The organism is Roseococcus sp. GW821-FHT12F05 (assembly GCF_058806835.1).
The window spans coordinates 53,847-107,637 of sequence record NZ_JBXAQB010000011.1 but is presented as its reverse complement, the minus strand read 5'-3'; the positions used below and the strand labels follow the sequence as shown (position 1 = coordinate 107,637).

At 70.1% G+C, this 53,791-nt stretch carries 60 protein-coding genes (1 of these 60 running past the window's edge); 25 read left to right on the top strand and 35 right to left on the bottom strand.

Annotated elements, in window-relative coordinates:
• Positions 1-120 precede the first annotated feature (120 nt).
• The 5 genes from AC1ROY_RS23385 (at position 121) to AC1ROY_RS23365 (ending at position 4,216) form a co-directional block, all read left to right on the top strand.
• Positions 121-966 (top strand): ATP-binding protein, encoded by an 846-nt coding sequence (locus AC1ROY_RS23385; protein ID WP_493151307.1) that lies wholly within the window; start codon positions 121-123, stop codon positions 964-966.
• Positions 963-1,568 (top strand): pyridoxamine 5'-phosphate oxidase family protein, encoded by a 606-nt coding sequence (locus tag AC1ROY_RS23380; RefSeq protein WP_493151306.1) that lies wholly within the window; start codon positions 963-965, stop codon positions 1,566-1,568. The genes AC1ROY_RS23385 and AC1ROY_RS23380 overlap by 4 nt, the downstream gene beginning before the upstream one ends.
• Positions 1,565-2,521: an MBL fold metallo-hydrolase gene (locus AC1ROY_RS23375; RefSeq protein ID WP_493151305.1), complete on the top strand. Its 957-nt coding sequence runs from the start codon at positions 1,565-1,567 to the stop codon at positions 2,519-2,521. Before AC1ROY_RS23380 ends, AC1ROY_RS23375 begins: the two co-directional genes overlap by 4 nt.
• Before the next feature lie 107 nt (positions 2,522-2,628).
• A complete protein-coding gene (locus tag AC1ROY_RS23370; RefSeq protein ID WP_493151304.1) occupies positions 2,629-3,501 on the top strand; it encodes a helix-turn-helix transcriptional regulator in 873 nt (290 codons plus the stop codon).
• A gap of 103 nt (positions 3,502-3,604) precedes the next feature.
• The gene (locus AC1ROY_RS23365; protein WP_493151303.1) at positions 3,605-4,216 is read left to right on the top strand and encodes a DUF5675 family protein; all 612 of its coding nucleotides are present in this window, start codon (positions 3,605-3,607) and stop codon (positions 4,214-4,216) included.
• 18 nt (positions 4,217-4,234) lie between these two features.
• On the opposite strand, the gene AC1ROY_RS23360 is transcribed toward AC1ROY_RS23365, so the two are convergent.
• Positions 4,235-4,930, bottom strand: a complete 696-nt coding sequence (locus tag AC1ROY_RS23360; protein WP_493151302.1) for a YopT-type cysteine protease domain-containing protein — start codon at positions 4,928-4,930, stop codon at positions 4,235-4,237.
• A gap of 246 nt (positions 4,931-5,176) precedes the next feature.
• Here AC1ROY_RS23360 and AC1ROY_RS23355 point away from each other — a divergent pair, with 246 nt between their 5' ends.
• Entirely contained in the window at positions 5,177-6,409 is a 1,233-nt protein-coding gene (locus tag AC1ROY_RS23355; protein ID WP_493151301.1) for an MFS transporter, read from the top strand.
• On the opposite strand, the gene AC1ROY_RS23350 is transcribed toward AC1ROY_RS23355, so the two are convergent.
• Both AC1ROY_RS23350 and AC1ROY_RS23345 read right to left on the bottom strand, forming a co-directional pair.
• Positions 6,394-7,263 carry a metal ABC transporter permease gene (locus tag AC1ROY_RS23350; protein WP_493151300.1) on the bottom strand — a complete coding sequence of 290 codons (870 nt, stop codon included), beginning with the start codon at positions 7,261-7,263 and terminating at the stop codon, positions 6,394-6,396. The genes AC1ROY_RS23355 and AC1ROY_RS23350 overlap by 16 nt on opposite strands.
• A gap of 19 nt (positions 7,264-7,282) precedes the next feature.
• Positions 7,283-8,023, bottom strand: coding sequence for a metal ABC transporter ATP-binding protein (locus tag AC1ROY_RS23345; RefSeq protein ID WP_493151299.1), 741 nt, complete (start codon positions 8,021-8,023; stop codon positions 7,283-7,285).
• A gap of 181 nt (positions 8,024-8,204) precedes the next feature.
• Here AC1ROY_RS23345 and AC1ROY_RS23340 point away from each other — a divergent pair, with 181 nt between their 5' ends.
• A complete protein-coding gene (locus AC1ROY_RS23340) occupies positions 8,205-9,473 on the top strand; it encodes a DUF445 domain-containing protein (protein WP_493151298.1) in 1,269 nt (422 codons plus the stop codon).
• Complete coding sequence (locus AC1ROY_RS23335; RefSeq protein ID WP_493151297.1) at positions 9,473-9,922, top strand: MaoC/PaaZ C-terminal domain-containing protein; 450 nt, start codon at positions 9,473-9,475, stop codon at positions 9,920-9,922. The genes AC1ROY_RS23340 and AC1ROY_RS23335 overlap by 1 nt, the downstream gene beginning before the upstream one ends.
• 35 nt (positions 9,923-9,957) lie before the next feature.
• Here AC1ROY_RS23335 and AC1ROY_RS23330 read toward each other — a convergent pair whose 3' ends face one another.
• The 9 genes from AC1ROY_RS23330 to AC1ROY_RS23290 form a co-directional block, all read right to left on the bottom strand.
• A complete protein-coding gene (locus AC1ROY_RS23330) occupies positions 9,958-10,200 on the bottom strand; it encodes a hypothetical protein (RefSeq protein ID WP_493151296.1) in 243 nt (80 codons plus the stop codon).
• A gap of 70 nt (positions 10,201-10,270) precedes the next feature.
• Positions 10,271-11,341, bottom strand: a complete 1,071-nt coding sequence (locus tag AC1ROY_RS23325) for an FkbM family methyltransferase (RefSeq protein WP_493151295.1) — start codon at positions 11,339-11,341, stop codon at positions 10,271-10,273.
• A 163-nt stretch (positions 11,342-11,504) separates the two neighbouring features.
• Positions 11,505-13,586 carry an elongation factor G gene (fusA, locus tag AC1ROY_RS23320; protein ID WP_493151294.1) on the bottom strand — a complete coding sequence of 694 codons (2,082 nt, stop codon included), beginning with the start codon at positions 13,584-13,586 and terminating at the stop codon, positions 11,505-11,507.
• 142 nt (positions 13,587-13,728) lie between these two features.
• A complete protein-coding gene (locus AC1ROY_RS23315) occupies positions 13,729-14,037 on the bottom strand; it encodes a GNAT family N-acetyltransferase (RefSeq protein WP_493151293.1) in 309 nt (102 codons plus the stop codon).
• Positions 14,038-14,159: 122 nt separating this feature from the next.
• Positions 14,160-15,362, bottom strand: a complete 1,203-nt coding sequence (locus tag AC1ROY_RS23310; protein ID WP_493151292.1) for a pyridoxal phosphate-dependent aminotransferase — start codon at positions 15,360-15,362, stop codon at positions 14,160-14,162.
• Positions 15,363-15,427: 65 nt separating this feature from the next.
• Positions 15,428-16,204 carry an ABC transporter permease gene (locus tag AC1ROY_RS23305; RefSeq protein WP_493151291.1) on the bottom strand — a complete coding sequence of 259 codons (777 nt, stop codon included), beginning with the start codon at positions 16,202-16,204 and terminating at the stop codon, positions 15,428-15,430.
• Entirely contained in the window at positions 16,201-17,037 is an 837-nt protein-coding gene (locus AC1ROY_RS23300) for an ABC transporter permease (RefSeq protein WP_493151290.1), read from the bottom strand. Before AC1ROY_RS23300 ends, AC1ROY_RS23305 begins: the two co-directional genes overlap by 4 nt.
• Positions 17,034-18,032: an ABC transporter ATP-binding protein gene (locus tag AC1ROY_RS23295; protein ID WP_493151289.1), complete on the bottom strand. Its 999-nt coding sequence runs from the start codon at positions 18,030-18,032 to the stop codon at positions 17,034-17,036. Before AC1ROY_RS23295 ends, AC1ROY_RS23300 begins: the two co-directional genes overlap by 4 nt.
• Positions 18,029-19,120, bottom strand: a complete 1,092-nt coding sequence (locus AC1ROY_RS23290) for an extracellular solute-binding protein (RefSeq protein ID WP_493151288.1) — start codon at positions 19,118-19,120, stop codon at positions 18,029-18,031. The genes AC1ROY_RS23295 and AC1ROY_RS23290 overlap by 4 nt, the downstream gene beginning before the upstream one ends.
• 234 nt (positions 19,121-19,354) lie before the next feature.
• Between AC1ROY_RS23290 and AC1ROY_RS23285 the strand changes: the two genes are divergently transcribed.
• The 5 genes from AC1ROY_RS23285 (at position 19,355) to AC1ROY_RS23265 (ending at position 24,285) form a co-directional block, all read left to right on the top strand.
• Positions 19,355-20,011, top strand: coding sequence for a hypothetical protein (locus tag AC1ROY_RS23285; protein WP_493151287.1), 657 nt, complete (start codon positions 19,355-19,357; stop codon positions 20,009-20,011).
• Positions 20,012-20,060: 49 nt separating this feature from the next.
• Positions 20,061-22,466: a glycosyl hydrolase family 28-related protein gene (locus AC1ROY_RS23280; protein WP_493151286.1), complete on the top strand. Its 2,406-nt coding sequence runs from the start codon at positions 20,061-20,063 to the stop codon at positions 22,464-22,466.
• A 16-nt stretch (positions 22,467-22,482) separates the two neighbouring features.
• Positions 22,483-22,797, top strand: a complete 315-nt coding sequence (locus tag AC1ROY_RS23275) for a hypothetical protein (protein ID WP_493151285.1) — start codon at positions 22,483-22,485, stop codon at positions 22,795-22,797.
• Between the two features lie 34 nt (positions 22,798-22,831).
• Positions 22,832-23,206, top strand: a complete 375-nt coding sequence (locus AC1ROY_RS23270; protein WP_493151284.1) for a phage tail fiber protein — start codon at positions 22,832-22,834, stop codon at positions 23,204-23,206.
• A 113-nt stretch (positions 23,207-23,319) separates the two neighbouring features.
• A complete protein-coding gene (locus tag AC1ROY_RS23265) occupies positions 23,320-24,285 on the top strand; it encodes a Bug family tripartite tricarboxylate transporter substrate binding protein (protein WP_493151283.1) in 966 nt (321 codons plus the stop codon).
• 4 nt (positions 24,286-24,289) lie between these two features.
• Here the strand turns inward: AC1ROY_RS23265 and AC1ROY_RS23260 are convergent, their stop codons facing one another.
• The gene (locus AC1ROY_RS23260; RefSeq protein WP_493151282.1) at positions 24,290-24,460 is read right to left on the bottom strand and encodes a DUF2842 domain-containing protein; all 171 of its coding nucleotides are present in this window, start codon (positions 24,458-24,460) and stop codon (positions 24,290-24,292) included.
• 162 nt (positions 24,461-24,622) lie between these two features.
• Here AC1ROY_RS23260 and AC1ROY_RS23255 point away from each other — a divergent pair, with 162 nt between their 5' ends.
• Together AC1ROY_RS23255 and AC1ROY_RS23250 are read left to right on the top strand one after the other, a co-directional pair.
• Entirely contained in the window at positions 24,623-25,147 is a 525-nt protein-coding gene (locus tag AC1ROY_RS23255) for an adenine phosphoribosyltransferase (RefSeq protein ID WP_493151281.1), read from the top strand.
• Between the two features lie 64 nt (positions 25,148-25,211).
• Positions 25,212-25,625: a nuclear transport factor 2 family protein gene (locus AC1ROY_RS23250; RefSeq protein WP_493151280.1), complete on the top strand. Its 414-nt coding sequence runs from the start codon at positions 25,212-25,214 to the stop codon at positions 25,623-25,625.
• Here AC1ROY_RS23250 and AC1ROY_RS23245 read toward each other — a convergent pair.
• Both AC1ROY_RS23245 and AC1ROY_RS23240 read right to left on the bottom strand, forming a co-directional pair.
• Positions 25,622-25,993, bottom strand: coding sequence for a MerR family transcriptional regulator (locus tag AC1ROY_RS23245; protein WP_493151279.1), 372 nt, complete (start codon positions 25,991-25,993; stop codon positions 25,622-25,624). The two genes, AC1ROY_RS23250 and AC1ROY_RS23245, sit on opposite strands and share 4 nt — an antisense overlap.
• Complete coding sequence (locus AC1ROY_RS23240) at positions 25,990-26,313, bottom strand: integration host factor subunit alpha (protein WP_493151278.1); 324 nt, start codon at positions 26,311-26,313, stop codon at positions 25,990-25,992. The genes AC1ROY_RS23245 and AC1ROY_RS23240 overlap by 4 nt, the downstream gene beginning before the upstream one ends.
• Before the next feature lie 198 nt (positions 26,314-26,511).
• On the opposite strand from AC1ROY_RS23240, the gene AC1ROY_RS23235 reads away from it, so the two are divergent.
• Positions 26,512-27,132 carry an SGNH/GDSL hydrolase family protein gene (locus AC1ROY_RS23235; protein WP_493151277.1) on the top strand — a complete coding sequence of 207 codons (621 nt, stop codon included), beginning with the start codon at positions 26,512-26,514 and terminating at the stop codon, positions 27,130-27,132.
• Here AC1ROY_RS23235 and AC1ROY_RS23230 read toward each other — a convergent pair whose 3' ends face one another.
• Genes AC1ROY_RS23230 through AC1ROY_RS23220 form a run of 3 tightly spaced genes read right to left on the bottom strand, consistent with a single transcriptional unit; the run spans position 27,133 to position 30,142 of the window.
• On the bottom strand, positions 27,133-27,432 hold the full coding sequence (locus tag AC1ROY_RS23230) for a hypothetical protein (RefSeq protein ID WP_493151276.1): 300 nt from the start codon (positions 27,430-27,432) through the stop codon (positions 27,133-27,135). It lies immediately after the preceding gene.
• A gap of 10 nt (positions 27,433-27,442) precedes the next feature.
• Complete coding sequence (locus tag AC1ROY_RS23225) at positions 27,443-28,825, bottom strand: MBOAT family O-acyltransferase (protein WP_493151275.1); 1,383 nt, start codon at positions 28,823-28,825, stop codon at positions 27,443-27,445.
• Between the two features lie 3 nt (positions 28,826-28,828).
• The gene (locus AC1ROY_RS23220) at positions 28,829-30,142 is read right to left on the bottom strand and encodes a GDSL-type esterase/lipase family protein (RefSeq protein WP_493151274.1); all 1,314 of its coding nucleotides are present in this window, start codon (positions 30,140-30,142) and stop codon (positions 28,829-28,831) included.
• A gap of 125 nt (positions 30,143-30,267) precedes the next feature.
• On the opposite strand from AC1ROY_RS23220, the gene AC1ROY_RS23215 reads away from it, so the two are divergent.
• Positions 30,268-31,062, top strand: coding sequence for a DUF459 domain-containing protein (locus tag AC1ROY_RS23215; protein WP_493151273.1), 795 nt, complete (start codon positions 30,268-30,270; stop codon positions 31,060-31,062).
• 147 nt (positions 31,063-31,209) lie between these two features.
• Here AC1ROY_RS23215 and AC1ROY_RS23210 read toward each other — a convergent pair whose 3' ends face one another.
• The 7 genes from AC1ROY_RS23210 to AC1ROY_RS23180 form a co-directional block, all read right to left on the bottom strand.
• Positions 31,210-32,178 carry a Bug family tripartite tricarboxylate transporter substrate binding protein gene (locus AC1ROY_RS23210; RefSeq protein ID WP_493151272.1) on the bottom strand — a complete coding sequence of 323 codons (969 nt, stop codon included), beginning with the start codon at positions 32,176-32,178 and terminating at the stop codon, positions 31,210-31,212.
• A 49-nt stretch (positions 32,179-32,227) separates the two neighbouring features.
• Entirely contained in the window at positions 32,228-33,106 is an 879-nt protein-coding gene (locus tag AC1ROY_RS23205) for a 2-dehydropantoate 2-reductase (protein WP_493151271.1), read from the bottom strand.
• Positions 33,107-33,223: 117 nt separating this feature from the next.
• Positions 33,224-34,174, bottom strand: coding sequence for a beta-ketoacyl-ACP synthase III (locus AC1ROY_RS23200; RefSeq protein ID WP_493151270.1), 951 nt, complete (start codon positions 34,172-34,174; stop codon positions 33,224-33,226).
• Between the two features lie 6 nt (positions 34,175-34,180).
• Positions 34,181-35,263, bottom strand: a complete 1,083-nt coding sequence (gene plsX / locus AC1ROY_RS23195; RefSeq protein WP_493151269.1) for a phosphate acyltransferase PlsX — start codon at positions 35,261-35,263, stop codon at positions 34,181-34,183.
• 47 nt (positions 35,264-35,310) lie between these two features.
• On the bottom strand, positions 35,311-35,511 hold the full coding sequence (rpmF, locus tag AC1ROY_RS23190) for a 50S ribosomal protein L32 (RefSeq protein WP_493151268.1): 201 nt from the start codon (positions 35,509-35,511) through the stop codon (positions 35,311-35,313).
• A gap of 118 nt (positions 35,512-35,629) precedes the next feature.
• Complete coding sequence (locus AC1ROY_RS23185) at positions 35,630-36,121, bottom strand: DUF177 domain-containing protein (RefSeq protein ID WP_493151267.1); 492 nt, start codon at positions 36,119-36,121, stop codon at positions 35,630-35,632.
• Positions 36,118-36,648 (bottom strand): ubiquinol-cytochrome C chaperone family protein, encoded by a 531-nt coding sequence (locus AC1ROY_RS23180; RefSeq protein ID WP_493151266.1) that lies wholly within the window; start codon positions 36,646-36,648, stop codon positions 36,118-36,120. The genes AC1ROY_RS23185 and AC1ROY_RS23180 overlap by 4 nt, the downstream gene beginning before the upstream one ends.
• Before the next feature lie 72 nt (positions 36,649-36,720).
• Here AC1ROY_RS23180 and AC1ROY_RS23175 point away from each other — a divergent pair, with 72 nt between their 5' ends.
• From AC1ROY_RS23175 to AC1ROY_RS23160, 4 genes are all read left to right on the top strand, one after another.
• Entirely contained in the window at positions 36,721-37,284 is a 564-nt protein-coding gene (locus AC1ROY_RS23175; protein WP_493151265.1) for an outer membrane protein assembly factor BamE, read from the top strand.
• Positions 37,285-37,399: 115 nt separating this feature from the next.
• Positions 37,400-38,602, top strand: coding sequence for an aspartate aminotransferase family protein (locus AC1ROY_RS23170; RefSeq protein WP_493151264.1), 1,203 nt, complete (start codon positions 37,400-37,402; stop codon positions 38,600-38,602).
• Positions 38,599-39,543: an ornithine carbamoyltransferase gene (gene argF, locus AC1ROY_RS23165; protein ID WP_493151263.1), complete on the top strand. Its 945-nt coding sequence runs from the start codon at positions 38,599-38,601 to the stop codon at positions 39,541-39,543. The genes AC1ROY_RS23170 and argF overlap by 4 nt, the downstream gene beginning before the upstream one ends.
• Positions 39,544-39,598: 55 nt before the next feature.
• A complete protein-coding gene (locus AC1ROY_RS23160) occupies positions 39,599-40,768 on the top strand; it encodes an acyltransferase family protein (protein ID WP_493151262.1) in 1,170 nt (389 codons plus the stop codon).
• On the opposite strand, the gene AC1ROY_RS23155 is transcribed toward AC1ROY_RS23160, so the two are convergent.
• From AC1ROY_RS23155 to AC1ROY_RS23140, 4 genes are all read right to left on the bottom strand, one after another.
• Positions 40,769-41,725 (bottom strand): tripartite tricarboxylate transporter substrate binding protein, encoded by a 957-nt coding sequence (locus AC1ROY_RS23155; RefSeq protein WP_493151261.1) that lies wholly within the window; start codon positions 41,723-41,725, stop codon positions 40,769-40,771.
• A 5-nt stretch (positions 41,726-41,730) separates the two neighbouring features.
• Positions 41,731-42,690 (bottom strand): tripartite tricarboxylate transporter substrate binding protein, encoded by a 960-nt coding sequence (locus AC1ROY_RS23150; protein WP_493151260.1) that lies wholly within the window; start codon positions 42,688-42,690, stop codon positions 41,731-41,733.
• 11 nt (positions 42,691-42,701) lie between these two features.
• Entirely contained in the window at positions 42,702-43,691 is a 990-nt protein-coding gene (locus AC1ROY_RS23145) for a tripartite tricarboxylate transporter substrate binding protein (protein ID WP_493151259.1), read from the bottom strand.
• A gap of 96 nt (positions 43,692-43,787) precedes the next feature.
• Positions 43,788-44,120: a hypothetical protein gene (locus tag AC1ROY_RS23140; RefSeq protein ID WP_493151258.1), complete on the bottom strand. Its 333-nt coding sequence runs from the start codon at positions 44,118-44,120 to the stop codon at positions 43,788-43,790.
• Between the two features lie 142 nt (positions 44,121-44,262).
• On the opposite strand from AC1ROY_RS23140, the gene lpdA reads away from it, so the two are divergent.
• Positions 44,263-45,678, top strand: coding sequence for a dihydrolipoyl dehydrogenase (gene lpdA / locus AC1ROY_RS23135; protein ID WP_493151257.1), 1,416 nt, complete (start codon positions 44,263-44,265; stop codon positions 45,676-45,678).
• A gap of 123 nt (positions 45,679-45,801) precedes the next feature.
• Here the strand turns inward: lpdA and AC1ROY_RS23130 are convergent, their stop codons facing one another.
• Genes AC1ROY_RS23130 through AC1ROY_RS23120 form a run of 3 tightly spaced genes read right to left on the bottom strand, consistent with a single transcriptional unit; the run spans position 45,802 to position 48,517 of the window.
• The gene (locus tag AC1ROY_RS23130) at positions 45,802-46,539 is read right to left on the bottom strand and encodes an ABC transporter ATP-binding protein (protein ID WP_493151256.1); all 738 of its coding nucleotides are present in this window, start codon (positions 46,537-46,539) and stop codon (positions 45,802-45,804) included.
• Between the two features lie 17 nt (positions 46,540-46,556).
• A complete protein-coding gene (locus tag AC1ROY_RS23125; protein WP_493151255.1) occupies positions 46,557-47,378 on the bottom strand; it encodes an ABC transporter permease in 822 nt (273 codons plus the stop codon).
• Positions 47,378-48,517: a hypothetical protein gene (locus AC1ROY_RS23120; protein WP_493151254.1), complete on the bottom strand. Its 1,140-nt coding sequence runs from the start codon at positions 48,515-48,517 to the stop codon at positions 47,378-47,380. The genes AC1ROY_RS23125 and AC1ROY_RS23120 overlap by 1 nt, the downstream gene beginning before the upstream one ends.
• A gap of 116 nt (positions 48,518-48,633) precedes the next feature.
• Here AC1ROY_RS23120 and AC1ROY_RS23115 point away from each other — a divergent pair, with 116 nt between their 5' ends.
• A complete protein-coding gene (locus AC1ROY_RS23115; protein WP_493151253.1) occupies positions 48,634-48,804 on the top strand; it encodes a hypothetical protein in 171 nt (56 codons plus the stop codon).
• Between the two features lie 236 nt (positions 48,805-49,040).
• Here the strand turns inward: AC1ROY_RS23115 and AC1ROY_RS23110 are convergent, their stop codons facing one another.
• The 3 genes from AC1ROY_RS23110 to tcuA all read right to left on the bottom strand — a co-directional run bounded on the left by AC1ROY_RS23110 (position 49,041) and on the right by tcuA (position 52,546).
• Positions 49,041-50,000 (bottom strand): Bug family tripartite tricarboxylate transporter substrate binding protein, encoded by a 960-nt coding sequence (locus AC1ROY_RS23110; RefSeq protein ID WP_493151252.1) that lies wholly within the window; start codon positions 49,998-50,000, stop codon positions 49,041-49,043.
• A 61-nt stretch (positions 50,001-50,061) separates the two neighbouring features.
• On the bottom strand, positions 50,062-51,165 hold the full coding sequence (gene tcuB, locus AC1ROY_RS23105) for a tricarballylate utilization 4Fe-4S protein TcuB (protein WP_493151251.1): 1,104 nt from the start codon (positions 51,163-51,165) through the stop codon (positions 50,062-50,064).
• Complete coding sequence (gene tcuA, locus AC1ROY_RS23100) at positions 51,152-52,546, bottom strand: FAD-dependent tricarballylate dehydrogenase TcuA (protein ID WP_493151250.1); 1,395 nt, start codon at positions 52,544-52,546, stop codon at positions 51,152-51,154. The genes tcuB and tcuA overlap by 14 nt, the downstream gene beginning before the upstream one ends.
• Positions 52,547-52,621: 75 nt before the next feature.
• Here tcuA and AC1ROY_RS23095 point away from each other — a divergent pair, with 75 nt between their 5' ends.
• Together AC1ROY_RS23095 and AC1ROY_RS23090 are read left to right on the top strand one after the other, a co-directional pair.
• Positions 52,622-53,299 (top strand): GntR family transcriptional regulator, encoded by a 678-nt coding sequence (locus AC1ROY_RS23095; protein ID WP_493151249.1) that lies wholly within the window; start codon positions 52,622-52,624, stop codon positions 53,297-53,299.
• Between the two features lie 53 nt (positions 53,300-53,352).
• Positions 53,353-53,791, top strand: the 5' portion of a protein-coding gene (locus tag AC1ROY_RS23090) for an EAL domain-containing protein (RefSeq protein WP_493151248.1). It continues 1,178 nt past the right edge of the window; the window shows 439 of its 1,617 coding nt (coding positions 1-439); its start codon is at positions 53,353-53,355; the stop codon falls past the right edge of the window.

Genomic DNA, 53,791 nt, shown 5'->3' with positions numbered 1-53,791 from the left:
GCAGTGTGATGGCTGGTAGCGTGGCGGGCCTGGGCGAGATGGCCCGCATGCGTCCGCGCGTCAACAGTCCAGCGATTCGTCTCCCTTGCGCAACGCCGCGCACGCCGCTTCAAACCCTCCATGGAAACGGAACTTCTGGCCCGCATCGCGGCCGCCCTGGAACGCCTCGCACCGCCGCCGGCCCCGCCGCCACGGCTGGAGGGCGCCGACGCCTTCGTCTGGAAGCCGGAACGGAATCAGCTCGTTCCGGTGCCGCATGTGAGCCGCGTGGACATCGTGCTGCTGCAGGGTGTGGCGCGGCAGAAGGAGATCATCCTCGAGAACACGCTGCGCTTCGCCCGGGGCTTCCCGGCCAACAACGCCATGCTCTGGGGCGCGCGCGGCATGGGCAAGTCCTCGCTGGTCAAGGCGGCGCATGCGGAGGCGAACGCCCAGATCCCGGGCTCGCTGGCGCTGATCGAGATTCATCGCGAGGACATCCGCACCCTGCCCGACTTGCTGACCCATCTGCGCGCCCAGGAGCGCCGCGCGCTGGTCTTCTGCGACGACCTCTCCTTCGAGAAGGAGGACGCCGACTACAAGGCGCTGAAATCCGTGCTGGACGGCGGCATCGAGGGACGGCCGGCCAATGTGCTGTTCTACGCGACCTCGAACCGCCGGCACCTCATGCCGCGCGACATGATCGAGAACGAGCGCAGCACCGCGATCAACCCCTCCGAGGCGGTGGAGGAGAAGGTTTCCCTCAGTGACCGGTTCGGGCTCTGGGTCGGCTTTCATAACTGCGACCAGGACACCTTCTTCGCGATGATCGACGGCTATGCCGGCGCCGTGTCGCTGCCGATCTCGCAGGAGGAGCTGCACAAGGCCGCCGTCGAGTGGAGCATCACGCGCGGCGGCCGCTCGGGCCGCGTGGCCTGGCAGTTCATCCAGGAGATGGCGGGCAAGCTGGAGGTGAAGGTCACATGAAGTTCATCGAGACGCTCGACGAGCTGCACGGCCATTACGGCGTGCCGGGCGCGGCCTCCACGGAGAAGGAGGCGGCCTGGTTCATCCCGGAATACCGGAAGATCATCGAGGCGGCGCCCTTCCTGGCACTGGCCACGGTCGGGCCGGAAGGGATGGACTGTTCGCCGCGCGGCGACCGGCCCGGCCAGCTGGTGCGCATCCTGGACGACCGGACGCTGGCCCTGCCCGATCGCCGCGGCAACGATCGGATCGACAGCCTGCGCAACATTGTCCGCGACCCGCGGGTGGCGCTGATGTTCCTGATCCCGGGCAGCGGCAATGCGCTGCGGATCAACGGGACGGCGCGGCTCACGGCGGACGACGGGCTGCGCAAAAGCTTCGAGATGGAAGGAAAGCTGCCGCGGACCATCGCCATCATCCGCGCCGAGACCATCTACTTCCAATGCGCCCGTGCCGTGATCCGAGCCCAGCTCTGGGAACCCCATCCGAAACCCGAACTGCCGACGCCGGGCCAGATCCTGGCGGCGATGACGAGGGGCGCGGTGGGCGGGGCGAAGTACGACCAGGAATGGCCGGAGCGCGCCGCACAGACGATGTGGTGAGGCTGGGTCCCTCCCAGAAGGACGCGAAGGGGCGGTTCCTCAACCCGGATGGCGGGCCGGCGGGGCAGTCGCTGCGCAACGTCTTCCGGATGATGCGCGAGCGCGGCGGCGTGGCCTGGCCGGTGGGGATCGTCGATCCGCCGCAGCCTCCGCCGCCGGAGACCGTGCCGCCGGGGCATGCGAGCTTCACCTTCATCGGGCACTCGACCTTCCTGATCCGGCTGGACAACGGCACGACGATCCTGACCGACCCGATCTTCAGCGACCGATGCAGCCCGGTCGGCTGGGCCGGGCCGAAACGGGTGCGGCCGCCGGCGATCGCGCTGGAGGACCTGCCGCGGATCGACGCGGTGTTGGTGAGCCACGGGCATTACGACCACCTCGACATCCCCAGCCTCAAGGCGCTGCACGCGCGGTGGGGCGCGCCGGTCTTCACCGGTCTCGGGCATGGGGCGCTGCTGGCGCGGCACGGCATGCCGGGCGCGACGGAGCTGGACTGGGGCGGTCGGGCCGTGCTGCCGGGCGGGCATTGCGCGACCTACCTGCCGATGCGGCATTTTTCCGCGCGCGGGCTGCATGATCGCTCGAAGGCGCTGTGGGGTGGCTTCGCGGTGGAGGCGGCGTCCGGCGGGCGGCTGGCCTTCCTGGGCGACACGGCGGCGGGCGGGCATCTGGAGGTGATCGGTCGCGCCTTCGGCGGCTTCGGTGCGGCGCTGATCCCGATCGGGGCCTATGAGCCGTTCTGGTTCATGCAGGCGGTGCACATGACGCCGGAACAGGCGCTGGAGGCACAACTCCAGCTCCGGGCGAAGACCGCGATCGCGATGCATTTTGCCACGTTCAAGCTGACGCAGGAGGCGATCGACGAGCCGGAGCGGCGGTTGAGGACCTCGGCCGGGGAGCAGGATTTCCGGCTGCCCGCCTTCGGCGAAAGCCAGACCGTCAGGCTCTGACGCCGGCGCGACAGACGCGACGCAGAATCCCCTGCCGTGGCAAGTAAACTCCTCGTAAGGTCTGCCCCGACGATAGGATCGACGAAGGGCGAGTGGCTTCCGGAAGCATGGAGATCAGGAAGCTCAATGGCTTTTCGGCGGCTTATCGCATTCGCGGCCTGACCCGGGGCGACTTCACCGCCTGGACGCTGCCGTCCGGCGCCGAGCTCCTGCGCGCTGTGAACCCGCCCTACCCCTTCGCCCGGGCCCGTCATGAGATGGCGCTCGCGGTCCATCTTTGCCTGGCGCGTGGCGCTGGCCGCATCACCCGCCATGTCGGGGAGGTCCGGGAGCTGCCACCGCCGCGGGTCGGGCTGCTGACCCTCTCGCCGGGCGCGACCGACCTCGAATACGAGGCCGAGGGCGGGACCGAGATGCTCACCCTCTCCCTCTCCGCCTCGGCCTTCGCCGCGATCGGCGGCCGGGCCGACGACGCCTTCGCACGCGGGCTGCTGCCCTTCCGCGACGACAGCCTTCGCGCCGTCCTGCTGGAGCTGATGGAGCGCGCGGCCTGCGGCGGCAGCGAGCGCCTCTATGTGGACCATGCCATCGCCTTCCTGACTGCAGCGCTCGCCGCGCCGAGGCGCCAGGCCCCCCGGCGGCCGCTGGGCGCCCCCGCGCTGAAGCGCGTGCTCGACGCCATCGAGACGATGCTGGAGGAGACTCCGGCGGAACCGCCCTCGCTTGAGGCGCTCGCCGGCATCGCCGGGCTCTCCATAGCGGAGTTCGCGCGTGGCTTCCGCACGGCGACGGGCGAAAGTCCGCACGCCTTCCTGACGCGGCGGCGAATCGAGCGCGCCCAGGAGTTGCTCCGTGGCCGGTCCGGGCTGCCCTTGGCCGATCTCGCGGTCATGCTCGGCTTCGCCGACCAGGCCCATTTCAGCCGGCGCTTCCGCCAGGTCACGGGCACGACGCCGTCCCGCTTCCGCCGCGGCGGCTGAGACCGCGCAGGAAGCGACAAGCTTCCCGCGCCGTTCAAGACCGCCGCGGGACCCGGCGCTACCGGCAGCGCATTCGCCACTGCCAGCCGCGGGACCCTTCCAGATGCTGCTTGACCTGAACCGCTTCACCGAGATCAAGGACGCCACGATCGGCATCCTTACCATCGACGGCCAGTTCGAATGCTTCACGCTCGAGGACGTCGAGCGGAAGAAGAAGGTCGCCAAGGTGACCGCCATCCCCTGCGGCACCTATCCGGTGAAGCTGACCCTCAGCAACAAGTTCTCCGCCAAGTACAAGTCCTACGGGCTGAGCGAGCTGGTTCCCCTGTTGATCGGCGTGCCCAACTACCAGGGCATCCGGATCCACATGGGCCAGAACGCCCGGTGGAGCGAGGGCTGTATCCTCGTTGGCCGGTGGGACACGAAGCATGGGGCTGAGATCTCGGACAGCTACGAGATCTACAAGAAGCTTCACGCGCGCCTCTCGGCCGCGACGGACGAGATCCGCATCACGGTCCGCAGCACCACCGGCAAGTTCGAGAGCAAGGTGGCGCATCCCACCAAGCCGCTCTTCAGGGGGCTGTTCGATGCATGGGGCCTGCACAGCGGCGGCAACATGAGCACCGTGCGGCCCGCGGCGTTCGGGGCAGGGCTGGAGCCCAACATGTCCGTGGCCGGACCGGCTTCGGGCGGCTGGCAGCCCCGCGGCGGGTAAACGCCGCGGGGCCGGGCGTCAGCGCCCGAGGCTGCGTCTCACCTGCGTCATGAGGGACTGGAAGTTGGCTCCGGTGAAGGGCGGCGGGTTGATGTGGACCGTCGCCACGCGCTTCACATAGGTGCGCTTGTAGCCGCTGCGCTGCGCGAACCAGTCGACGAAGCTTTCAAAGGCCGGGGCATCGGCCAGCCTGAAATGCCCGAAATTGGCGTCGAAGAAGCGCCAACCGAGCGGCCCCTCGTTCATCATCGCGACGGCATGGGCGCCGCCCTCCCGAGCGATGTAGATGAAATGGCAGCCCATGGCCGCCTCGCCGGCGCGGCGCAGGATCTTGCCGTCCAGGGCCTGGGGCGCATCGACCACCGCGCCGAGATTCAGCCGAAGGCCGTATTGGGCATAAGCCTCCTGGAACTGCATCGGGAAACGTCGCGCCCTGTCGCGATAGCCATCGCCGATGATGTTCTGGTCGGCGGTCGCCTTCCAGTCCGGGTATTCACAGAGCTTCGTCGCCCGGTCGAAAAGGTAGTCGTAGGCGGCATAGCGCAGGGCGATCCAGCGCGTGGCGAGCCCGGCGCAATAGCCTCCGCTGACCCGTCCCCAGGGCCCGGGCGCCGCCATTCCCGTCGCGTCCTTGGCCAGCGGCGCCGTGTTGCTCTGGCGCAGGGCGTAAACGAGGATACCACGCTTGTCGGCATCCGCTTGCAGTGCGGTCATCGGCATTGCCGGTCTCTCCACCATCCGAGGCTGCCGGCGCCAAGGCGGCGCCCGGCCGCGTCCCCCTTGGGACAGGGGCGGAACGCCGTCTTGAACGACGGCCGTGGTTTGTCCTTTCCGGAGCCGGGCGCTTCGGCCGATGCCGTAACGTTGCACCGCTTCCCCAGGGCAGGTTGCGCCCCTCCATCGGGATGCCGCTTCATGTCCGCCACGCCGACCACCGCCCCCAGGATCCAAAGGGACCACGTGCCCGCCACCCCTCAGACCTTCTTCGGCTGGCGCGTCACCTGGGCGGCCTTCACCGTCGCCGTGTTCGGCTGGGGTGTGGGCTTCTACGGGCCGCCGGTCTTCCTCTTCGCCGTCCACGAGGCGCGCGGCTGGCCCATCTGGATGGTCTCCACCGCCGTCACCTCCCACTTCCTGCTCGGCGCCTTCGCCGTCGCGAACCTGCCAGCGCTGCACCGGCGATTCGGCGTCGTCGCCGTCACGCGGGCAGGCGGGCTGCTGAGCCTCGCCGGCATGCTGGGCTGGGCGCTGGCCGAGGCGCCCTGGCAGCTCTTCCTCGCCACATCAGTCAGCGGCGCGGGATGGGCCGCGACCGGCGCCGCCGCGATCAACGCCATGGTCTCGCCCTGGTTCGTCCGGCGCCGACCGGCCGCACTGAGCACCGCTTATAACGGCGCCTCGGTGGGCGGCATCCTGCTCTCGCCGCTCTGGGTGCTGGCCATCGGCGCGCTGGGCTTTCCGGCGGCGGTCGCGCTGATCGGCGGCGCGATGGCGGTGACCCTCTGGCTCCTGGCCGGCCGCTACTTCCGGCGCTCGCCGGCCGAGCTTGGCCAGGCGCCGGACGGCGACGCGGCGGGGCCGGCGGCGGCCCGCCCCGTCTCGCGCCACACGCCGCTGCCCGGCCGCGCGCTGTGGCGCAACCGGCGATTCGTCACGCTGGTGGCGGCGAGCTCGCTCGGCCTCTTCGCGCAGATCGGGCTGATCGCGCACCTCTTCTCCCTGATGGCCGGTCCGATGGGGCCCCGGCTCGCGGGGCTGGCGGCCGGACTCGCGACCGTCTGCGCGATCGTCGGGCGGACGGCGATGGGCTGGCTGCTCACCCCCACGGCCGATCGGCGGATCGCGGCGGCCGGGAACCACGGCGTGCAGGTGGTGGGCTCGCTGGTCCTGCTGGCCTCGGGCGGAACGGACGTGACGCTGCTGCTGGCAGGCGTGGTGCTGTTCGGGCTGGGGCTGGGGAATGCGACCTCGCTGCCGCCGCTCATCGCCCAGCAGGATTTTTCGGCCGGGGACACGGCACGGGCAGTGGCGCTGGTCACGGCCTGCGGGCAGGCGGCCTATGCCTTCGCGCCGGCCGGCTTCGGGCTGCTGCGCGAGTTTTCCGCCAGCACGGACGCCTTCTTCCTCGCGGCAGGGGCGATCCAGGTGCTGGCGGCGATCGCCATGCTCGCCGGCCGTCAGCCCTCGAGGTGAGGCTGCTTCCGGTAGCGCGCTAGCAGCCCGTCCACCGGGCCGGTGACGAGCGAGATCACCCAGAGCGCAGCCGCGGCCAGCACGATGGACGGGCCGCTCGGCAGGTCGGCGTGGTAGGAGGCGAGCAGGCCGATTAGGGTCGCCGCCAGGGCCAGGCCCACGGCGGCCATGACCAGCCCGCCGACCTCGCGCGCCCAGTGGCGGGCGGCGATGGCGGGCAGCATCATCAGGCCCACGGCCATGAGGCTCCCCACCGCCTGGAAGGCCGCGACGAGGTTGATCACCACCAGCGCCAGCAGCCCCAGGTGCCAGACGCTGCCGCGCACGCCGACGGCCTGGGCGAAGGAAGGGTCGAAGCATTCCAGGATCAGCGGGCGCCAGGCGAAGGCGAGGAAGAGCAGTGTCGCCGTGGCGGCGCCCCCCATCAAGAGCAGCGCCGTGTCGTCCACGCCAAGGACGGAGCCGAAGAGAAGCTGGGTGAGCTCCACGGCTGAGCCACGCCAGGAGATGAGCGTGACGCCGGCCGCCAGGGCGGTCAGGTAGAGGCCGGCCAGCGCAGCGTCCTCACGCCCGCCCGTGGCGCGGGCGATGGCGCCGGAGCCGATCGCCACGATCAGCCCGGCGATCAGGCCGCCGAGGGCGAGCGCCGGCACCCAGAGGCCGGCGAGGACGAAGCCCAGCGCGACGCCAGGGAGGATGCCGTGAGCCAGGACATCGCCGGTCAGGCTCATGCGGCGGAGCATCAGGAAGACACCGAGCGGGGGCGCGGAGAGGCTCAGCGCCAGGCAGCCCACGAGGGCGCGGCGCAGGAAGCCGAACTCGGCGAAGGGCGCGATGAAGATGTCCCAGATCATGTCGTGCGGGCAGCGCGCCTCAGGCTGCGCAGGCCTCGGCGCCTTCCGTCCAGGCTTCCGACATCATCCGCGCCCGCATCCGGTTCTCCGCGGAGAGCGCGGCTTCGGTCGGCCCGCAGGCGATGCCTTCGCGGGCCAGCAGCAGGGTCTCCGGGAACTCGCGGCGCACGAGGTCGAGGTCATGCAGAACGGCGAGGATGCTGCGCCCTTCCCCATGCCAGCGGCGCAGCACCTCCATCAGATCCGTGGCGGTGCGGGCATCCAGCGCATTGAAGGGCTCGTCGAGCAAGATGATGGGCGCGTCCTGCAGCAGCAGTCGCGCGAAGAGCAGCCGCTGGAACTGGCCGGAGGAGAGGCTGCCGACGGGACGCTTCGCGAAGCCGTGCAGGCCGACGGCGTCCAGCGCGGCCTCGACACGCTCGGGGCGGGGCGTCGTGCGGAAGGCGCCGCTCTCGGCCCAGAGGCCGAAGAGCACGGCGTCACGGCAGGTCAGCGGGAAGCTGCGATCCAGCGCGGCCTGCTGCGGCAGGAGGGCGATCTGGCCCGGCTCCACACCCTCGATCCGGCCGGAGGAAGGTGCGTGCAGCCCGGCGATGGCGCGCAGCAGGGTGGACTTGCCGGCGCCGTTGGGCCCGACCACCGCCATCATCGCGCCCGGCTTCAGCGCGAAGGAGAGGTGGTGGACGGCCGGTCGGCGCCCATGTGTGACCGTGAGATCGCGAACGCGCAGCTCAGCAGGTTTCAGATGGGGGGAATTCATGCCGCCAGCGCCCAGCCAATGGCCGCCCACAGCGCCGCGAGCAGCGCGGCGGCCAGAACGACCCGGGCCGAGCTGCCGCTCGCCAGGTCGAGAGGGTGGAGCCATGACAACATGATGTTATCCCATAACATGGGCGTCCCCAGGTCGCCAAGCAAGCGGTGCCGGCGGTAGAATGGCGCCCATGCCCTCTCCCGACGACGCGTTGCGGTTGGCCCTGGCGCGCCACCGCGCCATCGCGACCGCCCTGCTGATCCTCATGGCCGCGCTGATGGTCCTGGCCTATCGCCTGCCGCCGAACATCTGGACCGACCTGCTGGCCGCCTCGGCCAAGGCCGGCGTGGTGGGCGGGCTGGCCGACTGGTTCGCGGTGACGGCGCTGTTCCGCCGGCCGCTGGGGCTGCCCATCCCGCACACGGCCATCATCCCGCGGCAGAAGGAGCGGCTGGGCCAGGGGCTCGGGCGCTTCGTCGCCAATCATGTCTTCACCGAGTCGGAGCTGCGCCGGGTGATCGCGCGGCTCGACGTCGCGGGGATCCTGGCGGGCTTCCTGGTCGATCCGAAGGCCTCGCGGCCCGCCGCCCAGGCGCTGGCGGCCGCCGTGCCCCGGCTGCTGCGGACGCTGGAGGACGGGCGGGCGCTCCGGCTTACCACCCGGCTGCTGCCCCGGATCGCGGGCGGGCCGGGCGCGGCGCAGGTGGTGGCACGGATGCTGCGGGCGCTGATGGCCGGGGGGCAGCACCAAGCGGTCTTCGACCTCGCCCTGGCGCAGCTGAAGATCGTGCTGGCCGCCAAGCAGGCGGAGCTGCGCGAGGCCATCAAGCGCCGCGTGCGCGAGCAGGGCGGCAAGCTCATGGGCTGGGCCGCCGGCGCCTATGTGGCCGACAAGGTGCTGGCCGTGCTGAACGCCGAGCTCGAGAAGGTGGAGCCGGGCGAATCCGACCTCCGTCTCGCCTTCGAGGCCTGGATCGAGACGGAGATTACCCGGCTGGAGAACGAGCCCGAGCGCGCCGCCGCGCTGGGCCGGGCGATCCGCGGGGCGCTGTCGCATCCGGCGGTGGCCGAATGGCTCGGCGACGTCTGGGCGCGGCTGCGCGAAGTGATCGTCGCCGATGCCGCCGATCCCGAGGGCCGCACCATCGCCTTCATCGAGACGGCGCTGGTCAACACGGGCACCTTCCTCGCCGAGGACGAGGTGGCGCATGCCCGGCTCAACGGCGCCGTCGAGGCCGCCTTCGCGACGCTGGTGCCCTCGGCCCAGGCGCGGCTCGCCGATTTCATCGCGGGCGTGGTGAAGGGATGGGATACCGCCGAGGTGACGGAGAAGATCGAGCTCCGCGTCGGCAAGGACCTGCAATATGTGCGGATCAACGGGACCGTGGTGGGCTTCCTTGCCGGCGGCGCGCTCTACCTGCTGATCTCAGTGCTGACCGACGGGAGAGTGATCCATTGATGCTGACGCCGCTGAATTCCTTCGATGAGCTCGCCCTCGGCCAGGGCTTCGAGTTCGGCTCCTTCGCCCTGAGCCAGGACGAGATCATCGCCTATGCCAGCAAGTACGACCCGCAGCCCTTCCACCTGGATCCCGAGGCCGCCAAGGCCGCGCCGCTCTTCGGCGGGCTGGTGGCGAGCGGGCTGCACACCATGGGCGCCTGCTTCGGGCTGATCATGGGCAGCGGGCTGTTCCGTGCGGTCAGCCTGGGCGGCAGCCAGATCGACACCAAATGGCCCGCCCCGCTGCGGCCCGACGAGACGGTTGCCGTCACGGGGCTGGTGGAGACGCTGAAGCCGTCGAAGTCCAAGCCGGAGCTCGGCGTGGTCATCATGCGCTACACGGGGACGCGCGCCGCGGACCAGAAGCCCGTCATCGAGATGGTCGCGACGCACTTCCTGAAGCGATAGCCCGCCTCTCCGACGCGAACCGGCCGCGCAATCCGCTATCGGCAGGAACAACGCGCGCCCACCCCGCCGAAATTGCGCTGCGCAAAGCTTTGGGCATCGGACAGGTAGTTGAAGCTCTGCAGCCGGCAGGTGCCCGAGCCGCGGGCGCTCGCCATCTGCTGCGGCGTCCGGCTGTCCACCTCTATCTTCTCGTTGGCGCAATAGACGCTGTAGCGCGTCTGCTGCGCGGCCGCGGGCCAAGCGACGAGGACGAAGACGACCAGGATCGCGTGACGCATGAAAGCCTCCCCTCTTTTGGCGGGAGGTTGCGCTCAATTCATGCGGACGCCAATGAAATCCGCGGCGCGCTCAGGGTGCCAGCCGCGGATTCCGCCAGAGCTGCATGCCGTCGATGCGGGTCATCGCCTGGATGGTCGGCACTTTGGCGTCGTAGGACACGATGGGCGCGCTGTTCATCACGCACACCCATCCGGCCCGGTGGAAGGCCTCGAAGCAGCCGGCATCCAGCGCCTTGGAATGGGTCGCCACGATGACATGCCGGACCCTTTCCGACAGGACCTCCATCACCGCGCGGCACAGATCCTCCTCGATGCCCTGGAGGTCGATGTGGATCAGGTCCCAAACCGGCTCCTCCCGGAGGAAGTCGTCCAGGGGAAGGCTCGCGACCGCGATCGGATCCTGGATGCGGAGGCCGCGGTAATCGAGAACCTCGCCCTCGGCCGGTGCGCTGGCGCCATAATCGGTGCTGGCCTCTCCGCGCGGCGACCAGAGCCGCTCGCCCCGCCCCATCGATACGACGGCATGGCGGAGGTTCAGGATCTCCGGCGGAACCGCATTGTCGTCCAGATGCTGCCGGAGCCGCGCGAAGAGGTCCGGATCGGCCTCCACCGCATGGAGCTTCACGGGAGAAAGGCCGAGCTTCGCGGCCAGGGCGTGGGCCGCCGCCGTCCAGGGGCCCCAGCCCGCGCCGAGCTCCGCCGCGACGAATCCCCCCTGCGCAGCCTTCAGGACCTTGACGAAGGCCACCCATTCGGCCGCCCCTGCGTGGAAGTCGGCGGGAAACGGTGGCCCGCCCACGGAGCCGTCCAGGAGGGGTCCGTCGTCCATGACGGAGGTCCTGGTCCGCTGACCGAGGAAGTCCACGAAGTAGCCGGGCATCCCGGTCCGCTCCGGGGCGGTGACCCCGGCCAGCAGGCCCAGGTCCTCGCGATCGAGGCCCATGTGCATGAGCAGGAGCCAGTCGCCGTTCCTGGCGATCGTCGAGCGCTGCTTGGCTTCCTCGGAGGCGAGGAAGCTGAGACCCAGTGCCTTGCGGTCGGCGTGAACGCGGGCGTGGAGGGCGACGACCTCCTCGCTCTCCGGAGACCGCCCCAGGATCATCTCATAGGCGGCGATCACGTCCTCGCGCGAGACGGGCATCGGTCCCCCAGGGATGGGTCCGCGCCCGGTCGCCCAGGCGCGGCAGCTTCGTGTTGTCGCGGATCAGACCCCCGGCGCCTTCGCGCCTTCGGTCATCCCGCTTTCGTGTTACCGCGGGATTCAGACCTCCGGCGCCTTCGCGCCTTCGGTCATCCCGCTTGGATCAGCCCGCGGCCTTCATGATCTCGTCGGCCACGTTGCGCGGCACCGGATCGTAGTGGCGGAACTGCATGGAGAAGGAGGCGCGCCCCTTCGTCATGCCGCGCAGGTTGGAGATGTAGCCGAACATCTCCTTCAGCGGCACATGCGCCCGGACGATGACCGAGGTGCCGGCCATGTCCTGGTTCTGGATCACGCCGCGGCGGCGGTTGAGGTCGCCCACGACGTCGCCGACATGGTCCTGCGGGGTCGTGACCTCGACGTCCATGATCGGCTCCAGGATCACCGGGCCGGCCTTCTTCATGCCTTCGCGGAAGCAGGCCTTGCCGGCGATCTCGAAGGCCAGGGCCGACGAGTCGACGTCGTGGTACTTGCCGTCGATGAGGCTGAACTTGAAGTCCACCGTCGGGAAGCCGGCGAGCACGCCCGTATCGGCCTGGACCTTGATGCCCTTGTCGACCGCCGGGATGTACTCCTTCGGGACCGAACCGCCGACGATCGCGTTCACGAACTCGATGCCCGAGTTCCGCTCGCGCGGCTCGAAGGTGATCTTGACCTCGGCGTACTGGCCCGAGCCGCCCGACTGCTTCTTGTGGGTGTAGGTCTCGGTGTGGCTCTTGGTGATCGTCTCGCGATAGGCCACCTGCGGCGCGCCGATGTTGCAGTCCACGCCGTACTCGCGGCGCAGGCGGTCGACGATGATCTCGAGGTGCAGCTCGCCCATGCCGGAGAGGATGGTCTGGCCGGTCTCCTGGTCGGTCTTCACGCGCAGCGAGGGGTCCTCGCCGGCCAGCTTCTGCAGGCCGAGCGTCATCTTCTCGACGGCTTCCTTGGTCTTCGGCTCGACCGAGATGTCGATGACCGGGACCGGGAAGGCCATGCGCTCGAGCACCACCGGATCCTCGGCGGAGGCCAGCGTGTCGCCCGTGCCGGTGTCCTTCAGGCCCACGAAGGCCGCGATGTCGCCGGCGATGACCTCCTTGATCTCTTCGCGCTTGTCGGCGTGCATCTGGAACATGCGGCCGATGCGCTCGCGATGGCCCTTGGTCGTGTTCATGACCATGTCGCCCTGGCGCAGCACGCCCGAGTAGACGCGCACGAAGGTCAGGTTGCCATACTTGTCGTTGATGATCTTGAAGGCGAGGCCGGCAAAGGGGCCGTCCGTCTTCACCGGGATGATGCGGCGGTCGGCCGTCTCGTCCTGGCCCTCTTCCGGGGCGACCTTGATGCCCTCGACGTCCACCGGGCTCGGCAGGTAGTCGATGACGGCGTCGAGCAGGGGCTGCACGCCCTTGTTCTTGAAGGCCGAGCCGCAGAGCACCGGGCGGAACTCGCCCGAGATCGTGCCCTTCTTGATGCAGCGCTTCAGCGTCTCGACGGACACGTCGCCCTTGTCGAAATATTCCTCCATCGCCGTCTCGTCGATGCCGACGGCAGTGTCGAGCAGGATCTGGCGGTACTCGGCGACCTTGTCGGCCAGGTCGGCCGGGATCGGAACCTCATGGTACTTGGCGCCGAGCTCGTCGCCCTCCCAGATCAGCGCCTTCATCTCGACGAGGTCGACCACGCCCTTGAGGCTGTCCTCGATGCCGATCGGCAGCTGCAGCGCGACCCAGTTGATGCCGAGCTTCTCGGTCAGGGTCGCGGCGGCCTTGTAGAAATCGGCGCCGGTGCGGTCGAGCTTGTTGATGAAGATGATGCGCGGCACGCGGTAGCGGTCGGCCAGGCGCCAGTTGGTCTCGGACTGCGGCTGCACGCCGGCCACGCCCTCGATGATGAAGATGGCGCCGTCGAGCACGCGCAGCGACCGGTTGACCTCGATGTTGAAGTCGATGTGGCCGGGCGTGTCGATGATGTTGATGCGGTTGTCGTTCCACATCGCCGTCACCGCCGCTGAGGTGATGGTGATGCCGCGCTCGCGCTCCTGCTCCATGTAGTCGGTCGTGGTGTTGCCGTCATGCACCTCGCCGATCCGGTGGCTCTTGCCGGTGTAGTAGAGGATGCGCTCGGTCGTCGTCGTCTTCCCCGCGTCGATATGCGCGGTGATGCCGATATTGCGAATCTTCTCGAGCGGTGAATGAGCCACGGTAGGCCTCCATGCGGCAAGGCAGGACAGCGCCTCTCGGCGCCGCCTGCCCAATCTCTTACGGTCAGGATATATACAGTGGGCCGGGAGATGCCCTCTCCCGCCGGAATTTGCAAGTCGTGAGGCGGGGGATGGCCCTGCGTCAGGCGCGGGGCGGGTGCTCCATGTGCCAGTCGACCCCGGCTTCGCCCGTCACGACGAAGCCCACGCGCTCCCAGAAGATCCGGGCAGGGCTGCCCTTCATGACCTCGATCCGCACGGGCAGGGCCGGCGAATCCGCCAGGAGCGCGGCCAGGACAGCGCGGCCGAGGCCCTGCCCTTGGGCCGAGGGCTCCAGGTAGAAGCTCGCGACCTCGACATGGCTGGCATGGGGGACGGCCTGGCAGCAGCCGAGGATGGCGCCGTCCCGCCGGATCATGCGCAGCCCGCCCTTGTCGAGGCTGGCGCGCATCCGGGCGGCACGGCGGGCCGGGTCCCAGCGGCCGATCCGTTCCAGGTCCTGGCGCAGGACCCGGATGGAGAGGTCGAGGAGGGCCGGAAGGTCCTCCTCGGTGGCGGGTACGAGCTGGAAGCTCAGTGCAGCCCGGCGCAGAACTTCTGGATGCGGGTGCAGGCGTCGGCCAGGGTCTCGTCGCTCAGCGCGTAGCTGATGCGGAAGTGGCCCGGGAACATGAAGGCCGAACCGTGCACCGCCGCCACGCCCTGCTCGTCCAGCAGGGCCAACACGAAGTCCTCGTCCGTCTCGATCTTCTTGCCACCGGCGCTGGTCTTGCCGAGGCAGGCGTTCAGCGAGGGGAAGACGTAGAAAGCGCCCTCGGGCGTGATGCAGTGCAGGCCGGGGGCCTCGTTCAGCATCTTCACCACCATGTCGCGGCGACGCTCGTAGACCACCCGCATCGCCTCGATGCTCTCCTGCGGGCCGTTCAACGCGGCGACGGCCGCGGCCTGGCTGATCGAGCTCGTGCTGCTGGTGGACTGGCTCTGCAGCTTGTCCATCGCCTTGGTCAGCGCCACGGGGGCGCCGGCGAAGCCGATGCGCCAGCCGGTCATCGCGAAGGCCTTGGAGCAGCCGTTCATGGTCAGCGTGCGGTCGTAGAGCTTCGGCTCCACCTCGGCGATGGTCGAGGCCTGGAAGCCGCCATAGACCAGCTTCTCGTAGATGTCGTCGGTGAAGACCCAGACGTTGGGGTGGCGCAGCAGCACCTCGGCCAGGCCCTTCAGCTCCTCCTTGGAGTAGGCGGCGCCCGTCGGGTTCGAGGGGTTGTTGAGGATCAGCCACTTGGTCTTCGGCGTGATCGCGGCCTCGAGCTGCTCGGGCGTCATCTTGAAGCCCTGGTTCTGGCCCGCGGCGACGATGACCGGCTTGCCGCCCGCCAGCGCCACGATGTCCGGGTAGGAGACCCAGCAGGGGGCGGGGATGATCGCCTCGTCGCCATCGTCGATCGTGGCGAGCATGGCGTTGAAGATCACCTGCTTGCCGCCGGTGGAGACGATGATCTGCTCCGGCTTGTAGTCCAGCCCGTGCTCGCGCTTGAAGTAGGCGGCGGCGGCCTTGCGGAGCGCAGGCGTGCCGGACACGTCGGTGTAGCGCGTCTCGCCGGCCTGGATGGCAGCGATGGCGGCGTCCTTGATGTGCTGCGGCGTCTCGAAATCCGGCTCGCCCTGGGACAGGCTGATGACGTCTTTCCCGGCCGCCTGCAGGGCCCGCGCCTTCGAGGAGATGGCGATGGTCTGGGAGGCGGAGATGCGGTTCAGACGTTCGGCGATCAGGGTCATGACGGTTCCTAGGGGAGTCGCGGGAATTTCGCGGCGGCGGACCCTAAGCTCCCCGGCCCGGCCGTTCAACCCGCGCGGCGGCGGAGCACCCATGCAAACCCGCTCAGCAGGCCGGCGACGGCGAGGAAGACCACGGCCAGGGCATTGGCCTCGGGCGTCATGCCCAGCCGCAGCTGGGAGAAGAGGTAGACCGGAAGCGTGGTGGCGCCGGGGCCGGAGACGAAGCTCGCCAGCACCACGTCGTCCAGCGAGAGGGTGAAGGCCAGCAGCCAGCCGGCGGCGAGGCTGGGCAGGATCAGCGGCAGGGTCACGGTGCGGAAGACGGCGAAGTGAGAGGCGCCGAGATCCGAGGCCGCCTCCTCCAGCGTGGGGTCGAGCGCCGCCAGCCGCGCCTGCACCAGCACGGCCACATAGGCCATGCCCAGCGAGGAATGGGCCAGCCAGACCGTCGTCGCGCCGCGCTGGACCGGCCAGCCGGTCAGGGCCTGGAGGCCGACGAAGAGCAGCAGCAGGGACAGGCCCGTCACCACCTCGGGCAGGACCAGGGGAGCGCCGGCCAGGGCGCCGAAGACAGGCCGCCCCGCGAAGGGACCGTGCCGCGCCAGCACCCAGCCCAGCGCCAGGCCCAGCAAGGTCGCGAGGCTCGCCGCGGCGGCGCCGATGCGCAGCGAGAGCCAGGCCGCCTCGACGATCCGCTGGTTTCGCGCCAACGCGCCGAACCAGCGGAGGGAGAAGCCGCCCCATTCGAAGGGGACCCGGCTGTCGGAGAAGGCATAGCCGGCCAGGAGCAGGATCGGCGCCCAGAGGAAGACCAGGCCGAGGACGAGGAGGAGCCGCCTCATTTCACCACCGAGAGCCGCTGGTAGAGCGCGATCGGGACCAGCAGCAGCGCGAGCAGGGCTGTCGAGAGCGCCGCGGCCGTCGGCCAGTCGCGCGTCTGAAAAAACTCGCCCCAGATGGAACGGCCGATGAGCATGGAATCCGGCGCGCCCAGCATCTCCGGGATCACCACCTCGCCGGCCGCCGGGATGAAAACGAGAAGAAAAGCCGCCGCGGCCGCCGGTGCCGCCAGGGGCAGGGTGACGGTGAGAAAGACCATCATCGGCCGGGCGCCCAGATCGGCGGCCGCTTCCTCCACGGCGAGGTCGCGCTTCGCCAGCGCGGCCGTCAGCGGCAGCACGGCGAAAGGCAGATAGGAATGCACCATACCGAGCAGCAGCGCGCCGTCGCTGTAGAGCAGTGGCAGGGGCTCGGCGATCACGCCCAGCCGCAGCAGCACGGCGTTGATCCAGCCGGTGTCGCGCAGCAGCCCGACCCAGGCGGTGAGGCGCAGCACGAAGCCGGTCCAGAAGGGCAGCAGCACCAGGGCCAGCAGCAGCGGCTGCCGGTCGAGCCGGGCGCTGGCGATTCCCAGCGCCATGGCGAAGCCCAGCACGAGGCAGAGCCCGGCCGTGACGGCGGCGAGCCGCAGGGAGCGCAGTAAGGTGTCGAGGTAGAAGCTGTCGGCGAGGATCAGGCCCCAGGCTTCCAGGCTGCCCTGCCAGCCGCCGCGGCCGATCGGCGGGATGACGGGCGGGACGCCCACATCCGGCGTGCCGAAGCCCATGCCGATCACGATGGCGAGCGGCGCTGCGACCAGCGCCAGCAGCGCCAGCCAGGCGATCCCGCGCGTCACGCGGCGAGCGGCGCCAGGGCGGCGGCGTCCCAGGCGAGGAGGATGCGGGCGCCGGCCGCCGGCAGGGGCGCACCGGCCGGCAGCACGACGCGCAGCAGCGGGCCGTCGGCGACCTGAGCCAGCAGCAGCGCGTCGCCGCCGCGGAAGGCGAGGTCGGTTACTGTCGCCGGCGTGCCGTTGGCCGCCGGGAGCGTGTCCACGAGGCGGATGCGCTCCGGCCGCAGCGCATAGGCCGGCGCCGGAACCTCGGCGCGCAGCGATAACGTGCCCGTCTCCAGCACATTCGCGGCGCCGAGAAATCGCGCGACCGAACGCGTCGCCGGCCGCTCGTAGAGCTCGCGCGGCGGCGCCACCTGGGCGATGCGGCCCTGCTCCAGCACCGCCACGCGGTCGGCCAGCGCCAGCGCTTCGGCCTGATCGTGCGTCACCATCACGAAGCTGGCGCCGAGCCGCCGCTGCAGGGCGCGCAGCTCCAGCCCGGTGCGCTCGCGCAGCCCGGAATCCAGCGCGGCGAGCGGCTCGTCCAGCAGGATCAGCGAGGGGCGCCGCGCCAGGGCGCGCGCCAGCGCCACGCGCTGCTGCTGCCCGCCGGAGAGCTGCCGCGGCCGGCGCGCCTCCATCCCACCGAGGCCGAGCAGCGCCACCAGCTCCGCCACCCGCGCGGCGATGGCCGCCCTCCCTTCGCCGGCCCGGCGCAGCCCGTAGGCGATGTTGTCGGCGACGCTGAGATGCGGGAACAGCGCATAGGACTGAAACATCATCGCGACGTCGCGGGCCGGCGGCGGCTGGAGCGTGATGTCGGCGCCATCAAGCAGCACGCGCCCCGCATCCGGGACCTCGAATCCCGCGACGACGCGCAGCAGCGTGGATTTTCCGGAGCCCGATCCGCCCAGCAGCGCGAAGAACTCACCCGCGCCGATCTCCAGGGAAAGATCATCCAGTGCCGTCACCGCGCCGAAGCGCCTGGTCACGCCCTCCAGCGAAAGCAGCGTCACCGGCCCGCCTTGAACCGCGCCCAGAGCCGCGCCCGCGCCCGCTCCCCCGCCTGCGCCGGCGTGCCCGCCACGAAGCTCCGCGCCAGCGCGGCCGCATCAGGGAAGATGCTGGGATCGTTCTGGATCTCCGGCGGCAGCAGCGCGCGCGAGGCCGGAACGGCATTCGGATAGCGCACCTGCCGCGTGATGCCCGCCATCACGTCGGGCTGCAGCAGGAAATTGATGAAGGCGTGCGCCGCGTCAGGATTGGGCGCGTCGGCCGGGATCGCCACCATGTCGAACCAGAGCTGCGCGCCCTCGCGCGGCATGACGTAGGTGACCTCATGCGTCCGCCGCGCCTCGCGCGCCCGGGCGCCTGCCTGGATCACGTCGCCTGAATAGGAGAAGGCGAGGCAGATCTCGCCCGCGGCCAGCGCGTCGATGATCGCCGGCGGCGAAGGGATGGAGCGGAGATAGGGTCGGATCGCCAGCAGCGCCCGCTGGGCCTGGTCCAGGTCGGCCTGGGCGGTGCTGTTCGGATCGGCGCCGACATGGCGCAGCACGGTGGGCAGCACGTCGATCGCGCTATCCATCACCGCGATGCCGCAGCGCGCGATCCGCCGCGCGTATTCGGGATTCAGCAGCAGCTGCAGGCTGTCCATCGGCGCGTCCGGCGCGACCTCGCGGATGCGCGCGGCGTTCATGCCGAGCCCGACCGTGCCCCAGAGGTAGATCACCCCGTGCCGGTTCCCCGGGTCCACGCCCGCGATGCGCGCCATCAGCGCCGGATCGAGATTGACCGCGTTGGGGATGCGCGCGATGTCGAGCGGCCGCAGCGCCCCCGCGCGCACCAGCCGGTTGAAGGCGGGCTCGCTGGTCGGCACCACGATGTCGTAGCCCGAGCGTCCGGCGGAGAGCTTGCCCTCCAGCGTCTCCAGCGTGTCGTAGACGTCGTAGCGGATGCGGATCCCCGTCTCGCGCTGGAAGCGCTCGATCGCATAGGGATCGATGTAGTCCGCCCAGTTGTAGATGTTCAGCACCGGCTGCTGCGCCCTCACGAGGAGAGGCGTGGCGAGCAGCAGCGCGAGGCTCAGCAGCAGGCGGCGCATGGGCGGTCTCCGGAGGCGCGTCCCTCCGGCTATGCGGCAGGACGGGCCGTTTCACAATATCGCTTTTGCGACATGCTTTTTTCTTGATGTTCCCATTTTGTTCTAATAGAACGGCGAGGCCAAGGGGCGAATTGCGCCCAGTGCTTTCCTGAGCGCTCCCCCTCCGGCCCCCCATCCCAGAACCTCCCTTCCCCGCTCTGCCCGCATCCCGCGCGGCCCAGGAGACGCACGCCCATGTCCTTCATCGCGACGGATCTCATGCCGCTGATCCAGACCGCCCGCTTCAACCTCTGGCACTACCGCAGCGCGGACCTCAAGGCGACGATCGTGACGCCCGGCTACTTCGCCGCCGCCGCCGCCCGCCTGCAGGCCGGCGATGTGATGATCGTGCAATCCTCCGATTCCATGGCGATCCTGCCGGTGCGCAGCAATGTCGGCATCGGCCCCGGCGTCACGCTCGACGGCGCGGTGACGCCCATCGCGCTGACCCGCACCGTCGCCCAGACGCTGCGCATGATCCAGGCGGCGAGCGCCGTGGTCGCCACCATCATCCTGGCGCCGCTCATGGCCGGCGTGATCATGGGCTCCGCCATCCCCGTCCAGGCGCAGGTGATCGGCCCCATCTCCGAGGTCGTGGTCACGCTGCGCAACGCGCAGAACCAGGTGATGCCGCCGGCGAAGACGGTGCTGGTCGACCAGGGCTACGTGACCACGACCCTGCCCACCCCCGCCGTCGGTAACGGCTACCGCATCCAGATCGAGGACAACGAGGACCGCGGCATCCTCGTTACCTCGCGCAGCTTCAACATCCTGCCGGACCTGCACCTGGTGCTGGTCGAGGGCGGGCCGAAGCTGCTGCAGGAGGACGGCGCCGCCCTCGCGCAGAACTGACCGCTCCGCCCCGACGCCCCAGCCCCCAGAGCCCCAACGGATGGAGCCCATGCCCGACCTCAAGATCAGCGAGCTGCCGGCCGCCACCGCGGTGGCCGACAGCGACCTCACGCCCTTCGTGCAGGTGACCCCCACCCCCACCACCAAGCGCGCCAGCCTCTCCCAGCTCCGCCGCGCCGTGCTGGCCGACCGCGGCGTGGACGTGCGCGACTTCGGCGCCGTCGGCGACGGCACGACCAACGACGCGCCGGCCATCCAGGCCGCCATCAACGCCCTCGGCGCGGCCGGCGGCACGGTGACCCTCGGCCCGCGCACCTACCGGCTGAACTCGGGCATCACGATTTCGAGCAACTCCGTCCGCCTGCAGGGCGCGGGCTTCGCCGAGGGCGGCAACCCCGGCGATGGGACCTGGCTCACGGTGGCGTCGACCGCCTTCACGCCCGTCACCTTCACGGGCGTCGCCTCGCGCGGCTCGGCGGTGAGCGACATCGCCGTCCGCCAGTCGCACGGCGCGGCGCAGAACGCCGCCTGGGCGCCCACCAACTACGACTACTTCTTCAAGGTGGTGGACTGCCTGGGCGGCGTGGACTTCGACAACGTGATGCTCTCCGGCATCAACAGGGGCATCTACTCGCGGAACTCCGGCCGCACGGATTTCCGGCGGATCCGCGGCCAGGTCTTCACCGCGGGTATCGAGATCGACGAGGCCTTCGACACCTGCCGGCTGATGAGCATCCACTTCTGGCCCTTCTGGTCGTCGAACGAGAACATCGCCCGCTGGCAACAGGCCAATGGAGACGCGATGATCTTCCGCCGGGTGGACGGCGTCTTCGTCGACCAGTCCTTCGTGCTCGGCTACCGCTCGATGTTCCGCTTCTCCTCCTCGGCGGCCGGCTACACGCAGAAGTTCAGCATCGGCCAGGCCTATGCGGATTTCGTGAAGTACGGCGTCTGGATCGAGGCCGCCGGCACCGATGGCCAGATCGATGCGATGACCACGCAGGGCGAGATCTACAACGGCCTCGGCGCGCCGCTTCCGGGCGCCATCGGCGTCTATGTGAACGCAGCCTCGACCCGCGTGCAGATCGGCACGCTGCGCGTCGACGACGCCGAGGACAATGCGATCCGCATCGAGCAGCATTCCAACCGAATCGACATCGGCGCGCTGCGCTGCGTGAACTACAACCAGCGCAACAACGGTGCGGCGGCCATCCACCTCGCGCACGCGGCCACGGGCGTGCCGAACCGCGTCAACCTCGGCAGCGCGCCGCTGCTGGAGACGGCGATCCCCGGGCCGCTCTTCAACGCCGGCAGCAACGGCTCGACCGGGCTCAATGCCCCGGCCGGCGAGGCCGCGCGGCCGGGACTCTCGGTGGGCGATACGATGACCGGGCTGTTCCGCCCCACCGGCACGGCCCTCTCCGCCGCCGCCAACGGCGTCGAGTTGCTGCGGGCCGACAGCGGCAAGCTCAGCCTCGGCGCGGAGCCGGGGCAGCACGGCCTCGAGGTGACGACGCCCGCCAACGCCGTGAACCGGCCCGAGGTGCTGGCCGCCGCGACCGGCTCGCCCGGCAGCGTCGGCTGGCGGGCCAGCGGCACGGACGCCAACATCTCCGCCGTGGTGGGGCATCCCAAGGGGACCGGCGCCGTGATCGCCCAATTCCCCGATGGCACCGCGGCCGGCGGCAATCAGCGCGGCGCGAACGCGGTGGACCTGCAGACCTCGCGCGGCACCGCGGTGCGTGTCGCGAGCGGCGCAACCAGCGTGGTTTCCGGCGGCACGAACAACCAAGCGTCCGGACTACGGTCATCCGTCGGCGGGGGCAGCGCGAATATCGCGACCGGCCAGACCTCCACCATACCCGGAGGCGACGGCAACGCCGCCTCCGGCCTGAGCAGCTCCGTCGGCGGAGGCGACGGTAATGCGGCATCGGGCGCCGTCTCGTGGATTCCCGGGGGCTCGCGCGCATCCACGCGAGGCTCGGCGGGCCGTGGCGCGTGGGGGTCCGGATTCTTCGCCAGTGCGGGCGATGCCCAGGCCGGGGAGTTCGTCCTCCGCGCGATCACGGCCGATGCGTCCCCGGCCCGCCTGACCGCCACCAACGCTGCGCCCGGCACCGACAACACCGTGAATCTGCCGAATGGCGGCACCTACATGCTTCGCCTCCTCGTCGTGGCGCAGCAGACCGGCGGCGGCGGCGGCACGGCCGGCGACTGCGCGGGCTGGGAGGTCACGGCGCTGGTCAGGCGCGGCGCCAGTGCCGCCGCGACCACGCTCGCCGGCAGCTCGGGCGGCAGCGTCGCGCCCACCCATGGCGACGCCGCGGCCGCCGCTTGGCGCATCGGCCTCACGGCCGACACGGCGAATGGCGGGCTCGCCGTCACTGCCACCGGCGAGGCGAGCAAGACGATCCGCTGGGTCGCCCGCGTGCTCTCCGTCGAAACCACGGCCTGATCCGAAGGAGCAAGACATGGCCTTCCTCAAACCCATCGAGATCAACGGGACCGGCGTCGTCGCCGCGTACTGGCGGCTCACCCACCTGCAGTTCGACCGCGTCGCCGGCGTCGTGGAGACGCAGCTGCACGGCTACCTCGACGAGGCGGCGCGGCGCGGCGGCAAGGCGCCGCTCCAGCGGCTCAACTTCCGCTTCGGGCAGGACGCGATGGACGACCCCGGCCGGCTCGCCATCGACGACCTCTATCGCGCGATCCGTGCCCAGCCGGCCGGACTCGACGCCGACGGCGGCGCCCTGCCCCCGGTCTTCGCCGCCGCCACCGACATCTGACCCCGCTTCACGCTCCAGCAGAAGGAACCACCCGATGAGCTCCCTCACCGATTACGCCAAGAACGTCCTCACCCGCGCGGTCTGCGGCCGCTCGCCCGTGCTGCCGAGCGCGGTCTACCTCGCGCTCGGCACCGGCGGCAGCGACCCGACCGGCATCGCCGGCGAGCCCGTGGGCAACGGCTATGCCCGCCAGCGCGTGACCTTCACCGGCACGGGCGTGCAGCAGAACGCCGAGGCGGTGCGCTTCACCTTCACGGCCGCGGCCGGCACCTACTCGCATATCGGCCTGTTCGACGCGGCCTCCAGCGGCAATGCGCTCACCTGGTCGGCGCTCAGCGCGCCGGTCTCGATCTCCGGTCCCGGCACGGTCACGATCAATCCCGGCGGGATGACGATGACCGGCGATTGACGCTTGGCTGCGCAACGGATTCACGCCTGCGGGCTCTTCGGCCCTACGGCGATCCGTTGCGGGCGACGGGCACGGAGATTGCTTGTAGGTTACGAACCTTCAGGGAAACGACCATGAACCGCCGCCAGCTCCTCGCCGCCGCCCCGCTGCTTGCCGCGCCAGCGGCGGCCCAGGCCCAACCCGCCTGGCCCGCCCGGCCGGTGCGCGTGGTGATCCCCTTCACGCCCGGCGGCGCCTCCGACCTCATGATGCGGCCCGTCGCCGAGCGGCTCGAGCGCGTGCTCGGCCAGCCCTTCGTCATCGACAACCGGGCCGGCGGCGGTGGCGCGGTGGGCCTGGGGGCCGCGGCCAGCGCCGCGCCCGACGGCTACACCTTCCTGCTGACCACGCCGGGCCCACTCGTGCTGCTGCCGCAGATGCAGGCGAACCTGCCTTACGACGCGGCACGCAGCTTCACATACGTCTCGCTGATGGGCGGCGCGCCCATCGTCTGCGCGGTCGCCGGCAACGCGCCGATCCAGGATCTCGCGGCCTACGCCGCGGCAGCGAAGCGCTCCCCGGATTCGGTGAGCTTCGGCTCCTCCGGCATCGGCTCCATGGGCCACCTGACCGGCGTGCTCTTCGGCATGGAGAGCGGCGCGCAGCTGCTGCACGCTCCCTTCCGCGGCGCCCCCGAGGCGCAGACCGCCGTGCTGAGCGGCAGCACCACCTCGCTGTGGGACACCGCGGCGGCCAATGTCGCCGCGATCCGCGCCGGCAACCTGAAGGGCCTCTGCGTCTCCTCGGCTCAGCGCGCGGCCATCCTGCCGGACGTGCCGACGGCGCGCGAGGCGGGCTTCCCCAACGTCGTGAGTCTGAACTGGTTCCTGCTCTGCGCGCCGGCCGGCACGCCGGCCCCCATCGTGGAACGCCTTTCCGCCGCGGTCACCGCGATCCTGGCCGAATCCGCGGTGCGCGAGCGGCTCGATTCCTACGCCTTCGTGGCGACGGAGGCGGTGCCACAGGCCGGCCTCGCCGACTGGGTCCGTGGCGAATACACGCGCTGGGGCCCGGTGGTGCGCGCCTCGGGCGCCGTGTGAGCGATCAGCGGGGTGAGCGGGCACCCCATTTGATCAGCCGGATGGCCGGAAAGACCCAGACAAATCCCGTAACGATGTAGTACAGGGCCTGTATCGCCCAATGCTGACGCACGAAGAAATCCCCGATCGCGACCACGATTCCGATATAGGCGATGAACCCGATGACGCCGATCAACAGCGCGATCTTGCCTCGTGACATGAGAGTGACAGAACCTTTTCGGACATCTTCGCAAGCGGCGCGAGGGGGAAGCTTGCGGGCGGTTGATCGGCGAGGCTAGTTTCGGCGTGGGACCATGCCTCGGCGCCTCCGCGCCGCCCGCCCCATGCGAAGAAAGCCGTGACCGAGCAAGAACTCAAGACCCACATCCGTGGCATCCCCGATTTCCCGAAGCCGGGGATCCTCTTCTACGACATCTCCACGCTGCTGCGGCACGGCCCGGCCTGGAAGGCCGCGATGGCCGCGATGGCGGCGCGCATCACCCCCTATCGGCCCGACCTGCTGGCCGGCATCGAGAGCCGCGGCTTCCTGCTGGCGGCGCCGCTCGCACTGGAGCTCGGCCTCGGCTTCATCATGCTGCGCAAGCCGCGCAAGCTGCCGGGCCGCACCGTCGGCTACGACTACGCGCTCGAATACGGCACGGACCGCATCGAGATGCAGGAGGACGCCGTGATCCCCGGTCAGCGGGTGGTGCTGCTGGATGACCTGCTCGCCACCGGCGGGACCATGTCCGCGGGCGTTTCGCTGCTGCAGGAGGCCGGCGCTGTGGTGCCGGCCGTGGCGGCGCTGATCGAGCTCACCTTCCTCGAAGGCCGCAAGCGGCTGGACGTGCCGGTCGAGACGCTGCTCGCCTACGACGACTGACGATGTGATGGACATGGGGCGGCGCCCCGGGCCAGTCTCGTGCCCAATCATCGGGAGCCGCTCCATGTCCGAGACCCTGACCGAGCGCAGCGTCGCGCGCGTGAACGATCTCTACAGCCGCTATGCCGCCGGTGACCGCGAGCCGCTCTATGCTGCGCTGACGCCGGACTCGCGATGGCTTTCCATCGGCGAGGACACCATACCCTGGGCGGGCGAGTATCGTGGCCGCGAGGGCGTCGAGACGTATTTCGCGCGCATCGAGGCCGAGGCGAAAGTCGTGGGCTACGAGGTCGAGCAGGTGATTGCGCAGGGCGAGTGGGTCGCGATCCTGGCCTGGGCCACGGTTCGCTACGAGGCCACCGGCAACATCTGCCGCTACGCCAAGGCGGATTTCGTGAAGCTCGACGGCGATCGGATCGCGGAGTTCCGCGAGTTCTACGACACGCAGCAGACCTGCCGGGACCGTGCCTGCAGCTAAAGCTGCTTCAGCGCCGCCGCGATCGCCTCCAGCTCCGCCACCACGCGCGCCAGCGCGTTCTCCTCCGGCGGCTCGCCCAGCGGCAGCTCGGGCTCGCCCTCGCCCAGCAGCCGCTGCACGCCCTTGATCGTATAGCCTTGCGTGTAGAGCAGGTCGGAGATGCGCTTCAGCAGCGCGAGGTCCTCCGGCCGGTAGTAGCGCCGGCCGCCGCCGCGCTTGAGCGGCTTGAGCTGCGGGAACTTCGTCTCCCAGAAGCGCAGCACGTGCTGCGGCACGTTGAGCTGGTCCGCGGCCTCGCTGATGGTCCGGAAGGCCTGCGCCGATTTGCGCGGCCGGGGCCGATCCTCTAGATCGGGCAGGCCACTCACGCGCCGTCGGCCTTCGCGTCCTCGGCTCCGATGCTCTCCCCGTTGATCCGGGCCTTGAGCACCTGGCTGGGCCGGAAGGTCAGCACGCGACGCGGGAGGATGGGGACTTCCACGCCGGTCTTGGGGTTGCGGCCGATCCGCTGCCCCTTCTGCCGAATGAGAAAGGTGCCGAAGCCGGAAATCTTCACGGACTCGCCCGTCTCCAGCACGCTGGCGACGCGTTCGAGCACCGCCTCCAGCAGGGCGGCGGACTCGTTCCGGGACAGTCCGACCGCCGCATAGATGGCTTCGGCGAGCCCCGAGCGCGTCAACGTCTCCATGGCGTTGGTCTACCCTGCAAGTGCTTGAAGCGGCAGGAAAGCCGGTAAGCGACCCCCACGTCAACCATGTTTCTTGGTCGACCCCGGGGCGCGGGCGCGCCAGGGCTGTCCGCCCGCAGGGAAGCCATTCCCGTTCATTGAAAATTCACCAGGGGGGTGCCAGGAAGCGGCAGGCCCCAGGAAGGAGTCACGACCGAAATGAGCCTGTTCCATCGGAGCCTCGTCGCTTCCCTGCCTGTCTCGATGGGCCTCGCCCTCGCCGCCTTCCTGGCGATCGCCTCGTCTCCCACCCCGGCCCGCGCCGGAACCGCCTGCCCCGACATCCTCCTGGGCGACAGCCTGGCCGTGGGCATGGGCCCCTATGCGCGGGCGCTCGGCTTCGAGGTGATCGCGCAGGGAGGCGCCGCCCTCAACTGGCTGCGCGCGCAGGAGCCGCGCTGCGCCCGCCGGCTGATCCTGGTCTTCGGCACCAACGACCTGCGCGGCATGAGCGCCGCGGAGGCCCAGGCCTACCCCGCGCGCATCGCCGAGATCATGGCCAAATGGGATGCGGAGCAGGTGATCTGGGCCACGCCCGGCTGCTTCTCGCAGGACGACCAGCTGGAGCGCGGCAGCCTCGCGCTGGACCGCGTGCTCGCCCAGCTGCGGCGGCAGGCCTCGGACCAGCTGCGCGACCTGCCCGCGATCAATTCCGGCCGCCAGTCGCGCTGCAGCTTTCCCTCGCGCGACGGCATCCACCCCTCGACGGGCACCGCCTACCAGGCCTGGTGGGCCGGCCTCGCCGAGATCCTCGGGCGCCATTCCCTCGCCGGCGCCTGATCAGCGCCCTATGGCGAGCGCCTCCCGCACCGCGGCCAGTGCCTGCGGGATGCCGACCGTGGAAAGGGCATCGTTCCAGGCTTCCGCCACGGCGATGAGCGTCTCCGTCCCGGGCGCGACGGGCAGGCCGTAGGCCGCGTCCACGATCGCCTCGGAGCGGCCGGCCAGCAGGATCAGCCAGACGATGCCGAGCGCCAGCACCGCGGCGCGCCAGTTCATGGTCGTGGTGGCCGGCGAGAAGTCGTCGGGGACGCCACGCCGGGGCTCGGTGCCGGGAGGGTTCAGCCAGGGTTGCTGCATCCTGTCCTCCTCAGAACTGGAAGTAGATGAAGGGTGCCACGCCCTCGGGCCCGGCCAGCAGGATCGCGACCAGCGCGAGGCCCAGCGCCGCGCCCAACACCGCCGGCGGCAGCGGCCGCAGCCGATCCTCGACGCGCTCGCGAAGGTCCGACGGCAGGAAGTGGATCGCCAGGCCCAGCGCCGCCAGCGCCGCGAGACGCCAGGTGACGGCCTCGCTCGGCAGCCCGTCGCCGAGACCGGCCGCCAGCGAAGCCACGGTGCCGAGATCCGGCGCGCGAAAGAGCACGAAGGCCAGCATCACCACGTGGAAGGTGATCAGCCAGCGCAGGAAGACGGCGCCTTTCGTCCGCGGCAGCGCCCGCCCGCCCAGCGCGCGCTCGACCGCCAGCGCCACGCCGTGGATCGCGCCCCACAGCAGAAAGGTCCAGTTGGCGCCGTGCCAGATGCCGCCGAGGACCATGGTCGCCATCAGGTTGAAGCGCGTCCGCGCCTCGCCCCGGCGGTTGCCGCCCAGCGCGCGGATGTAGAGGTAGTCGCGCAGCCAGGTGGAGAGCGAGATGTGCCAGCGCCGCCAGAACTCGGAGAGCGAGACGGCGCGGAAGGGCTGGTCGAAATTCTTGGGAAAATGGAAGCCGAGCAGCGCCGCGAAGCCGATCGCCATGTCGGAATAGGCGGAGAAGTCGCAGAAGATCTGGATCGTGTAGCCGTAGCTGGCGAGCACGATATCCCCCGCGCCATAGGCTGTCGGATCGCGGAAGACGGGATCGACGATGCCGGTCGCGAGCTCGTTCGCGATGACCATCTTCTTGAACAGCCCGCCCAGGATGAGGATTCCCGCCATCGCGACCGGGATGCGGTAGCGGTCCGGCGGTACGGCGAGCTGCGGCAGGAAATGCGCGGCGCGCACGATCGGCCCCGCCGCCAGGTGCGGGAAGAAGGTCAGGTAGACCAGCACGTTCAGCGGGTTGGTCTCGACCTCGGCATCGCCGGCGTAGACGTCGACCATATAGGAGATGGCCTGGAAGCAGTAGAAGGAGATGCCGATGGGCAGCACGATGTCGAGCAGCGGCGCGGGAAAACCCAGCCGCGCGACGATCTCCTGCAGGAAGAAGTTCGTGTACTTGAAGTAGAAGAGCCAGCCGAGCGCACCGGCCACGCCGACCCAAAGCGCGGGACGCGACCGCCCCTTCGCGGCGATCAGCCCGACACCCCAGGTCCAGAGCCCGACCGCGATCAGCGCCGCGCAGAACTCCACGCTCCAGAAGGCGTAGAAGACCAGGTTCGCCGCCAGCAGAAACCAGCGGTCCAGCGACGGCCGGACGCGCACCAGCGTCCAGTGCACCAGGAAGACGGCCGCGAAGAAGATCGCGAAGATGCCGGTCGGGAAAAGCACCGGTCAGGCGTTGGAGCTGCGCGAGCCGAGCCCCGTGCCGCGCAGGATGTGCGCATGCAGCTTCTCGGCGGTGAGGCGATAGCCGTCCGGCGTGAAATGCACGAAGTCGCCGCGCATCAGCGGCGCCTCGCCGCTCGCCAGGGCCTGCAGGCGGCAGGTGCTGTGCGTCACCTCCGCGCTCCAGTCGAAGAAGCCCACGCGCTGGCTCTGCGCGACGGCGCGCTGCACGGCGCGGACGCGCGCGAGCGCCACCAGCGGCGTGGCGGCCGCGCAGCCCGTCGGTTGGCGTTGGGGCACGAGGCGGCGGCCGCGCCGGATGGGCGGCAGGCGCACCGGCCGGCCCGCATCGGGCACGCCCATCAATAGGATGCCGCTGCGCGGCAGGATCTGGCGCAGCCGCTGGATCTGGCGCGTCAGCGCGGCGGCATAGGCCTCGCCGTCGAAATCCGGGTCGGTCGCCTCGTTGGTGCCGAATTCCAGGATGAGCAGCGCCGGCGGCTTGGCCGTGAGCTCGCGCCGGAGGATGTCGGGGTCGCGGTTATCCAGCGTGGACAGCGTCGCGCTGTTGATGCCGAAGGCCTCCACCAGCACGCCGCGGCCGCGCCGGTCCAGGCCCCAGCCCAGCAGCTCCACCTGGCCGTCGCCGACCAACTCGATCGCGATCTCGCGGCTGGCCGGCGGCACGTCGAGGAACATCGGCCGGAACTCGGGTCGCGCCGATTTGAGCGTCGCGGGCCCGATCCAGTTGCCGTCCACGCGGAGCCGAAAGCTGCCGGATTCGGGGCCCGCCAGCATGGAAAGGTGCACGCGGTCGAAGCCCTCGAGCTCGTCGGAGCGCAGCGTGATGAGGTCGCCTGCGCCGGAGCCGCTCAGCCGGTAGCCGGTGAGTCCGAAGGGGCCCGGCGAGGAGGCGCGCAGCGCATTGCGCGCCGTCCATTCGCCGGTCTGGCCGAGCGTGACCGCGGAAGGGTTGAAGTAGCGCTGCGAGCGCCCCGGCGAGAGCCGCCCCACGCCGATGGCGCCGAAGCGCGACTGGAAGAGCCCGCGCAGGTGCTCGACCATGACAGGGCCGGCCGTGTGGCTGTCCCCCATGATCATCACGAGCGCGCGCGCGTCGCGGTCGCCGCGCTGGATGCTGCGCAGCGCGGCGCCCAGCGGCGCGAAGGAATCCCCGCCTGCGCTGACTGGCAGCACGGCATCGAGTCCCGGGTCCGGCGCGGACTGCGCGACGAAGATCGGGTCCTGCGACGGCGGCAGATCCTCGGGCCCGCGCGGGGCGGCTCCGCCGCCCTGGCAGCCGGCGAGACCGGCGCTCATGGCCCCGGTCATGACAGAGAAAAAACCTCGGCGATTCAGCATTTCATAAGGCTCGGCACTTCATCATGGCCATGCCCGTGATATAGCTGGCTCTTGCAACTCTGTCCCCTCTCGGAGAACGCGGCGTGGCCGTCGGTGTCGATGAATTCCTGATCTCCCGCCGACGTCTCATCCACGGTGCCATGATGCTGCTCGCCTCGGCCGGCGCGGCGCTGGCACAGCCCTTGCCGGCCCAGCCGGCCGTCGAGCGCACGCCGCCCGAGCAGGTGAGAATCCTCTTCTGCGGCGATTCCCTGGCACAGGGGATGTTCCTGTCCCTCAACGGCGTGCTGCGCCGGCGCGAGAACCTTCGCCTCGTCAACGGGACGCTGCACGCCACCGGCGTGACCCGCAGCGATGAGCACGACTGGCCGACGGCCGCGCGCGATCTCGTGGCGCGGAACCGTCCCAACCTCGTCATCTTCTGGATCGGCGCCAACGACTTCCGTCCCCTCGTCGTGCGCGAGCAGCGGATGCGCTTCGCCTTCGGCACCCAGGGCTTTGCGGATGGCTACGGCCGCCGCGTGACCGAGATGGTGACGCCGGCCATCACCTCCGGCGCGCGGGTGGTGTGGTTCGGGCTGCCCAACATGCGCAATGCGCAGTTCGCCGACGCGGCCCGGCAGCTCAACGAGATCCAGCAGAATGCGGTGGTCGCGGCCGGCGGCGTCTGGATCCCCACCTGGGACGCGACGAGCGACCCGCAGGGCCGCTTCATGCCGAGCGTGACGCTGGACCGCGGCGCACGGACCTTCCGTGCGGAGGACGGCGTGCACTTCACCGACTGGGGCTACCGGCGCATCGCGTCGCTCTTCTTCGACGACGTGGATCACTTCTTCCCGGAGCTGGCGCCGGGGCTGGGGCGACTCAGCGATACCTGATTTTGCCCTCAGACGCCGGGCGGCGGCTCCGCCGCCTTGGCTTCGCCGCGCAACTGACGCGCCGGGCAGCATGGTCAGTTGAGCGGCGCCGGCCGCTCTGGGGCCGGATTCGTTGTGCGCATTTCCCTTCGCACGAGCGCACCGCTTTCAGTCCAGCTTGATCCCCGCCTCGCGCACCACCGGCCCCCAGACCCGCGCGAAATCCGTGTGGACCTGCTGGTATTCCGCCGTCGAGACCGGGCGCGGCAGCGGGTAGAGCCCGGCCGCCACCAGCCGCCGTCCCGTGTCCGGATCGGCCAGCACGCGCTGCACCGCGGCGTGCATCTCCGCCACCACCGGCACCGGCATCCCCTTCGGCCCCGAGATTCCCGTCCAGGACGACACCGTCAGCTGCGGCATGCCGAACGAGGCGTAGGTCGGCACGCCCGGCGCGGCCGCGAAGGGCTCGGGCGTCGAGATGGCCAGCGCCCGCACCTGCCCGGCCTCGATGGCGCCGGTCGTGCCAGCCATGGGCGTCAGCAGGCAGTCCACCTCGCCGGCGATCGTCGCCTGGAGCGCCGGGCCCGTGCCGCGATAGGGCACATGGACCATGCGCATCCGGCCGACGCGCGCCATCATCTCGCCCTGCAGGTGCTGGAGGCCGGCGACACCCGTGGTGCCGAAGGTGATCCCGTCCGGCTTGGTGCGCGCGGCGTTCAGCAGTGCGGGGAAGTCGGCATAGGGACTGTTCGCGGGCACCAGCAGGATGGTCGGCGTGTCGGCGACCATGGCGATGTGCGTGAAATCCTTGTCGCCGTCGTAGGGCGGCGTCACCGCGGCGAGCGGCACGATCCCGTGCGGCGAGGTGTTGGAGATGCCGATCACGCTGCCATCGGCCGGCGCGCGCATCAGCACCACCGAGCCCACGGAGCCGCTCGCGCCCGGCCGGTTCTCGATGACCACGGTACGCCCGAGCGCCGCCGAGAATCCCGGCTGCACGATCCGCGCCGTCACGTCCGAGGCGCCGCCCGGGGCGAAGGGCACGATCATCCGGATGGTGGAGGCGCCCTGCGCCCGGACGATTTGCGGCGCGGCAAGGCAGGCGGTGCCGAGAAGCAGGGCAGAACGACGGCGCATGGGAGATCCTGGGACGGTTCAGCGGTGACGCAGCAAGTCCCGCGCCACGTCATCCCGGACCGGACGCCGCCTCCAGCAGCGCCACGACCATCGCGTTCACCGGCGTGTCGATACCGTGCCGCCGGCCGATGCGGACCACGGCGCCGTTGCGGGCGTCGGTCTCCAGCCGGCGCCCGGCCAGCCGGTCCGCAAGCAGGGAGTTGATCGAGTCCGGCGGGCCGCTCCGGGTGCCGGCCAGGACCTCCTCCGGCAGCGAATCCTCCAGCACCGCGCCCTCGGCCCGCCCGACCGCAAGGCATTCCCGCATGAGCGCCAGCATGATCCCGCCGATCGCCTCGTCGCGCGCGATCCCGGCAGGCTTCAGGGTCAGCGCCGACACCGCGCCGGCGCTGTTCACGACGAGCTTGCGCCAGGCCTGCGTGCGGAAATCGGCCGAGGTCGAGACGTCCAGCCCTACCCCCTCGAACAGCGCCACGAAGGCGTCGCCGGCCGGGCCGGCCGGCACGGCAAGCGTGCCGCGACGGCGCTGACGCACATGGCCCGGCGCCAGCCGCTCCGCCGGCAGGTCCACGATCACGGGAAGCAGCGCCTCGGCGGCGATATGGGCGGCGAAGCGCTCGCGATGCTCGACGCCGTTCTGCAGGATCGCCACGCGAGTCCCGACGCCGACGAGACCAGGCAGCCAAGCGGCCACGCCCTCCGTGTCATAGGCCTTGGCGGCGACCAGCACCCAATCCACCGGCCGCGCCTCGGTCGGCGCGAGCAGCACGCGCGGAGCGGCGGAGATCACCCCCTCGGGGGCGTCGATTCGCAGATGGTCGAAGGGCGTCCGGGTGCAGACGGCGACACGGTTGTCCGGATTCTGCGCGAGGCGCGCCGCCACCGTCGCGCCGATCGCACCTGGGCCGATGAGGGCAATGTTGGGCATGGATGCCAGACTGCACCCTTCCCAGGGTGCGGCAAAATCCGGCGGTGGCGCTGCGTTGCTACTTTTGATTCCGATGAAGACTGATCGGAGGTCCGGGAAACCGGAAAGAGCCGCCGGTCAGAAGCGAACCAGCGCCGCGCCCCAGGTCAGCCCGCCGCCGATCGCCTCGAGCAGCACCAGGTCACCCCGGCGGATGCGCCCGTCGCAGACCGCCTCGGCCAGCGCCAGCGGCACCGAGGCGGCCGAGGTGTTGGCGTGCCGGTCCACCGTCTTCACCACGCGATCCGGCGAAAGGCCGAGCTTGCGGCCCATCGCGTCGATGATGCGGATGTTCGCCTGGTGCGGCACCAGCCAGTTCACGTCGCCCTTGTCGAGCTGGTTGGCCACCAGCGCCTCGTCCACCGCGGAGGAGAGCTTGTTCACGGCCTGCCGGAACACCTCCTTGCCCGCCATGCGCAGCGGCCCCGTCGTGCCCTCGACATAGAGGATTCCCGCCTGGGTGCCGTCCGCATGCAGGTGCGTCGAGAGCACGCCGCGGTTGCTGCCCTCCTCGGCGCGCAGCAGCACGGCGCCCGCGCCGTCGCCGAAGAGCACGCAGGTGGCGCGGTCCGTCCAGTCGAGGATGCGCGAATAGACCTCGGTACCGACGACCAGCACGCAGCGCGCCTGTCCCGCGCGGATCATCGCGTCGGCCACCGCGAGCGCATAGATGAACCCCGTGCAGGCGGCCGAGATGTCGAAGGCGAAGCCCTTGGTGATGCCGAGCGCCGCCTGGATATGCGCCCCCGTCGAGGGAAAGGCGTTGTCCGGCGTGGAGGTCGCGCAGATGACCGCATCCACCTCGGAGGCCTCGGTGCCGGCCTGCGCCAGGGCCCGGCGCGCGGCCTCGGCGCCCATCGAGGTCGCGCTGTCGTCGGGACCGGCAAGGTGGCGCTGGCGGATGCCGCTGCGCTCGCGGATCCATTCGTCGCTGGTGTCCAGGCCGAACCTCTCCGCAAGCGCCTCGTTGTCGAGGACGTTCGCGGGAAGATATCCGCCGCAGCCGGCGATCACGGAGCGAAGAGACAAGGCTGGTCAGTCCTGCTGAGCGGCGAGCGGGGGAACGGCGACGGCGGCCGGGCTCGCGGCGAGGCGCGAGAGGCTCTCGCGGATGGTCTGGGTGAAGCCGTGCGTCACCATGTCCATGGCGACGTCGACGGCGTGGGCGAAGCCGGTCGCGTCGGTGCCGCCATGCGACTTCACGACGACGCCGTTGAGGCCGAGCAGGATGGCGCCGTTGTAGCGGCGCGGGTCCATCCACTCGCGCAGCCGCTCCAGCGCCGGGCGCGCGAGCAGGTAGCCCATCCGCGCCGGGATGGTGGAGGTGAAGACCTGCTTCAGCAGGTCGCGCATCAGCTTGTAGACGCCCTCGCCCGTCTTGAGCGCAACGTTGCCGGTGAAGCCGTCGGTCACGACGACGTCGACGGTGCCGGCGGAGATGTCGTGGCCCTCGACAAACCCATGGAAATTCAGCCCGGCATGGCTGTCACGCAGCACGTCGGCTGCTTCACGCACGCGGTCGTCGCCCTTCAGCTCCTCGGAGCCGACGTTGAGCAGGCCGATGGTGGGGCTGGGCAGGCCGAGCACGGCACGCGCGAAGGCGTCGCCCATGATGGCGAACTCGACCAGGTTGCGCGCGTCGCACTGCACGTTGGCGCCGAGGTCGAGCATGACCACGTCGCCGCGCAGCGAGGGCGCGATGGCGGCCAGCGCCGGCCGGCTGATCTCCGGCATGGTCTTGATGACGATCTTGGCCAGCGCCATCAGCGCGCCGGTGTTGCCGGCGGAGACGACGCCCGCGGCCTCGCCGCAGGCCACCGCGTCGATGGCCAGGCGCATGGAGGACTTGCGGCCCTGGCGCAGCGCCTGGGTCGGCTTCATGTCGCCGGGGATGGCGTCCGGCGCGTGGCGGACGACGCAGAGCTTCGCCGCGCGCGGCCGGCGCGCGAGCGCCTCCCGCAGGCGCGCCTCATCGCCCAGCAGCAGGAACTGCGCCTGGGGATGCCGCTCGGCGGCAAGCTCGAGTCCGTCGAGGACACTGTCCGGCGCGTGATCCCCGCCCATCGCGTCGATGGCCAGGGAAAACCGGCGGAGGCTCCCGTCGGCGGGCGCCGCCATGTTCACCGACGGATACTCACCGTCTGGGGCGCCCGCTGCCCGTCACGTCAGGCGCGGACCACGCCCTTCAGCGCATCGGCAGCCGCGACCTCACGGCCGTCGTAATGGCCGCAGGCGGAGCAGACATGGTGCGGGCGCTTCAGCTCGCCGCAGTTGGAGCACTCCAGATGCGCTTCCTTGGCGACCGCGTGGTGGCTGCGGCGCATGCCCATGCGGGAGGGCGAGACTTTTTTCTTAGGGACGGCCATGGAGCCAGCCTTTCAACTCGGATTCACGGGGCGCTCTGCCCAAGCGGGGGCCACCGCGGCGGGCGTGCAACGGCAGAGAGGGGGGCGCTTAGCACCCATCCTCCCCGCCGCGCAACCGTCAGGGGCGCTTGAGCTTCAACAGGGCCGCAAAGGGGCCATGCGCGCCCTGGTCCCCGAGTCCCGCCGGGAGCTCGGCGCCGGGCGCGCGGGGATAGGGATCGATGGCCAGCGAAAGCTGCTGCGCCAGGGCCTCGCCCAGGTCGGCGGCGCCCTGCTCGCTCTCGATATCGTCCGGATCCTCCTCGCCGTCGGAGGGCTCCATGCCCTCCGGCAGCAGGCGCCAGGCGACCTCCTCCGCGACCGACTGACGCACGGGGACGAGGGTGACGCCGCATTCCTGGTCGAGCTCGGCCGTCATACGGCCGGTGACCCGGATCGCGCCCTCGGCATCCGGCACGAGGTGCAGTTCGGCCACGAGGGCGTGCAGCGCCAGCAGGCCGAGTCGGCGGGCCAGGGCCTCGCGCTCGGCCGGGCCCGCCTCCAGCCGGAGGTCGCGGCCGGCGGCCGGCACCTGGGCCAGGGGCAACCGATGGCTGAATTCGGGATTCATGTGAAATGCACCTTTCCCTCGAGCAGGGCGGCGACCGGCTGGCCGGCGATGACCCCGTCGGCCCGGATCGCCTGTTGGGCCAGGGCCTCCGGCGCGCCGTCCGGGGCCGGCTCCTTCACCCAGACATTGCGCGCCAGCGCGGCGGCGAGCCCGGCCTCGTCGCCGGCGGCCAGCGCCTCGGCATAGGCCTGCGCCCGGCCATGAAAGCCTTCCCAGAGCATCTTCACGCGCTTGCCGACGCTGAGGTCGCCGATGCCCATCTCGCGCAGGTTCACGTCCATGTCGGCGAACATGGCATCGAAGACCGCCTGGGCCAGCTCGTCGGCGGTCCGGTCGCCTTCGATGCGCAGACGGCGGATGAGGAGCGCCACATGCAGCGCCACCAGCTCGAAGCGCCCGGCCGCGGTGTCGGGCACGCCGACCTCCGCATAGAAGCGGGGCTCGCGCGCCGCCGTCACCGCGGCGCCATAGAGGAGGAAGCCGGTCCTTTCATGGCGGGGGCGGCGGAAGAGGCCGAAGAGGCCCATGATGGGAGGGTTCCTGGAAGGGCGGTCGAAGCGCGCATTGACCGCAACGGCCGGGTGTCGTTAATCCGGCACATGGCCCGACAAACCGCCCCGGTCAACATCCGCAAGCCCCTCCTGGCCGCGCTGCTCCTGGCCGCGCCGGCGCTGGCCGGGTGCGCCTACCTGCCCCCTGCGCCGGAGCGGCCACGCAACGTCTTCTCGACGCCGATCGTCCCCCGCGGCCACGCCGTGTCCGAGGAGCAGATCCAGCAGATCACGCCCGGCGTCACCACGCGTTCCGACGTGCAGGCCCTGCTCGGCAGCCCGAGCCAGACCAGCACCTTCACGGACGACAACTGGTACTACTTCAGCAGCCAGACGCAGCTGCGCCCGGCCCGGACGTTGGCGGTGCGCAACCAGCGCGTGCTGGCGATCGCCTTCAACTCGCAGGGCACCGTCACCGGCGTGCGGGAGATCGGCCAGGCCGACATGCCGAGCGTGAGCTTCGTCAGCCGGGAGACGCCGACGCCGGGCAACGACCGCAGCATCCTGCAGGCGCTCTTCGGCAATATCGGCCGCTTCAACGCCGCGCCGACCGGCGGCTCGGGTGGCGATATCGTGCCGACGGGCGGTCCCATGCCCAACACGGGACGGTAATCAGCTCTTCATGGCCTCTTCGGGGGCAAGCGGATTGATTTCTGCGGCTTTTGCTCCAAACTGGAGGTTTCTCCCCGCATTGTGCGAGGAGAGGACTCCAGAGGAGCGCTGAAGCGTGATCCCCGCCCTGATGCCGACCTACAACCGTGCCGACCTCGCTTTCGAGCGGGGCGAAGGCGCCTATGTGTGGACGGAAGACGGGCGACGATTCCTCGACTTCGGCTCCGGCATCGCCACCACCTCGCTCGGCCACGCGCATCCGCACCTGGTGCAGGCCATCGCCGAGCAGGCGGGCAAGGTCATGCATGTGAGCAACCTCTACCGGGTGCCGCAGGCCGAGAAGCTGGCAGCCCGGCACGTGGCGGCCTCCTTTGCCGACTCCGTCTTCTTCTGCAACTCGGGCGCCGAGGCGAACGAGGGCATGGTGAAGGCGGTCCGCAAGTATCATGCGGAGAACGGCCATCCCGAGAAGTTCCGGATGATCTGCTTCGAGGGCGCCTTCCACGGCCGCACCCTCGCGATGCTGAGCGCCACGGGCAACGAGAAGTACCTGGCCGGCTTCGGTCCGCCGGTGGAGGGCTTCGACCACGTGCCCTTCGGCAACATGAACGCCGTGCGCGACGCCATCACGCCCGCGACCGGCGGCATCATGATCGAGCCCATCCAGGGCGAGGGCGGCGTGCGTCCGGCGGACCTCCGCTTCCTGCGCGAGCTGCGCGCCGTCTGCGACGAGTTCGGCCTGCTGCTGGCGCTGGACGAGGTGCAGACCGGCATGGGCCGCTCGGGAAAGCTCTGGGCGCATGAATGGGCCGGCATCGAGCCGGACGTCATCTCTTCGGCCAAGGGCATCGGCGGCGGCTTTCCGCTCGGTGCGGTGCTGGCCAAGGAGAAGGTGGCCAAGCACCTGAAGCCCGGCACGCACGGCACCACCTATGGCGGCGGACCGCTGGCCTGCGCGGCCGGCAATGCCGTGCTGGACGTGATCCTGGGGGACGGCTTCCTCGCCCGGGTGGACCATGTGGCGCGCTATCTCTGGAACGGGATGGTGGCGCTGGCCGAGCGGCATCCGCATGTCGTCGAGAAGGTGCAGGGCGCAGGGCTGCTGGTCGGCCTCAAGCTGCTGCCCGAGGTGTCGAACGGCGAGATGCAGGCGGCCTGCGTGGCCGAGGGGCTGCTCACCGTCGCCGCGGGCATGAACGTGCTGCGGGTCGCCCCGCCGCTCATCATCACCGAGGCCGAGGTGGACGAGGCGCTGGCCGCGATCGACCGCGCGTGCACGAAGCTCACGCCCGCCAAGTCGCCGGCGCTCGCCAAGTGAGCGCCGTGCTGAAGCCCATCGAGACGAGTGGCGCGCCGCGCCACTTCCTCGAGCTCATGGATCATGACGCGCTGACGCTGCGCCGCATGCTCGACCTCGGCTCCCGCGCCAAACGCGGCGAGGTCGGGGGCAAGCCACTGGCGGGCAAGCACATCGCCATGATCTTCGAGAAGCCCTCGACGCGCACGCGCGTCAGCTTCGAGGTCGGCATCCGCCAGCTCGGCGGCGAGGTCGTGACGCTGGCGGGCAAGGACACGCAACTGGGACGCGGCGAGACGCCGGCCGATACGGCGCGCGTGCTGTCCCGCTACGTGGATGCGATCATCCTGCGCACCGACCGCGTCTCCAAGATGCGGGAGCTGGCGGAATTCGCGACGGTGCCGGTCATCAACGGCCTCACCGACGTGTCGCACCCCTGCCAGCTCATGGCCGACGTGATGACCTTCGAGGAGCATCGCGGGCCGATCGCCGGCCAGACGGTGGCCTGGACGGGCGACGGCAACAACGTCGCCCAGAGCTTCATCCAGGCGGCGGCGCGCTTCGACTTCACGCTGAACGTGGCGACGCCGCCCGAGCTGCGGCCGGAGCCGGAGCTGCTCGCCTGGGCCCGGGCGCAGGGCGCGCGCGTGGAGCTGACCAGCAGCCCGCAGGAGGCGGTGCGCAACGCGCGCTGCGTCGTGACCGACACCTGGGTCTCGATGAGCGACGACAAGACCAGCGCGCGCCAGCGGCACAACCTGCTGGCGCCCTACCAGGTAAACGCGGCGTTGCTGAAGCATGCGGCGCCCGACGCCATCGTGATGCACTGCCTGCCGGCGCATCGCGGCGAGGAGATCACCGACGAGGTGATCGACGGACCGCAGAGCGTGGTCTTCGATGAGGCGGAGAACCGGCTGCATGCACAGAAGGGCGTGCTGCTCTGGGCGCTGGGACTGGCGTGATTTACTTTCGCGGTCGGAATGCAGAACGTGGCCTGATCGCGCCGAGATATTGAAAATGCCGACTCAACTGCTTCAAGAAAAAAATCGGGAAATACAAATACTTCGAGCGATCGCCATTATTTTTGTATTGCTTCAGCACGCGGTACATTATCTACCCTCACCGCCCTGGTTTGTACGCTTTATGCAGGGCGGTCATTTCTGGACAGGGGTAGATCTATTTTTTGGAATTTCTGGATTTGTCATAGCGAAATCAATTCTTGGAAAATCTGATCGAATCGCTGAATTCAAACTGACGTTCAAAGATACCTGTATATTTTGGATCAAGCGCTTTTTTCGGATTATCCCGGCCGCTTGGCTTTGGGCTCTTCTGGTCTTGGCCATCAGCCCATTCATTATCAAGACGCCGGCGATGCAGCCCCAGCTCGTGCTGCCGGGCGCGCTCGCCGCCATGTTCGGCTACGCGAATTTCTACATGGCGAGCTGCGTGGCCAATCAGGCCTATGAACTCACCTGTGCCAATCCCTACGCCAATTCTATCTATTGGAGCCTCTCCAGGGAAGAGCAGTTCTATCTCATCCTCTCGGTGCTGTTCCTGTTCCTGAGATTTCGATTCATCCTGCTCATCGGTCTCGCAGGGGCCCTCGCCTTCGCCTTTGTGCCCAAGCCCGTGCATTCCCTGGCCTGGCACCTGCGGTTCGATGGGCTCTATCTCGGGGTCGCCTGCTATGCCCTCACCCGGACGCGCTTTCATCAGGTGTCCTGGGCATTTCTTCGGCACCGGTCCGTCCGGCTCGTGCTCCTTACGGCGAGCATCGTGGCGATCCCCCTGATACCGAACTGGCTCGCGCCCTTCGATACCACCTTCATCGCCGTCGCGTCAGCGGCCGCCCTCTGGGTTGCGTCTTTCGACTGCACCTTCGGGCGCGGCCTCCTCAGCCGAGGCCTCGCCTGGCTGGGAGACCGATCCTACGCGCTCTACCTCTGCCACATGCCGGCCTATGTCGTGACTCGCGAGATCGCGATGCGAACGGGGTTTGAGGGGGTCTGGTCGCAGAATATCGGCTTCGCCACGATTGTGCCGCTGGCCCTCGCTTTGTCCCTCCTACTGGCGGAAGCCACCTATCGCCTCGTCGACCTGCCGACCACCCGATACGGCCGGCAACTGGCCGGGCAGGTCTCGCGACGGGCTTTTGCCTGGAGGACGCGGGTCTCAGCTGCCGAGTAGCTACCCGTCGATGCTCAGGTTCAGCCGCCTGACCATGTCGCGCTCGTAGAGCACTCGCTCCTGCGCGAAGGCCAGGTACTCCTGCGGTCCGAGATACTCGTCCGGCAGCTCCCAGCGCCGCGCGATCGCCTGGCACAGCTCGTCGTCCAGCGCCTTCTTCAGCGAGCGATGCAGCACGTCCACCAGCTCCGGTTCCATCCCCTTCGGTCCCACGATTCCGTAGGGCGAGGTCACGCTCATGCCGAAGCCCAGCTCCAGCAAGGTCGGCGCATTGGGCGCCGAGCCCAGCCGCGTCGGCGTCCAGGCCGAGAGCAGCCGGAACTCGCCGCTCTCCACCTGCGGCCGCCAGCTCTGCGCATCGGCCACCACGTCGATCTGGCGGCCGAGCAGCATGGTCACCCCCTCCTGCGCCCCGCGCGTGGGGATGTGCTCCATGCGGCCACCGCGGCGGGCCAGGATATCCTCCATCGCCAGGTGGTTCGTCGTCGCGATGCCGGAGGTGGAGTAGGTCAGCGTGCCCGGCTTCTCGCGCGCCTCGCGCATGAGGTCGTCGAAGCTCTGCCAGCGGCTGTCGGCGCGGACCGCCGTGCCGAAGACGAAGCCCGTGATCTGCATGACGTAGGAAAAATCCACGACCGGATCCCAGGTCGGCTGCCGCGTCAGGAAGGGGTGCCGCAGGATCGAAAGGTGATGATGCGCCAGCGTGTAGCCGTCCGGCCGCGCCTGCTGCGTGAGGAAGAAGGCGGCGCGCGTGCCGCGGGCGCCCGGCATGTTCTCGATCACGAAGTTCTGGCCGAGGTCGCGCCCGGCCAGTTCGAACATCTGCCGGTGCAGCGCGTCGAGGCTGCCGCCGGGTGGCCAGGGGATGAGGAAGCGGATGGGCCGGTTGGGGTAGCGCGCCTGGCCGAAGGCCGGGGTCGCGAGCGGCAGGGCGGCGAGGAGCGTGCGGCGCTGCATCGCCCTCACTCCATCCGGATGCCGAGCCGCGTCACGATCTCACGCTCATAGGCGGCGCGACGGATGATGAAGTCCTGGTACTGCTCGGTGTTGAGGTAGGCGAGCGGCATGTCGAACTGCGCGCGCACCCGCGTGTTCTCCTGGCTCATCAGCGCGTCGCGCATCACGTCGTGCAGCACCTTCACCACGCCGGGATCCATGCGCGGCGGCCCGCTGACGCCGTAGGGCGACGTCACCACCATGTCGTAGCCCAGCTCCTTCAGCGTCGGCACGCTGGGGAAGCGCGGCGCGCGCTCCTCGGACCAGACGCAGAGCAGGCGCATCTGCCCGGCCTCGACATTGCCCGCCCAGGTGCTGCTGTCGGCGATCATGTCCACGCTGCCGGAAAGTACCGCCGTCACGCCCTCGTTGGCGCCGCGGAAGGGCACGTGGGTGAGCTCCACGCGCTCGCGCGCCACGAGGTCCTCCATGGCGAGATGGTTGGAGGTGGCGATGCCCGAGGTGGAGTAGCTGAGCTTGCCCGGATTGGCGCGGGCATGGGCGATCATCTCCGGGAAGGTCCGGAACGGGCTGTCCGCCTTCACCGCCACGCCGAAGAGCCAGCCGGTCATGCCGATGATATGCGTGAAATCCGTCGTCACGTCCCATTGCGGCGCGCGCACGAGATAGGGACGGCGCACCACCGACAGATGCATCTGGCCGAGCGTATAGCCGTCCGGCCGGGCCTCGCGCGCCAGGTAGACGGCGTGCAGCGTGCCACCGGCGCCGCTGCGGTTCTCGATGACGACGGACTGCCCCAGCACCCGCGTGGCCAGCTCACCGATGCTGCGCAGCTGCGCATCGGCGCTGCCACCCGGCGGCCAGGGGATGATCAGCCGGATGGGCCGTTCCGGATAGCGGCCCTGGGCGCTCGCAACGGCGGGGGCCGCGAGCAGCGGCAGGGCGAGAAGCGCGCGGCGGTTCAAGGGGGCCTCCATCACGCGTCCATCCGGATGCCGAGCCGCGTGACGATCTCGCGTTCGTAGGCAGCCCTGCGGAGGATGAAGTCCTGGTACTGCTCGGTGTCGAGGTAGGCGAGCGGCATGTCGAACTGGCCACGCACGCGGGTGTTCTCCGCGCTCATCAGCCCCTCTTTCAGCGTGTCGTGCAGCACGCGCACCACGCCCGGATCCATGCGCGCCGGGCCGCTGATGCCGTAGGGCGAGGTGACGACCATGTCGTAGCCCAGTTCCCTCAGCGTCGGCACGTCGGGGAAGCGGGCCACGCGCTCGGGGGTCCAGACGCAGAGGAGGCGCATGGCGCCGGCCTCGACCTGCGGCGCCCAGGTGCTGCTGTCGGCGATCATGCTGACATTGCCGGAGAGCACGGCGGTGACGCCCTCGCTCGATCCGCGGAAGGGCACGTGGGTGAGCTCCACGCGCTCCTTCGCCGCGATGTCCTCCATGGCGAGGTGGTTGGTGGTGGCGATGCCGGAAGTGGCGAAGCTGAGGCTGCCCGGGTTCGCGCGGGCATGGGCGATCATCTCCGGAAAGGTCCGGAAGGGGCTGTCCGCCTTCACCGCCACGCCGAAGAGCCAGCCGGTCAGGCCGATGATGTGGGTGAAGTCGGTCGTCGCGTCCCATTGCGGCGTGCGCACCAGATAGGGCCGGCGGACGATGGAAAGATGCATCTGGCCGATCGTGTAGCCGTCCGGCCGCGCCTCACGCGCGAGGGTGACGGCGTGCAGCGTGCCGCCGGCGCCCGCCCGGTTCTCGGCGACCACGGGCTGGCCGAGCGCGCGGCTCGCCAGGTCGGCGAGGCTGCGGAGCTGCACGTCGGAGCTGCTGCCAGGCGACCAGGGGATGATCAGGCGGATGGGCTTGTCCGGGTAGCGTCCCTGGGCACCCGCGATCCGGGGCGCGGCGAGCGCGCCCATCCCCAGCAAAGCGGCATTGCGGCGCGACAGCCCCTGCAGCGGCAGCCCCATGAACATCCTCCCTGAACCGGCGCATCTTACGGCGCCGTCATCCCGGGATCAGGCCATGGAACCCGTCCGCCTGCCAAGACTTTTCGCCCCGGGGGGTCACTGGACCACGCAGGTCAGCGTGGTGGCGGCCTGCAGCTCCGTGGCGCTCCGGCGAGCCTGCGTCCGCGCCAGCTCGCGCCGGGTGAAGCCGCCCGGAGCGAGCGAGGAGGCCGGCGAGATGATGGCGCCCGGGCCGCTGTAGCTGTGCGTAACGGCGATCCGCGCCTGGCTCACGTTCCGCAGATCCACCCGGTTGGTCCAGTAGCCGCGGCTGAAGTCGCTCGACCAGTTGCTGATGTCGAGCACGCGCGCGCAATCCACGGAGGTCTGCGCCTGGGCGATGCCGGCGGCGGGCAGCAGGAGCATGGCTGACAGAAGAATTCGGTGCATGGCGTTGGCCTCATCGATGCCCAGATCATGACAAGGTGGAAGGGTTCGGGACAATCGGCCTTTCCCATCGCCGCCATCGGCGCCAGCTTGCGCCAGGGCCGCCCACGCGCCAGTTTGCGCCGGATTTCGCAGAGGAACCTTCATGTCCGCCACCGTCCCAGACAGCTCCCCTGGCAGCTTCGACGTCATCGTCATCGGCTCCGGCCCCGGCGGCTATGTCTGCGCGATCCGCGCGGCCCAGCTCGGCATGAAGGTGGCCTGCGTCGAGAAGCGCGCGACGCTCGGAGGCACCTGCCTGAACATCGGCTGCATCCCCTCCAAGGCGCTGCTGCACTCCACCGAGCATTTCGAGGAGGCGAAGCACAAGCTGGAGACCCACGGCGTCATCGTGGGCGAGGTCAGTTACGACCTGCCGAAGATGATGGCGCACAAGACCAAGGTGGTGGACGCCAACACCAAGGGCGTCGAGTTCCTCTTCAAGAAGAACAAGGTCACCTGGCTGAAGGGCACGGGCAGCATCACCGCCCCGGGCAAGGTCGCGGTGGACGGCAAGGAATACGCGACGAAGAACATCGTCATCGCCACCGGCAGCGAGAGCGTGCCGCTCCCCGGCGTCGAGGTGGACGAGAAGAAGATCGTCACCTCCACCGGCGCGCTGGAGCTGGAGAAGGTGCCGGGGCATCTCGTGGTGATCGGCGGCGGCGTGATCGGGCTGGAGCTCGGCTCCGTCTGGCAGCGGCTCGGCGCCCAGGTGACGGTCGTGGAGTTCCTGGATCGGCTGGCGCCGGGCCTCGACCTCGAGATCGGCAAGCAGTTCGAGCGCGCCATGAGCAAGCAGGGCATGAAGCTCAAGCTGAAGACCAAGGTGACCGGCGCCAAGGTCACCGACGCGGGCGTCGATCTGACGCTGCAGCCGGCCGCCGGCGGCGACGAGGAGAAGCTCTCCGCCGATATCGTGCTGCTGGCCATCGGCCGGCGCCCCTATCTCGCCGGCCTCGGGCTGGAGGCGGTGGGCGTGAAGCTCACCCCGCGCGGCCGCGTCGAGGTGGGTCCGCATTTCGAGACCAGCGTCCCCGGAATCTACGCCATCGGCGACTGCATCGACGGCGCCATGCTGGCGCACAAGGCCGAGGATGAGGGCTCGGCCGTGGCCGAGATGATCGCGGGCCAGAAGCCGCACATCAACTACAACGCCATCCCCTCGGTCATCTACACTTGGCCCGAGGTCGCCTCCGTCGGCGAGACCGAGGAGCAGCTCAAGGCCCGCGGCGTGGCGGTCAAGGTCGGAAAATTCCCCTTCACGGCAAATGGCCGCGCGCGCGCCATGGCGGAGACCGACGGGCAGGTGAAGATCATCGCCGACGCCAAGACGGACCAGGTGCTGGGCGCGCATATCTTCGGGCCGGATGCCGGCACGCTGATCGCGGAGCTGGCGCTGGCCATCGAGTTCGGCGCGAGCAGCGAGGACGTGGCGCGCACCTGCCACGCGCATCCCACGCTGAACGAGGCGGTGAAGGAAGCCGCGCTCGCCGTCGAAGGCCGCGCGATACATATCTGATGCCCTCAGGCGCCGGGCGCGCGCTCCGCGCGCTTGGCTTCGCCGCGCCGCTGGGGCGCCATCGGGGCAGTTGAGTGGGCGGCGCCGGCCGCTGTGCGACCGGGTTTCCCGGGAGGGGCGCCCCTACCCTGCCTGGGCCGCCGGCAGGAGTTCCGTCACCGGCCCGTCCTCGACGATCCGGCCACTCTCCAGCCGGATGAGGCGCGTGCACCATTTCCGCACGATGCCCATATCGTGCGTCGCGATGACCAGGATTTCGGATTCCGTCACCAGCCGCGCGAGCCGCTCCTCCGCCCGCGCCATGAAATCGGCGTCGCCGGCCAGGAACCATTCGTCCATCAGCAGGATGTCCGGCGCCATGGCCGTGGCCAGCGCGAAGCCGAGCCGCACGCCCATCCCGCTGGAATAGCCGCGAACCGGCAGGTCAATGAACTCGCCGAGGCCGGCGAAATCCACGATCTCCGTCGCCAGCCGGATCGCCGCCGCCTCGGTCATGCCGCGGTAGAGGCCGCGCAGGACGATGTTCTCCCGCCCCGTCAGCAGCCCGTCCATGCCCGCCAGAGGGTCGATGAGCGAGCCGATCTCGCCCTCGATGGTCAGCCGCCCCGCGACCGGCTCGTAGATCCCGGCCAGGACGCGCAGCATCGTGGACTTGCCCGCGCCGTTCGGCCCGACCAGCGCCACGCGCTCGCCGCGCCCGATCCGGAAGGACAGGTCGCGCAGCGCCGCCACGACGACGCGGCCCTCCGCCTCGGCCTTCAGCCTCCCGCCGCCGGCAAGCAGCCGCTTCTTCAGCGAGCGCGCATTGTGGTGGTAGAGCGGGAACTCGATGGCGAGCCCCTCGGCTTCGATATGCGTCATGCCCATCGTGATGTCCCTCACACCCAGAAGGCCACGCGGCCGCGGAAGCGGGTGAAGAAGGCCTGGGCGATCGCCCAGAGCAGAAGGCTGTAGAGCAGCGCCGTGGCCCAGGCGGCCCAGGGCACGCCCATCCCCAGGAGCGGCGCGCGCACCGTCTCCATCATGGCGAAGAACGGGTTCAGCGGCAGCCAGGCCGCCCAGCCCCGCACCAGCTCCGGCTTCCACATCACCGGCGTGACGAAGAAGGCGAGCTGCATGACCGAGGCCACAATAGGCGGGATGTCGCGGAAGCGCGCGCAGACCATGCCCAGCAGCATCGAGGCCCAGAAGGTGTCCACCGCCAGCAAAGCGAGGCCCGGGAGGGCGGCCAGCATCCCCCAGCCCGGCGCGATGCCGAAGACCGCGAAGACCGCCAGGATCAGCGGCAGGTTGTGCGCCGCGACGACAGCGCTCCGCATCACCGTGCGCAGCGCCTGCACGCTGTAGGGCAGCGGCATCTGCCGCAGGATTCCCTCCGCGCTCGTCAGCGTCGTGCAGGCCTCGGCCGCGACCTGCGCCAGGATGTTCCAGACGATCAGGCTCACCGCGAGCCAGGGCAGGTAGTCGGCGACATCGAGGCGGAAGAGCTTCGCGTAGAGGAAGCCGAGCGCCAGCAGCATCACGGCCGTGGAGACGGTCAGCCAGAGCGGCCCCAGCACCGAGCCCCGGTAGCGATGCGTGATGTCGCCGCGTGCCAGCGCCCAGGCCAGCCGCCAGCGCGCGAGCCCTTCCCGGAGATCCTCGCGGCCGCGGGCCCGCCGCTGGGGCATCGCGGCGTCGAAGGTGCGGATATGGGCCATCAGATCACCCCGATGTCGTAGCGGGCGCGCTGCACGCCGCGGAGCTGGGCACCCCTGCCCCGCCGGCGGAAGCCGGCCATCACCTCGTCGAGCCTCTCCTCGAGGCCGCTGCGGCGCAGGCTCCATTCGATCTCGGTCAGGCTGTAGCGGTCGCGCCAGACCAGGTCGCGCTTCAGCACGCGGATGCCGAGAAGCCTCGCATAGAGGAAGGGCGCGCAATGCGGCGGCGACCGCTTCTGGCAGAGGGCGACCACCTCCATGACCAGGGTGTCCTGCGCGGCCTCATGGCCGGGACCAGGCATCGAAGCGCGCTCGACCAGAGGCTGCAGCGCGTCCCATTCCTTGCGCAGCTCCCCGGTCGCGTCGCCGCGCAGGGCGAGCAGCTCCTGCGGATCCATGGGCAGCAAGGCCTGGGCCAGCGCCACGCCGGAGGCGATCACCTCGAAGCTGCGGCCGGCGCGCAGCAGGCAGCGCGAGAAGCCGATCTCGCCACGCAGGATGCACCAGCGGCGGTTCGAGACCGGCACGTAGCGGCGCCAGTAGTCCTGGACGATCGCGCTGCGCAGGAGCTGGGCGGAGACGGAGAACAGGAAGGACTGGAAGTGGAATTGGTATTCCCGGTTCTCGAAGGTGGAGATCACATCCGCGCCGCCCGCCGCGGGCAGCAGGCGCGCCAGCAGGTGGTCGAGGCCCTCCGGGTAGTAGAGAATGCTGTCATTGGCGAAGAGGACGCGCTGCGGATCCTCCTGCTCCATGAGATGCATGCAGCCGTCGCGGAAGCCGCCGAAGTCGAAGCCTTGGTTGTCGCGCCGCATCAGCCCGGCGCAGCGGTCGAGCAGGTGCTCGGCCATCGCGCCCTGCGGCAGCGCATTGGCGACGAGGAGCAGGTTGATCCCCCGCCGTGCCATGGCGTCGACCAGCACGTCGAGAAACCAGGGCCACTCGTCGGGCTGCCAGACGACGAGGATCGCCCAGTTCCGGCCCGCATGGCGCAGCCGTCCCGCCTGGAGGTCCAGCACATGCGAGCGGCGCGACAGGCCGAGCCGCAGCCGCTGCAGGCTCACGGGCACGAGGTAGAAGACCACGAGCAGGAGAGCCCGCCGCCCCAGGTAGAACAGTCGCCAGACCGCGGTCAGCATGGGCGCCGACGCTGGCGAAGGGAATTCGCTGGATTCTCCATGACAGGCTCCGTGGGGATATGCACGGCACCGAGGTATGTGGGAAAATTTCCCACGTAAAGTGACGAAGTGTTTTCGTGGGCCTGCTTTTCGGCACGCATCCCGGCCGGCGCGATGCCGTCACCCCCGGCGTCGGCGGCGACCGCATCGCGGAGGAAGGTGCCGAAGCGGCGCGGCGGACGGCCGAGCAGGTGCTCGACGTCGCCCGTTACACAGGCGTCGCGGCCGTCCGGTACTTGGATGAGTGAGCCCGGCTCTCCAGCGGTAGACCGGCCTCCGAGCCGGTCCGCGAATTCGTCCGGCGCCAGCCGCGTGTGGCGGACCGCGCGGCCGATCTCGGCCATGGCGTCGGGGGAAGCCCAGCAGCCGCGGCCCGGTCAGCTCGAAGGTCCGGCCGCATGCCGCCGCTCGCGCAGCACGCGGCGCCGACGGAGGAGGAGCAGGCGGCTCTGACGGAGCTGCCGCGCAAGCCGACGCCCCCTGGCTATTCGGCGCGCAGATTCGCCCGGCGCACCACGGCACCCCAGCGCTCGCGCTCGGTCACCAGGAACTTCGCGAAATCGTCCGGCGTGGGGCTCGTCTCGATCTCCACGCCGTTCTCCACCATGCGGGCGCGCACGGCGGGATCCTCCAGCGAGGCGTTCATCGCGGCGTGCATGCGCGCGATCGCCTCCTGCGGCGTGCCGGCCGGCGCCAGCAGGCCGTACCAGGTGGCGCTCTCGATGTCGGGAAAGCCCTGCTCCACCGAGGTCGAGAGGTCCGGCAGGATGGAGGCGCGCTGCCGCCCCGCGATGGCCAGCGCGCGCAGCCGTCCGGCCGCGAGGAAGGGCAGGAAGGGCGCTGCGGCATTGGTGATCATCTGCACCCGGCCGGCGACCACGTCGGTCAGCGCCGGCGCCGTGCCACGGTAGTGGACGAACTCGATCGGGAAATCGAGGGTGAGCGCGATCATCGCGCCCAGCGCATGCGCCGTAGTGCCGGCGCCCGGCGTGCCGAAGGTGATCGGCGCATGGGCGCGGGCGAAGTCGCGCAGCTCGGCGAGGTTGCGGACCGGCAGCCCAGGATTCACCGCGATGACGTTGGGTCCAGCGCCGAGGAGGCCGATGGCGGAAAAGCCGTTCGCCACGTCATAAGGCACGCGCGGCACGGTGAGGCTCGAGATCACGAAGCTGCCGCTGCCGGCCAGCAGCAAGGTGTAGCCGTCGGCCGGCGCCTTCGCGACGACGTCGTTGCCGAGCAGCCCCCCTGCCCCGCCGCGGTTCTCGATGACGATCGGCTGGCCCAGGCGCGCGCCCATGGCCTCGGCCAGGATGCGGCCCACGATGTCGTTGCTGCCGCCGGCGGTGAAGGGGATGACGAGGCGGATCGAGCGCGCCGGAAAGCCCTGGGCCTGGGCCACGGCGGGCGTGGCCAGGAGCGCGAAAGCGGCGCGGCGCTGGATCATGGTCGTTCCATCCTCGGTTTGAACGGAGGATGGGGAGGGTTTCCGCGCCTGTCCAGGAGCCTCAGACGCGCTTCTCCTGCGCGTTCCGCAGCAGCGCGAGGCCGCGATACACGCCGTGCACCATCTTGCTGTAGGGCAGGATGAGAAAGAGCCCGAGCACGAGGCCGAGATGGATGGCGAGCATCACGCCCATCGCGCCCGTGTGCCGCACGACCAGCAGCAGCAGCCCCGTCACGGCGACCAGGAAGAGCAGGCCGAGCATGGCGTATTCGCCGCCCAGCCAGCGCTTCGCCACGGGTCCGGGATCGGTGACCGTCTTCACCCAGAGCAGGCCGACGGTCCCGATCGCGAGCAGCACGCCGCCCCAGGTGCCGAGTTGCACCGGCAGGCTGAGGAAGGCATGCGGCGACTTCCAGCCGAGGAGGTGGTGGTAGAAGGCGCCGACCGTCGTGGCGGCAAAGCAGAGCATGAAGCCGTAGAACATCGATTGATGAAACCAGCGCCGCGTCTGCGCGAAGCTGTCGTCGAGGTCGTTGCAGCCATGCCCGCCGCCGCCGAGGTTGCGCAGCGTGAGGATGTCCACGGCCGCCGTCGCGACGGGCTGCGGCGTGATGGGCTTCTGGCCCTTCCCCGGCGCCGTGCCGCGCCAGTAGCGCACCGCGCCCACGGTCATCGCCACGATCGCGTAGCCGAAGGAGAGGCCGGCCATGCCCGTCATCAGCCAGTAGGGGATCACGCGGAAGAAGGCGCCGGTGCCGGTCTGCGCGGTGTAGAGGATCGCGGGGTCCTGCAGTGCCATGGTGAGGACCAGCACCAGCGTCACGGCCAGCACGGCCATCGCGGTGACGATGGTGCCGTTGCGCTCGAAGGCCCGGCCCATCGGCGCGGGCCAGGCGTATTCGGCATAGGATTCGTTGCGGATGTCCGCGAAAGTCGCGGGGATGTTCACGCCGAAGGCATGCGGCGGCGCGTACTGGCAGGAATGGTAGCAGCCCTTGCAGGAATGGCAGAGGTTCGCGAGATGCGTGAGATCGCCCGTCGTGAACTCGCGCCGGAGCGTCATCGCGGGGAAGACGGCGCAATACCCCTCACAGTAGCGGCAGGCGTTGCAGATCTCCATCTGCCGCCGGGCCTCGACAATGGCCTCGGACTCAGTTCCTGACATATTTCGCGGCCCCCTCGCCGGCGAGGCGTCCGAAGACGGTTCCGATGGTCATGCCGAAGCCGGCGAGATAGCCCTGCCCCAGGATATTGCCGGCCATGATCTCGCCGGAGGCGAAGAGGTTCCCGCTGGGCTTGCCGTCCGCCATCATCACCTGCGCGCGGTCGTTCACCTTCACGCCGAGGAAGGTGAAGGTGATGCCGGGCGCCAGCGGATGGCCGTAGAAGGGCGGCGTGTCGATGCGGCGCGCCCAATGGGTCTTCTCGATCTCCAGCCCGTCGGTGCGGCAGTCGTCGAGCTTGTTGCCGTGGAAGGTGCCGGGCTGCACGGCGGCGTTGTACTCGTCCACCACCGCCTGCAGTTTCTGCGCATCGATCCCGAGCTTACCCGCGAGCTCCGCGACGCTGTCCGCCTTTTCCGGCGGGAAGACACTGGGGAGATAGTTGTGCAGCGCCTTGCTGTCGGTGACGGCGAAGGCGCGCTGCCCGGGCTGCTGCGCGATGAGGCGGCCCCAGATGGCATAGCGCTTGGGCCAGACGTCCTCGCCCTCGTCGTAGAAGCGCTCGACGTCGCGATTCACGACGATCGAGAACGGTACGCAGTCGAGCCGCATCGCCAGCCCGCCATCGACCATCGGCGCCCGGGCGTCGTTGGCGACGGCATGGAACTGGGTGGGATCGCCGACCTCCTGGATGCCGCCCGCCAGCAGGTCCTTCAGGATGGTCCCCTGGGCATAGGGCGTGCCGCGGATCTGGAAGTTGTCGGCGGCGTCGCCCCAGTATTCGCGCAGCCATTCGCGATTGGCCTGGAAGCCGCCGGCCGAGGCCACCACCGCCTTGAAGCGGATGCGCTCCGGGAAGCCGCGCCAGGAGACGATGGCCTCGGTCGCGAAGCCGTCCTTCACCTCGATGTGCTGCACCTCGGTGTCGTAGAGGATGTTGATGCCGAGCTTCTCCGCCGTGCGGTAGAGCGCGTTCACCAGTGCCTTCCCGCCGCCCAGGAAGAAGGCGTTGGTGCGCGAGAGCGACAGCGTGCCGGACAGGCTCGGCTGGAAGACCACGCCGCAATCCGCGAGGAAGCCCGGCGCGTGCTGGCTGGCGCGGATGGTCATGCGCGCGAGGTCCTCGTTGGTGCGGCCGCCGGTCACGCGCAGCAGGTCGTCCCAGTATTCCTCCTCCAGGTAGCTCTCGGTGAGCACGCCCGTGGGCTTGGGATGCAGCGCGCGGAGGTTGCGCGTGTGCCGGCTGTTGCCGCCCCGCATGGGCCGGGGCGCGTGCTCGGCGACGACCACGCTGGCGCCCGCCTGCGCCGCGGTGATGGCGGCGCAGAGCGCGGCATTGCCGCCGCCCACCACCAGCACGTCATAGATCCGGCGAAAGTCCACCGCCTGTTCACTCCCGTTGCGCTCTCGGTTGTATCCGGCTGTATCCGAACATGTCCAGACAGGGTAGGCTGAGGCATGGACAGCCCTGCCCAGCTCGGACGCGGCCACGAGGCCTATGCGCGGGTGCGCGAAGCCATCCGCGACGGCACGCTGCCGCCGGGCGTGCGCCTCACCGAAACCGATCTCGCCGCCCGCTTCGGTGTCTCGCGCACGCCGATCCGCCAGGCCATCGCCAAACTCGAGGCCGAGGGGCTGCTGACGCATGAGCCGCGACGCGGTCTCTCCGTCACGCGGCCGGACCACGGCCAGATGGTCGAGCTCTACGTGATGCGCGAGATCCTGGAAGGCGCCGCTGCCCGGCTGGCCGCGCAGCACGCCAGCGAGACCGAGATCTCCGCCATGGAGGAGCTGGTGGCGGGAGAGCCCACGATCTTCGCCGATGCGCCGAAGCTGGCCGCGGTGAACCAGCGGCTGCACGGGCTTCTCTACCTCGCCGCGCACAACCGCTACCTGCTGCGCAGCCTGGAGCAGCTCTCGGCCACCATGGCGCTGCTGCCCTCGCTGCTGACGATCGGTGGCCGCGCCGAGCAGGCGCATGCCGAGCACCTCGCGCTGCTCGCCGCGCTGCGCGCGCGCGACGGCGAGGCGGCGGAGAAGGCGGCCAGGCTGCATTCGCGCGCGGCGCAGCGGCAAAGACTCGCCTGGCTGGTGCAGGTGTCCGGCGTGCCGCTGGCTGCGCCCGGCGGGCCTTAACCGGTCGTTCACCGAGCGCTGGCAGAATGGCCCCGAATGTTCGGAGGCGATTCATGCGGGATGACGGAGAGGCGCGCGACGAATCCCCCACCCTGCGCCCGCTCGGCGAGCGCGAACGCTTCGTCGCCTTTGCCTTCGCCGCCGCCGACCTTCTGATCGAGGCCGACCTGGACGGTAGCATCGTCTTCGCCGCCGGCGCCTTCCGCCTGCGCTTCGGCGACGCGCCGGAGGCCTTCCTCGGCCTTGATGTCGCCGATCTCGTCGCGCCTGCGGACCGCCTGCGCTTCTCCGCCAGCCTGGCCCTGCTCCCCGAGCGCGGCCGACTGAGCCCGACCGTGCTGCGGCTCGCCAATCGCGAGCAAACGGAATTCGTCATCTCCGGCCTGCACCTGGCCCTGCCGGGCGAGGCGCCGCGGCTCTGCCTCTCGCTCGGGCCGCTGCCGCTGGCGCTCGATCCCGGACCGTGCCTGCCGACGCCCGGCGCCCTGCTGC

Coding starts and splice junctions, on each gene's coding strand:
- AC1ROY_RS23370 (WP_493151304.1), top strand. CDS start 2,629: ATGGAGATCAGGAAGCTCAATGGCTTTTCGGCGGCTTATCGCATTCGC.
- rpmF (WP_493151268.1), bottom strand. CDS start 35,511: ATGGCCGTCCCTAAGAAAAAAGTCTCGCCCTCCCGCATGGGCATGCGC.
- AC1ROY_RS23160 (WP_493151262.1), top strand. CDS start 39,599: ATGCCGACTCAACTGCTTCAAGAAAAAAATCGGGAAATACAAATACTT.
- AC1ROY_RS23110 (WP_493151252.1), bottom strand. CDS start 50,000: ATGATCCAGCGCCGCGCCGCTTTCGCGCTCCTGGCCACGCCCGCCGTG.
- AC1ROY_RS23235 (WP_493151277.1), top strand. CDS start 26,512: ATGAGCCTGTTCCATCGGAGCCTCGTCGCTTCCCTGCCTGTCTCGATG.
- AC1ROY_RS23250 (WP_493151280.1), top strand. CDS start 25,212: ATGTCCGAGACCCTGACCGAGCGCAGCGTCGCGCGCGTGAACGATCTC.
- AC1ROY_RS23290 (WP_493151288.1), bottom strand. CDS start 19,120: ATGCGCCGCCTGCTGCTGAGCCTCGCGCTGCTGCTCGCCACGCCTCTC.
- AC1ROY_RS23175 (WP_493151265.1), top strand. CDS start 36,721: ATGGCCCGACAAACCGCCCCGGTCAACATCCGCAAGCCCCTCCTGGCC.
- AC1ROY_RS23315 (WP_493151293.1), bottom strand. CDS start 14,037: ATGCGCGCCAGCCTCGACAAGGGCGGGCTGCGCATGATCCGGCGGGAC.
- lpdA (WP_493151257.1), top strand. CDS start 44,263: ATGTCCGCCACCGTCCCAGACAGCTCCCCTGGCAGCTTCGACGTCATC.
- AC1ROY_RS23230 (WP_493151276.1), bottom strand. CDS start 27,432: ATGCAGCAACCCTGGCTGAACCCTCCCGGCACCGAGCCCCGGCGTGGC.
- AC1ROY_RS23130 (WP_493151256.1), bottom strand. CDS start 46,539: ATGACGCATATCGAAGCCGAGGGGCTCGCCATCGAGTTCCCGCTCTAC.
- AC1ROY_RS23325 (WP_493151295.1), bottom strand. CDS start 11,341: ATGCCCGTCTCGCGCGAGGACGTGATCGCCGCCTATGAGATGATCCTG.
- AC1ROY_RS23120 (WP_493151254.1), bottom strand. CDS start 48,517: ATGCTGACCGCGGTCTGGCGACTGTTCTACCTGGGGCGGCGGGCTCTC.
- AC1ROY_RS23240 (WP_493151278.1), bottom strand. CDS start 26,313: ATGGAGACGTTGACGCGCTCGGGGCTCGCCGAAGCCATCTATGCGGCG.
- AC1ROY_RS23220 (WP_493151274.1), bottom strand. CDS start 30,142: ATGAGCGCCGGTCTCGCCGGCTGCCAGGGCGGCGGAGCCGCCCCGCGC.
- AC1ROY_RS23205 (WP_493151271.1), bottom strand. CDS start 33,106: ATGCCCAACATTGCCCTCATCGGCCCAGGTGCGATCGGCGCGACGGTG.
- AC1ROY_RS23125 (WP_493151255.1), bottom strand. CDS start 47,378: ATGGCCCATATCCGCACCTTCGACGCCGCGATGCCCCAGCGGCGGGCC.
- AC1ROY_RS23385 (WP_493151307.1), top strand. CDS start 121: ATGGAAACGGAACTTCTGGCCCGCATCGCGGCCGCCCTGGAACGCCTC.
- AC1ROY_RS23285 (WP_493151287.1), top strand. CDS start 19,355: ATGTCCTTCATCGCGACGGATCTCATGCCGCTGATCCAGACCGCCCGC.
- AC1ROY_RS23310 (WP_493151292.1), bottom strand. CDS start 15,362: ATGACCCTGATCGCCGAACGTCTGAACCGCATCTCCGCCTCCCAGACC.
- AC1ROY_RS23210 (WP_493151272.1), bottom strand. CDS start 32,178: ATGCGCCGTCGTTCTGCCCTGCTTCTCGGCACCGCCTGCCTTGCCGCG.
- AC1ROY_RS23380 (WP_493151306.1), top strand. CDS start 963: ATGAAGTTCATCGAGACGCTCGACGAGCTGCACGGCCATTACGGCGTG.
- AC1ROY_RS23360 (WP_493151302.1), bottom strand. CDS start 4,930: ATGACCGCACTGCAAGCGGATGCCGACAAGCGTGGTATCCTCGTTTAC.
- AC1ROY_RS23350 (WP_493151300.1), bottom strand. CDS start 7,263: ATGATCTGGGACATCTTCATCGCGCCCTTCGCCGAGTTCGGCTTCCTG.
- AC1ROY_RS23265 (WP_493151283.1), top strand. CDS start 23,320: ATGAACCGCCGCCAGCTCCTCGCCGCCGCCCCGCTGCTTGCCGCGCCA.
- AC1ROY_RS23145 (WP_493151259.1), bottom strand. CDS start 43,691: ATGGGGCTGCCGCTGCAGGGGCTGTCGCGCCGCAATGCCGCTTTGCTG.
- plsX (WP_493151269.1), bottom strand. CDS start 35,263: ATGGCGGCGCCCGCCGACGGGAGCCTCCGCCGGTTTTCCCTGGCCATC.
- AC1ROY_RS23275 (WP_493151285.1), top strand. CDS start 22,483: ATGGCCTTCCTCAAACCCATCGAGATCAACGGGACCGGCGTCGTCGCC.
- AC1ROY_RS23140 (WP_493151258.1), bottom strand. CDS start 44,120: ATGCACCGAATTCTTCTGTCAGCCATGCTCCTGCTGCCCGCCGCCGGC.
- AC1ROY_RS23305 (WP_493151291.1), bottom strand. CDS start 16,204: ATGAGGCGGCTCCTCCTCGTCCTCGGCCTGGTCTTCCTCTGGGCGCCG.
- AC1ROY_RS23155 (WP_493151261.1), bottom strand. CDS start 41,725: ATGCAGCGCCGCACGCTCCTCGCCGCCCTGCCGCTCGCGACCCCGGCC.
- AC1ROY_RS23330 (WP_493151296.1), bottom strand. CDS start 10,200: ATGCGTCACGCGATCCTGGTCGTCTTCGTCCTCGTCGCTTGGCCCGCG.
- AC1ROY_RS23180 (WP_493151266.1), bottom strand. CDS start 36,648: ATGGGCCTCTTCGGCCTCTTCCGCCGCCCCCGCCATGAAAGGACCGGC.
- AC1ROY_RS23095 (WP_493151249.1), top strand. CDS start 52,622: ATGGACAGCCCTGCCCAGCTCGGACGCGGCCACGAGGCCTATGCGCGG.
- AC1ROY_RS23365 (WP_493151303.1), top strand. CDS start 3,605: ATGCTGCTTGACCTGAACCGCTTCACCGAGATCAAGGACGCCACGATC.
- AC1ROY_RS23335 (WP_493151297.1), top strand. CDS start 9,473: ATGCTGACGCCGCTGAATTCCTTCGATGAGCTCGCCCTCGGCCAGGGC.
- AC1ROY_RS23345 (WP_493151299.1), bottom strand. CDS start 8,023: ATGAATTCCCCCCATCTGAAACCTGCTGAGCTGCGCGTTCGCGATCTC.
- AC1ROY_RS23340 (WP_493151298.1), top strand. CDS start 8,205: ATGCCCTCTCCCGACGACGCGTTGCGGTTGGCCCTGGCGCGCCACCGC.
- AC1ROY_RS23270 (WP_493151284.1), top strand. CDS start 22,832: ATGAGCTCCCTCACCGATTACGCCAAGAACGTCCTCACCCGCGCGGTC.
- AC1ROY_RS23280 (WP_493151286.1), top strand. CDS start 20,061: ATGCCCGACCTCAAGATCAGCGAGCTGCCGGCCGCCACCGCGGTGGCC.
- AC1ROY_RS23185 (WP_493151267.1), bottom strand. CDS start 36,121: ATGAATCCCGAATTCAGCCATCGGTTGCCCCTGGCCCAGGTGCCGGCC.
- tcuB (WP_493151251.1), bottom strand. CDS start 51,165: ATGTCAGGAACTGAGTCCGAGGCCATTGTCGAGGCCCGGCGGCAGATG.